Annotated in this window: 53 protein-coding genes and 4 pseudogenes; 25 read left to right on the top strand and 32 right to left on the bottom strand. The window is 64.7% G+C overall.

What is annotated here, in order from left to right; genetic code table 11:
• The 4 genes from OP497_RS14755 to OP497_RS14740 all read left to right on the top strand — a co-directional run.
• A partial coding sequence (locus OP497_RS14755; RefSeq protein WP_280549712.1) for an integrase core domain-containing protein occupies positions 1 to 225 on the top strand: 225 nt, incomplete at its 5' end.
• A 215-nt stretch (positions 226 to 440) separates the two neighbouring features.
• Positions 441 to 950, top strand: coding sequence for a transposase (locus OP497_RS14750; protein ID WP_280549710.1), 510 nt, complete (start codon positions 441 to 443; stop codon positions 948 to 950).
• A complete protein-coding gene (locus tag OP497_RS14745) occupies positions 920 to 1,411 on the top strand; it encodes a helix-turn-helix domain-containing protein (protein WP_348533126.1) in 492 nt (163 codons plus the stop codon). The genes OP497_RS14750 and OP497_RS14745 overlap by 31 nt, the downstream gene beginning before the upstream one ends.
• 775 nt (positions 1,412 to 2,186) lie before the next feature.
• Entirely contained in the window at positions 2,187 to 2,816 is a 630-nt protein-coding gene (locus OP497_RS14740; RefSeq protein WP_348533125.1) for an integrase core domain-containing protein, read from the top strand.
• A gap of 335 nt (positions 2,817 to 3,151) precedes the next feature.
• On the opposite strand, the gene OP497_RS14735 is transcribed toward OP497_RS14740, so the two are convergent.
• Complete coding sequence (locus OP497_RS14735) at positions 3,152 to 4,108, bottom strand: IS1380 family transposase (RefSeq protein ID WP_280549715.1); 957 nt, start codon at positions 4,106 to 4,108, stop codon at positions 3,152 to 3,154.
• 321 nt (positions 4,109 to 4,429) lie between these two features.
• Complete coding sequence (locus OP497_RS14730) at positions 4,430 to 5,857, bottom strand: DDE-type integrase/transposase/recombinase (protein ID WP_280549708.1); 1,428 nt, start codon at positions 5,855 to 5,857, stop codon at positions 4,430 to 4,432.
• Between the two features lie 128 nt (positions 5,858 to 5,985).
• On the opposite strand from OP497_RS14730, the gene dusA reads away from it, so the two are divergent.
• Positions 5,986 to 7,017, top strand: a complete 1,032-nt coding sequence (gene dusA / locus OP497_RS14725; protein ID WP_280549705.1) for a tRNA dihydrouridine(20/20a) synthase DusA — start codon at positions 5,986 to 5,988, stop codon at positions 7,015 to 7,017.
• Positions 7,018 to 7,020: 3 nt separating this feature from the next.
• Here dusA and OP497_RS14720 read toward each other — a convergent pair whose 3' ends face one another.
• Complete coding sequence (locus OP497_RS14720; RefSeq protein WP_280549704.1) at positions 7,021 to 8,052, bottom strand: succinylglutamate desuccinylase/aspartoacylase family protein; 1,032 nt, start codon at positions 8,050 to 8,052, stop codon at positions 7,021 to 7,023.
• A gap of 184 nt (positions 8,053 to 8,236) precedes the next feature.
• Between OP497_RS14720 and OP497_RS14715 the strand changes: the two genes are divergently transcribed.
• Positions 8,237 to 8,860, top strand: coding sequence for a TetR family transcriptional regulator (locus tag OP497_RS14715; protein WP_280549702.1), 624 nt, complete (start codon positions 8,237 to 8,239; stop codon positions 8,858 to 8,860).
• Here OP497_RS14715 and OP497_RS14710 read toward each other — a convergent pair.
• The 4 genes from OP497_RS14710 to OP497_RS14695 form a co-directional block, all read right to left on the bottom strand.
• Positions 8,852 to 9,541 carry a hypothetical protein gene (locus OP497_RS14710; RefSeq protein WP_280549700.1) on the bottom strand — a complete coding sequence of 230 codons (690 nt, stop codon included), beginning with the start codon at positions 9,539 to 9,541 and terminating at the stop codon, positions 8,852 to 8,854. The two genes, OP497_RS14715 and OP497_RS14710, sit on opposite strands and share 9 nt — an antisense overlap.
• 212 nt (positions 9,542 to 9,753) lie before the next feature.
• Positions 9,754 to 12,939 carry an efflux RND transporter permease subunit gene (locus tag OP497_RS14705; RefSeq protein WP_280549698.1) on the bottom strand — a complete coding sequence of 1,062 codons (3,186 nt, stop codon included), beginning with the start codon at positions 12,937 to 12,939 and terminating at the stop codon, positions 9,754 to 9,756.
• Positions 12,939 to 14,231, bottom strand: coding sequence for an efflux RND transporter periplasmic adaptor subunit (locus tag OP497_RS14700; protein ID WP_280549696.1), 1,293 nt, complete (start codon positions 14,229 to 14,231; stop codon positions 12,939 to 12,941). The genes OP497_RS14705 and OP497_RS14700 overlap by 1 nt, the downstream gene beginning before the upstream one ends.
• A gap of 87 nt (positions 14,232 to 14,318) precedes the next feature.
• Entirely contained in the window at positions 14,319 to 15,752 is a 1,434-nt protein-coding gene (locus OP497_RS14695) for a TolC family outer membrane protein (protein WP_280549694.1), read from the bottom strand.
• Positions 15,753 to 15,913: 161 nt separating this feature from the next.
• Here OP497_RS14695 and OP497_RS14690 point away from each other — a divergent pair, with 161 nt between their 5' ends.
• The 8 genes from OP497_RS14690 (at position 15,914) to OP497_RS14655 (ending at position 25,447) form a co-directional block, all read left to right on the top strand.
• Positions 15,914 to 16,837 carry an alpha/beta hydrolase gene (locus tag OP497_RS14690; RefSeq protein ID WP_280549692.1) on the top strand — a complete coding sequence of 308 codons (924 nt, stop codon included), beginning with the start codon at positions 15,914 to 15,916 and terminating at the stop codon, positions 16,835 to 16,837.
• Between the two features lie 65 nt (positions 16,838 to 16,902).
• On the top strand, positions 16,903 to 18,027 hold the full coding sequence (locus OP497_RS14685) for an ABC transporter permease (protein WP_280549690.1): 1,125 nt from the start codon (positions 16,903 to 16,905) through the stop codon (positions 18,025 to 18,027).
• Positions 18,024 to 18,830, top strand: a complete 807-nt coding sequence (locus OP497_RS14680) for an ATP-binding cassette domain-containing protein (RefSeq protein WP_166637546.1) — start codon at positions 18,024 to 18,026, stop codon at positions 18,828 to 18,830. The genes OP497_RS14685 and OP497_RS14680 overlap by 4 nt, the downstream gene beginning before the upstream one ends.
• 2 nt (positions 18,831 to 18,832) lie before the next feature.
• A complete protein-coding gene (locus tag OP497_RS14675) occupies positions 18,833 to 19,771 on the top strand; it encodes an MlaD family protein (protein ID WP_280549686.1) in 939 nt (312 codons plus the stop codon).
• Positions 19,768 to 20,403: an ABC-type transport auxiliary lipoprotein family protein gene (locus OP497_RS14670; RefSeq protein WP_280549684.1), complete on the top strand. Its 636-nt coding sequence runs from the start codon at positions 19,768 to 19,770 to the stop codon at positions 20,401 to 20,403. Before OP497_RS14675 ends, OP497_RS14670 begins: the two co-directional genes overlap by 4 nt.
• A 76-nt stretch (positions 20,404 to 20,479) precedes the next feature.
• A complete protein-coding gene (locus OP497_RS14665) occupies positions 20,480 to 21,556 on the top strand; it encodes an HlyD family efflux transporter periplasmic adaptor subunit (protein WP_280549683.1) in 1,077 nt (358 codons plus the stop codon).
• Positions 21,553 to 24,321, top strand: coding sequence for a ribosome-associated ATPase/putative transporter RbbA (rbbA, locus tag OP497_RS14660; protein ID WP_280549682.1), 2,769 nt, complete (start codon positions 21,553 to 21,555; stop codon positions 24,319 to 24,321). The genes OP497_RS14665 and rbbA overlap by 4 nt, the downstream gene beginning before the upstream one ends.
• 1 nt (position 24,322) lies before the next feature.
• Positions 24,323 to 25,447 carry an ABC transporter permease gene (locus OP497_RS14655; RefSeq protein WP_280549681.1) on the top strand — a complete coding sequence of 375 codons (1,125 nt, stop codon included), beginning with the start codon at positions 24,323 to 24,325 and terminating at the stop codon, positions 25,445 to 25,447.
• Positions 25,448 to 25,526: 79 nt separating this feature from the next.
• Here the strand turns inward: OP497_RS14655 and OP497_RS14650 are convergent, their stop codons facing one another.
• Entirely contained in the window at positions 25,527 to 26,513 is a 987-nt protein-coding gene (locus tag OP497_RS14650) for a lipid A deacylase LpxR family protein (protein WP_348533124.1), read from the bottom strand.
• A gap of 119 nt (positions 26,514 to 26,632) precedes the next feature.
• A pseudogene (locus OP497_RS14645) lies at positions 26,633 to 26,813 on the bottom strand (aminoglycoside phosphotransferase); the annotation flags it as partial.
• Between the two features lie 91 nt (positions 26,814 to 26,904).
• Between OP497_RS14645 and OP497_RS14640 the strand changes: the two are divergent.
• The gene (locus OP497_RS14640; RefSeq protein ID WP_280549679.1) at positions 26,905 to 27,216 is read left to right on the top strand and encodes an NGG1p interacting factor NIF3; all 312 of its coding nucleotides are present in this window, start codon (positions 26,905 to 26,907) and stop codon (positions 27,214 to 27,216) included.
• Positions 27,217 to 27,282: 66 nt separating this feature from the next.
• On the opposite strand, the gene tal is transcribed toward OP497_RS14640, so the two are convergent.
• The 11 genes from tal to OP497_RS14585 all read right to left on the bottom strand — a co-directional run bounded on the left by tal (position 27,283) and on the right by OP497_RS14585 (position 39,012).
• Entirely contained in the window at positions 27,283 to 28,233 is a 951-nt protein-coding gene (tal, locus tag OP497_RS14635; protein ID WP_280549678.1) for a transaldolase, read from the bottom strand.
• A 28-nt stretch (positions 28,234 to 28,261) separates the two neighbouring features.
• On the bottom strand, positions 28,262 to 29,743 hold the full coding sequence (xylB, locus tag OP497_RS14630; RefSeq protein ID WP_280549676.1) for a xylulokinase: 1,482 nt from the start codon (positions 29,741 to 29,743) through the stop codon (positions 28,262 to 28,264).
• Positions 29,743 to 31,227, bottom strand: coding sequence for a mannitol dehydrogenase family protein (locus OP497_RS14625; RefSeq protein ID WP_280549675.1), 1,485 nt, complete (start codon positions 31,225 to 31,227; stop codon positions 29,743 to 29,745). Before OP497_RS14625 ends, xylB begins: the two co-directional genes overlap by 1 nt.
• 52 nt (positions 31,228 to 31,279) lie before the next feature.
• A complete protein-coding gene (locus tag OP497_RS14620; RefSeq protein ID WP_280549674.1) occupies positions 31,280 to 31,903 on the bottom strand; it encodes a nucleoside/nucleotide kinase family protein in 624 nt (207 codons plus the stop codon).
• A 92-nt stretch (positions 31,904 to 31,995) separates the two neighbouring features.
• Positions 31,996 to 32,787: an L-iditol 2-dehydrogenase gene (locus OP497_RS14615; protein ID WP_280549672.1), complete on the bottom strand. Its 792-nt coding sequence runs from the start codon at positions 32,785 to 32,787 to the stop codon at positions 31,996 to 31,998.
• Positions 32,788 to 32,845: 58 nt separating this feature from the next.
• Positions 32,846 to 33,532, bottom strand: a complete 687-nt coding sequence (locus OP497_RS14610; protein WP_280549670.1) for an HAD-IA family hydrolase — start codon at positions 33,530 to 33,532, stop codon at positions 32,846 to 32,848.
• Positions 33,533 to 33,543: 11 nt separating this feature from the next.
• The gene (ugpC, locus tag OP497_RS14605) at positions 33,544 to 34,689 is read right to left on the bottom strand and encodes a sn-glycerol-3-phosphate ABC transporter ATP-binding protein UgpC (protein WP_280549668.1); all 1,146 of its coding nucleotides are present in this window, start codon (positions 34,687 to 34,689) and stop codon (positions 33,544 to 33,546) included.
• 12 nt (positions 34,690 to 34,701) lie between these two features.
• Positions 34,702 to 35,592, bottom strand: a complete 891-nt coding sequence (locus OP497_RS14600) for a carbohydrate ABC transporter permease (protein ID WP_280549666.1) — start codon at positions 35,590 to 35,592, stop codon at positions 34,702 to 34,704.
• 17 nt (positions 35,593 to 35,609) lie between these two features.
• Positions 35,610 to 36,500, bottom strand: coding sequence for a sugar ABC transporter permease (locus OP497_RS14595; RefSeq protein ID WP_280549665.1), 891 nt, complete (start codon positions 36,498 to 36,500; stop codon positions 35,610 to 35,612).
• A gap of 72 nt (positions 36,501 to 36,572) precedes the next feature.
• Complete coding sequence (locus tag OP497_RS14590) at positions 36,573 to 37,889, bottom strand: sugar ABC transporter substrate-binding protein (RefSeq protein WP_280549664.1); 1,317 nt, start codon at positions 37,887 to 37,889, stop codon at positions 36,573 to 36,575.
• A gap of 166 nt (positions 37,890 to 38,055) precedes the next feature.
• Positions 38,056 to 39,012 carry a sugar-binding transcriptional regulator gene (locus OP497_RS14585; protein ID WP_280549663.1) on the bottom strand — a complete coding sequence of 319 codons (957 nt, stop codon included), beginning with the start codon at positions 39,010 to 39,012 and terminating at the stop codon, positions 38,056 to 38,058.
• 83 nt (positions 39,013 to 39,095) lie between these two features.
• Between OP497_RS14585 and OP497_RS14580 the strand changes: the two genes are divergently transcribed.
• Positions 39,096 to 39,851: an SDR family NAD(P)-dependent oxidoreductase gene (locus tag OP497_RS14580; protein ID WP_280549662.1), complete on the top strand. Its 756-nt coding sequence runs from the start codon at positions 39,096 to 39,098 to the stop codon at positions 39,849 to 39,851.
• Positions 39,852 to 39,872: 21 nt separating this feature from the next.
• Here OP497_RS14580 and OP497_RS14575 read toward each other — a convergent pair whose 3' ends face one another.
• Positions 39,873 to 40,430 (bottom strand): NUDIX hydrolase, encoded by a 558-nt coding sequence (locus OP497_RS14575; RefSeq protein ID WP_280549660.1) that lies wholly within the window; start codon positions 40,428 to 40,430, stop codon positions 39,873 to 39,875.
• 103 nt (positions 40,431 to 40,533) lie between these two features.
• Here OP497_RS14575 and OP497_RS14570 point away from each other — a divergent pair, with 103 nt between their 5' ends.
• The 6 genes from OP497_RS14570 (at position 40,534) to OP497_RS14545 (ending at position 44,990) form a co-directional block, all read left to right on the top strand.
• Positions 40,534 to 41,154, top strand: coding sequence for a CoA pyrophosphatase (locus OP497_RS14570; protein ID WP_280549658.1), 621 nt, complete (start codon positions 40,534 to 40,536; stop codon positions 41,152 to 41,154).
• Positions 41,151 to 41,819 (top strand): 2OG-Fe(II) oxygenase, encoded by a 669-nt coding sequence (locus OP497_RS14565; RefSeq protein ID WP_280549657.1) that lies wholly within the window; start codon positions 41,151 to 41,153, stop codon positions 41,817 to 41,819. The genes OP497_RS14570 and OP497_RS14565 overlap by 4 nt, the downstream gene beginning before the upstream one ends.
• Positions 41,820 to 41,836: 17 nt before the next feature.
• On the top strand, positions 41,837 to 43,402 hold the full coding sequence (locus OP497_RS14560; RefSeq protein WP_280549656.1) for an ATP-binding protein: 1,566 nt from the start codon (positions 41,837 to 41,839) through the stop codon (positions 43,400 to 43,402).
• 115 nt (positions 43,403 to 43,517) lie between these two features.
• Complete coding sequence (locus tag OP497_RS14555; protein ID WP_280549655.1) at positions 43,518 to 43,853, top strand: hypothetical protein; 336 nt, start codon at positions 43,518 to 43,520, stop codon at positions 43,851 to 43,853.
• Positions 43,854 to 44,089: 236 nt separating this feature from the next.
• Positions 44,090 to 44,734: a response regulator gene (locus OP497_RS14550; RefSeq protein ID WP_280549654.1), complete on the top strand. Its 645-nt coding sequence runs from the start codon at positions 44,090 to 44,092 to the stop codon at positions 44,732 to 44,734.
• A gap of 115 nt (positions 44,735 to 44,849) precedes the next feature.
• Positions 44,850 to 44,990 carry a hypothetical protein gene (locus tag OP497_RS14545; protein ID WP_280549653.1) on the top strand — a complete coding sequence of 47 codons (141 nt, stop codon included), beginning with the start codon at positions 44,850 to 44,852 and terminating at the stop codon, positions 44,988 to 44,990.
• Positions 44,991 to 45,075: 85 nt separating this feature from the next.
• Here OP497_RS14545 and OP497_RS14540 read toward each other — a convergent pair whose 3' ends face one another.
• From OP497_RS14540 to OP497_RS14530, 3 genes and pseudogenes are all read right to left on the bottom strand, one after another.
• A complete protein-coding gene (locus OP497_RS14540; protein ID WP_280549651.1) occupies positions 45,076 to 45,660 on the bottom strand; it encodes a hypothetical protein in 585 nt (194 codons plus the stop codon).
• 117 nt (positions 45,661 to 45,777) lie between these two features.
• Positions 45,778 to 46,131: a DUF488 family protein gene (locus OP497_RS14535; RefSeq protein WP_280549649.1), complete on the bottom strand. Its 354-nt coding sequence runs from the start codon at positions 46,129 to 46,131 to the stop codon at positions 45,778 to 45,780.
• A 49-nt stretch (positions 46,132 to 46,180) separates the two neighbouring features.
• Positions 46,181 to 46,297: pseudogene (locus OP497_RS14530) on the bottom strand (YtoQ family protein); the annotation flags it as partial.
• On the opposite strand from OP497_RS14530, the gene OP497_RS14525 reads away from it, so the two are divergent.
• Entirely contained in the window at positions 46,271 to 46,621 is a 351-nt protein-coding gene (locus tag OP497_RS14525; RefSeq protein ID WP_280549647.1) for a YHS domain-containing (seleno)protein, read from the top strand. The pseudogene OP497_RS14530 and the gene OP497_RS14525 sit on opposite strands and share 27 nt — an antisense overlap.
• A gap of 609 nt (positions 46,622 to 47,230) precedes the next feature.
• Here OP497_RS14525 and OP497_RS14520 read toward each other — a convergent pair.
• The 3 genes and pseudogenes from OP497_RS14520 to OP497_RS14510 form a co-directional block, all read right to left on the bottom strand.
• The gene (locus OP497_RS14520) at positions 47,231 to 47,455 is read right to left on the bottom strand and encodes an addiction module protein (RefSeq protein WP_280549645.1); all 225 of its coding nucleotides are present in this window, start codon (positions 47,453 to 47,455) and stop codon (positions 47,231 to 47,233) included.
• A gap of 379 nt (positions 47,456 to 47,834) precedes the next feature.
• Positions 47,835 to 48,074: pseudogene (locus tag OP497_RS14515) on the bottom strand (DUF4160 domain-containing protein).
• Between the two features lie 89 nt (positions 48,075 to 48,163).
• Positions 48,164 to 48,436 carry a CopG family antitoxin gene (locus tag OP497_RS14510; protein WP_280549643.1) on the bottom strand — a complete coding sequence of 91 codons (273 nt, stop codon included), beginning with the start codon at positions 48,434 to 48,436 and terminating at the stop codon, positions 48,164 to 48,166.
• Between the two features lie 446 nt (positions 48,437 to 48,882).
• On the opposite strand from OP497_RS14510, the gene OP497_RS14505 reads away from it, so the two are divergent.
• Entirely contained in the window at positions 48,883 to 49,134 is a 252-nt protein-coding gene (locus tag OP497_RS14505) for a type II toxin-antitoxin system prevent-host-death family antitoxin (protein WP_280549713.1), read from the top strand.
• Positions 49,131 to 49,385, top strand: a complete 255-nt coding sequence (locus OP497_RS14500; RefSeq protein WP_280549641.1) for a Txe/YoeB family addiction module toxin — start codon at positions 49,131 to 49,133, stop codon at positions 49,383 to 49,385. Before OP497_RS14505 ends, OP497_RS14500 begins: the two co-directional genes overlap by 4 nt.
• 78 nt (positions 49,386 to 49,463) lie before the next feature.
• Here the strand turns inward: OP497_RS14500 and OP497_RS14495 are convergent, their stop codons facing one another.
• The 5 genes and pseudogenes from OP497_RS14495 to OP497_RS14475 all read right to left on the bottom strand — a co-directional run.
• Positions 49,464 to 49,661 (bottom strand): DUF2283 domain-containing protein, encoded by a 198-nt coding sequence (locus OP497_RS14495; RefSeq protein WP_280549639.1) that lies wholly within the window; start codon positions 49,659 to 49,661, stop codon positions 49,464 to 49,466.
• 345 nt (positions 49,662 to 50,006) lie between these two features.
• Positions 50,007 to 50,282 carry a PBPRA1643 family SWIM/SEC-C metal-binding motif protein gene (locus OP497_RS14490; RefSeq protein ID WP_280549637.1) on the bottom strand — a complete coding sequence of 92 codons (276 nt, stop codon included), beginning with the start codon at positions 50,280 to 50,282 and terminating at the stop codon, positions 50,007 to 50,009.
• Positions 50,283 to 50,396: 114 nt separating this feature from the next.
• The gene (locus OP497_RS14485) at positions 50,397 to 50,684 is read right to left on the bottom strand and encodes a HigA family addiction module antitoxin (RefSeq protein ID WP_036148342.1); all 288 of its coding nucleotides are present in this window, start codon (positions 50,682 to 50,684) and stop codon (positions 50,397 to 50,399) included.
• 10 nt (positions 50,685 to 50,694) lie between these two features.
• The gene (locus OP497_RS14480; protein ID WP_280549636.1) at positions 50,695 to 50,949 is read right to left on the bottom strand and encodes a type II toxin-antitoxin system RelE/ParE family toxin; all 255 of its coding nucleotides are present in this window, start codon (positions 50,947 to 50,949) and stop codon (positions 50,695 to 50,697) included.
• Positions 50,950 to 51,302: 353 nt separating this feature from the next.
• Positions 51,303 to 51,509, bottom strand: a pseudogene (locus OP497_RS14475) (transposase); the annotation flags it as partial.
• Positions 51,510 to 51,636: the final 127 nt, after the last annotated feature.

Raw genomic sequence — 51,636 nt, 5'->3', positions numbered from 1 at the left:
TCGGTCGGCGAGCTGACCGTCGGGCTGACGGAGTACTTTCCGTTCTACAACGCGGAGCGGCCCCACCAGTCCCTGGGGTACCGGACACCCGACGAGGTCTACCTGAGCGGCCTGGGTGGCGGGGCATCCATACCCGATCACTTCGGGGGCCGAAGGACGACATCGCAGAACGAAGAAACAGGGCAGCGCTGTGCAGCTGCGAACATGGCCGAGGTATTAGCTTAAACTCAGGCAAATTCTGTCTTGACCGTGGGGTCCACTTTAATCCGTCATTCGCTGGCCAGCTAGCTGCGCACCCTAGTGCTGCAGCGCGCCGGGGCCTGGAACGACCTCAGCAGTATCGATACACTGCGCCATTACCCGCTCTGCCAATTGGCTTGAAGCTATGCTCCTGGGGGGCCCTATGCGTCAACGTAGTTGTCACCCAAACGAATTGAGAGGTGATCAACGTGCGTTACCCCGCAGAGCGTAAGGAAGCCATCCTCAAGAAGATGGCACCGCCCATGAGCATGACCATCCCCGAACTGGCCGAACAGGAAGGCATCACAGCGACAAACCTCTACAATTGGCGGAAACAGGCCAGAGCACGAGGACAGGTTTTGCCATCACGTTCCACCAAACCCGACCAGTGGACCAGCCAGGAGAAGTTCCAGATCGTCCTGGAAACGGCCCCGATGAACGAGGCCGAATTCAGCGCCTACTGCCGTGAGCGCGGGCTCTACCCCGAGCAGGTGGAGGCCTGGCGGAATACCTGCATGAACGCCAACGCGGATGTCGCTGAGCAGACCAAGCAGCAGCGCCAGGCGCACAAGGAAGAGCAGAAGCGGCTCCGCAAGCTGGAGCGTGAGCTTCGCCGCAAAGACAAGGCGCTCGCCGAGACGGCGGCACTGCTGACGCTGTCAAAAAAGGCAGAGGCGATCTGGGGCACGACCAACGACGAGGACGACTGACCAGCCTCCCGGATCGCCAGCGCATCGTGACCCTGGTGCAAGACGCCCAGCGTGACGGTGCTCGGCTGGCCAAGGCCTGTCAGGTGATGGGTATCCATGTGCGGACCTACTACCGCTGGGTCGCGGAGGGCGAGGTGACGGCTGACCGCCGTCCCGATGCCGACCGCCCGGAGCCGGCCAACAAGCTGTCGCCCGAGGAGCGAGAGGCTGTTCTGGCGCTGTGCAACGCCCCGGAATACCGTAGCCGCCCTCCGGCCTTCATCGTGGCCGATCAGGCGGACAAGGGCCGCTACCTGGCCTCTGAGTCGACGATGTACCGCGTGCTTCATGAAGTCGACCAGCAACACCACCGGGGCCGACAGCAGGCCCCGCAGCGCAAGCGCTCGCCGACGACGCACCAAGCCACCGCCCCAAACCGGCTTTGGTGCTGGGATATAAGCTGGTGTGTGCCTCGACCCTGAAGGCAGCAGGAAGTAGCTGAATGGGCACGAGCATGACTGGAATACCTTCATGTCGAGCAGGATGCTCCTAGTGAGGGGCTGCCCTCTGCTGTGAGAGGGCATGAGCCGAAGCGGCAGTGACCTGCTGTGCACTGGCAGGGTGATGTAACCCGTGGGAAACGGGGTGTGAGGCGAAGCCGTTACGCCAAGATGCACCTCTAGGCTAAGTATGGAAAGGTTGAGGAACACGAACCGATTAATCCGCGTCTGTGGGCTGAACGTATCGCCACCTCCTACACGGCTTATTGGAGGTGTGTACCCCAGGAGTGAGTACAGGTATGGCTCACCCCTGCTGCAGGCTACGAACAGCCAAATCGTTGCCAACAGAGGTATGGACAGTGCGCAGCTAATCCGTACCGGGTGCACCAACTTGCAGCATGCAAGGGTAAAGATTGCGATCGGCAACCTCCTCCATACGCTTGAGTCCAGCATGTAAACGAGGGAAGGCTTGTAGGGGATGGTAAGGGAGTGCGACCCCGATGCCCGACAAGCTGGCGGAGCCTCCGTAGTAGTCCGAGGTGGGGAAAGCCTACCACATGGCGAAGGGAGGCAGTTCAAGTGGCTTGTTCCACTAATTACCTGACCGAGAGAGGTGAAGACCTTTGAAAATCAGGGAAATGCAGAGCAAGCTAGCAGATGCAATGGCTATGAGTCACGCTTGAATGGAGAGCCGTATGCGCTGAGAGGTGCACGTACGGTTCGGAGAGGAGAGGCAGGGAGATAGTTCGACTACGCCCTGCCTCTTACTCTACTGCCGGGCCCAGCACGCGGTACCTGGTGGTACCTGTATCTGATCATGGATGTCTTCAGCCGCAAGATCGTTGGGCACGAGGTCTACGAAACCGAAACGGGAGAGCTGGCGGCCGAGCTGATCCAGAAGGCCTGCTGGCGAGAGCACCTCACCGATCGTCACAAGCCCTTGATTCTGCACTCAGATAACGGCAGCCCGATGAAGGCGGCGACCTTCCTGGAGAAGCTCTACGATCTGGGCATCACCCCGTCGTACAGTCGGCCAAGGGTCAGCAACGACAATGCCTTCGCCGAGTCGGCCTTCAAGACGCTGAAGTACCGGCCGGGCTTTCCCGTCGACGGCTTCGCGACACTTACCGAAGCCCAGGAGTGGGTCCAGCAATTCACCGAGTGGTACAACCACGAGCACCGGCACAGCGCCCTTCGCTACGTCACGCCGAGCCAGCGTCATAACGGCGAGGCCAAAGGCATCCTGGCGCAGCGCCGGGAGGTTTTCGAGGCGGCGAAGCAACGTCACCCGGAGCGCTGGTCGGGGGACATCCGGAAACTCAGCCTGCCAGAGGTAGTGCACCTGAATCCCGAGAGGGACCCGGTGCTACAGGCAGCAGGGTTTTAAAGAGCCAGAACCATTTCATATGCCAACTATGTTGACAGGCTCCGGGGGACGCCACTGGCACATGATTTGGCCGGCGGTCTCAGGTTCCAAGCGCAACACTATTGCACCCGCCTCATTCATAAGGGTGCCGAACGAGGGTGTTGAACCGAATGATTGCTGGCATTGAACCACGTCAACGTCGTTCACCGCTTGGTAGCCGGATAATCTATACCCGAATCGACTTTCATCCAGCCTTTTCATAACTAATAAAAGTCGAAGTCTGGTGCCGGCGCAGCCGTGCCAGCCGACCTCCCTTGTGTCCGCCTTGTCTGTGTGGATCGTGGTGACGCCCGGGATCAGACCAGGGCCGTCAGCCGAGGCAGCCCCTTCAGCAAGGTGGGCCACCATTTGTCGGCCGCATCGCCGAGTTGCACGATAATCCGACGGGCATACACTGTCAGCGTCGCCGCCACCTTAAGCACTTCCTCGCTCATCCGCATCAGGCTCCACTCGTGGTGCGTCCGGCTTTCCAGTAAGCGGCGCAAACCATGCAAAACCTGGTAGGCGTAAAGGCTCGGCAGCAGGCTCACTTCGTTGCGCTCCATCATGTCCTTGACGGTGGAGGCGCCACGATCAGTCGAGGAGAGGTGCACGTCGAGTGCCGATTTCACCTCGCCCATGTGTGCCTCGGCGCTGCCACGCTTGCGGTAGAGTGCCAGGATCTTCTCAGGCGGCCAGTCGAACTTGCCGAGATTGGTGACCAGGAAGAAGGCATGCAGCGACAGGTCGTCGGGGCGTTCCTGCACCACCAGCACCACGCGGCGCGGCGTTGGCCAAGAGCCCGCCTGGTACGTCAGGTCGTGGCACCACTCCCGAGGTTGCTCGGGCGGGCGGCCTCGAGGTCGTTTCAGGTACGGTGCCGCCAGCTTCTGGAGCCCCGAATGACTGCGCAGTCGGCCCAGGTACTCGATGCCGCGCTCTTCCAGGGCCCCCAGCGTGTCGTTGTCGGTGAAGCCCGCATCGATGCGTACCCGAGTGGCGCCGGTGCTCTCGTTGAGCCGCCGCACCAGGTGCGGGATCCAGATGTCGGCGTTCTCGGCCGGGCCGGCGTTGCCCTCGCGCAACAGGCTGCCCACCATGTCGCCGGTTTCAGCCAGCGAGGCGACCAGCGGCGAGTAGATTCGTGCACCGTAAAGACCATGAAACGTCGAGCCGCCCTGATGGCCATTGACCTCGATCGGCAAACCATCGATGTCCGATGCCACTTTCATCATTAGAGAGATCTGATATACGTGTGCAGTCAAACCTACCATCCATCGCGACACATACTTGCAAAGCCTGAGCACCCCATGTACGTAGACAGCGAGCCGGCCGGTGTCCAAGTGATTGAGCCCCGAAAGCGCAATTGTTGCAGGTGCCGACATCGTTAATAAGGCGGATTCACCCGTTAAGCCCGACTTGATAGACCCCATCACAACGAGCACGCACGCTACCGCTTAAGGGAAGCCTGCCGCGAGCAAGCGCCTTCCCTTCCGTGGGGCTTTACATGTCGCCATTCTAAGACACCGGAGCATTAAACAGATACATACCGGAGCCTGTCAACATAGATGGCACATGAAGTGTGAGTTGGCTCTTTAAAATCCAGATGCCTGCGGCACCGGATCCCGGTCGGGGTTCAGATGCACCACCTCTGGCAAGCTGAGGCCCCGGATGGCGCCCGACCAACGCTCCGGGTGACGATGCTTCGCGGCCTCAAAAACCTCTCGGCGCTGCGCCAGAACGCCCTCGGCCTCGCCCCTGTGACGCTGGACTGGAGTGACATGGCGAAGGGCGCCATGCCGGTGCTCATGGTTGTACCACTCGGTAAATTGCTGGACCCAGCCTTGTGCCTCGGCCAGGGTCGCGAAGCCATCGACGGGGAAACCCGGCCGGTACTTGAGCGTTTTGAAGGCCGACTCCGCAAAGGCATTGTCGTTGCTGACCCTTGGCCGGCTATACAACGAGGTGATGCCCAGGTCGTGCAGCTTCCTCAGGAAGGTCGCCGCCTTCATCGGGCTGCCGTTATCTGAATGCAGAATAAGGGGCTTGTGGCGAGCCGACAGGTGCTCCCGCCAGCAGGCCTTCTGGATCAGCTCGGCCGCCAGCTCTCCCGTTTCGGTTTCGTAGACCTCGTGCCCAACGATCTTGCGGCTGAAGACGGCCATGATCAGATACAGGCACCACCAGGTGCCACGCGCAGGGCCAGGTAACCAGCTGATATCCCAGCACCAAAGCCGGTTTGGCGCCGAGTCCTGGTGCGTGGGCGGCACTCGCTTACGTTGAGGGGCCTGCTGCCGGCCTCGGTGATGTTGCTGATCAACCTCATGAAGCACTCGGTACATTGTCGACTCAGAGGCGAGGTAGCGACCCTTGTCCGCCTGATCGGCCACGATGAAGGCCGGAGGGCGGCTACGGTATTCCGTGGCGTTGCAAAGCACCACAACGGCCTCTCGCTCCTCGGGAGACAGCTTGTTGGCCGGTTCCGGGCGGTCGGCATCGGGCCGGTGGTCGCGGCTCTCGGGGCGGCCGATGAACCCGGCACGCGCCAAGCCCTTGCGCCAGGTGTTGAACGCCATCGAGAACTCCGCTGGTACACCCAGCTCGAGCACCGCCGTGCTCAGCGTCCCGGACAGCGTCATAATGTTGTAGCCGATGGTCGCCGCCTTGACCTGGTCCTCGCGGGCACGGGTGGTACAGAACTCGGCCAGCGCCGCATAGTCGAGCGCCGACAGCGGCAGGGTATCGCCGAAGTGACGCTTGAGCGTGCGGATATCGGTGTCGATGCGCCGGTCGCGGCTGCTGAGCCGCCCCAGGTGCTCGCGGTGCGTGTCCAGCACGCGGCCCAGGGTCAACCGGCGCAAGGCCTGCTTCCCCGTGTGCTCGTCAGAATCAATGCCAACTTCAAGCTCCTTCGCCCAGCGCTGGGCCTGGCTCTTGGTACGGAACGACTTACTCTGGGCCGGGTGGCCCTTCTTCCGTACAATGGCCCGCCAACGCGAGCCCCGCTGCTGAAAAGTGGCCATACTGTACCAGTCCCTTCGTGTTTTTCCCCGTCAGTGGGGCGAGTGGTACAACTAGTTAGTAGGGTACACCAAGTTCGGTAAAGGGTGGGGTAAAACGGGGATTATCGGGAATAACTGATGGAGCGAAAATGGCCCAAGCCACTGAAAAAGAAGAAAAAAGCCCCGCAAATGGGGCCCGGCGATTTTCTGTTGCTCCGATGATGGATTGGACGACCCGCGACTACCGCGCGTTCGCCCGGACCCTGACCCAGCGCGCCCTGCTCTACACCGAGATGGTGACCACCGGCGCCATCCTGCACGGTAGCCCGCGCTCGCGCTTCCTTGGCCATGAGGCGGTCGAGCACCCGCTTGCCCTGCAGCTGGGCGGCAGCGACGCCGTTGAACTCGCCGAGTGCGCCGCGATCGCCGAGGCGTGGGGCTTTGATGAGGTCAACCTCAACGTCGGCTGCCCCAGCGACCGGGTGCAGAACAACCTGATCGGCGCCTGCCTGATGGGCCACCCGGGGAAGGTGGCCGCCGCCGTGCGCGCCATGCGTGAGGCGGTGTCGATCCCGGTCACGGTGAAGTGCCGCATCGGCATCGACGACCAGGACGAGGATGCCGATCTCGAGCGCTTCATCGCCACCGTGGCCGATGCCGGCTGCGATACCTTCATCGTGCATGCGCGCAAGGCGTGGCTCGAGGGGCTCTCGCCCAAGGAGAATCGCGACGTGCCGCCGCTCAACTATCCGAGGGTGCACCGCCTCAAGGCGAGCCGGCCTGAGCTGCATATCGGCATCAACGGCGGCCTGAAGACACTCGACGCCTGCCGGGAACAGCTCGAGCTCGTGGACAGCGTGATGGTCGGTCGCGAGGCCTACCAGAACCCCTGGCTGCTGGCCGGCGTCGACGAGGCCCTCTACGGCGTGCCGGGCCCGGCAGAGAGCCGCCACACGGCGGCCCGCGCGCTGCGCCCCTATATCGCCCACCGCCTCGCGGAGGGCGCCAAGCTCAACCACGTCACCCGCCACCTGCTGGGGCTCTTCCAGGGCCAGCCGGGGGGACGCAAGTTCCGCCGTCACCTCTCCGAACATGCCCATCGCGAGGGCGCGGGCCTGCCGGTCTTCGACGACGCCCTGGGCCTGGTCGCCGAGCGCGAGGCTGCCGCCGAGGTCGCCTGAGACTCAGTAAAGCGCATCGGGCGGTGGCTCAAGGCTGGAATGGAAGCTCTCCACGGCGTTCTCAGCCTCCTCGATGGCATCGAAGCGGGCGATATGGAACAGCGCCTCGCCCTCGTTGGCCAGCGGCAGCCGCCCCATGCCAATGACGATGCCGTCGGCCATCGCTCGCACCCCCTCTTCGGCGTTGCCGAAGGGGTCGGCGACCTTTCCCAGCAGATCGCCCTTGGCCACTCGGGCGCCGAGCCGCACCCGGGGGCGCAGGATGCCGTCGATGGGCGCCCGGGCCCAGCTCGAGCCGTTGGCGACCTCCGCCGCCGGGGGCGCGCGGCGGCGGCGCTCGCCGGTAAGCATGCCGAGCCGGCGCATCACTCGCAGCACGCCGCGCACGCCGGGGGTGATCGCCCACTCGTCGAAGCGCAGCGCCTCGCCGGCCTCGTAGGTCAGCACCGGGATACCCTTGTTCTGGGCGTAGTGGCGCAGGCTGCCCTCGCGCAGCTCGGCGTTGAGGATCACCGGCGCCCCGAAGGCGTTGGCCATGCGCTCGGTCTCACCCCCGGGCGTCAGCTGGGCGCGGATCTGCGGCAGGTTGGTGCGGTGGATGGCGCCGGTATGCAGGTCGATGATGTGGGTGGCGTGGTCGACGATCTGCTCGCGGAACAGCGCCGCCACTCGCCCGCCCAGCGAGCCCGACTCGCTGCCCGGGAAGCAGCGGTTGAGGTCGCGGCGGTCCGGGAGGTAGCGGCTGTGCTGCACGAAGCCGAAGACGTTGACGATCGGCACGGCGATCAGGGTGCCGCGCAGCCCCTGGAGCTGCTTCGAGCGCAGCAGGCGGCGCACGATCTCCACGCCGTTGATCTCGTCGCCGTGAATCCCGCCGCAGACCAGCAGCACCGGGCCCGACTGCCGGCCGTGCACCACTTCCACGGGAATGTAGAGCGGGGCATGGGTATAGAGGCGCGCCACCGGCACGTCGATCTGGGTACGCGAGCCTGCCGCCACGCGGGTACCGGCGAGTTCGAAGGGGGCACGGGCCATGGGCGCTCCTTGCGTCACAGAACGGTGTTTTTCGTGACTTCCTTATACGCCACTGCCGCGCCGAAAACGAGCCCGGGCGGCATGACCTGACCGGCACGTCGCTATCCATACAATGGTGTATGTAAAAGGCGAGACGACTCGCGTAGACTATGACAATCACCAGAACGCTGGAGAGCCCGCTTTCATGGCCAGACGCACCAAGGCCGAGGCCGCCGCTACCCGGGAAGCCCTGCTGGACGCCGCCGAGGAGGTCTTCCTCGAGAAGGGCGTGGCACGCACCTCCCTGGAACAGATCGCCCGTCACGCCGACATGACCCGCGGCGCCATCTACTGGCACTTCCGCAACAAGGCCGACCTCTTCCAGGCCATGCTGCAGCGCGTGCGCATACCCTTTCAGGAGCTGGTGGAGGAGATCGGCGACCCCAGCGTCACCGAGCGTCCCCTCGAGGCGATCCGCCTGGCCTGCCTCAAGGGCTTCGAGCGCCTCGAGCAGCCCCGCTACCGGCGCGTGCATGCCATTCTCATCCATCACTGCGAGGTCTTCGGCGACATCGACCCGCTGACCATGCAGAACGAGATAGCCGAGGAGGCCTGTGGCGCCCTGACCGACTATTTCGTCTGTGCGGCCCGCCAGGGCCACCTGCGCCCGGGGCTCAACCCGGAAGTGGCCGGCGAGCTGCTGCAGGCGATGCTCGGCGGGCTCTTCCATGACTGGCTGCGTAATCACGAGAGGTTCTCGATCGTCGAGCGCGGCACCCTGCTGCTGGACGCCCAGCTGGAACTAATGCGTGCCCCGGCGTCAGGATGAGACCGCGGCACCAGCTCTTCCCTGGCCCCGCCCCTGGCGCAGGCGCAGCCGGCTGAGGTGGGCCCGTGCCTCACGATACTCGACCTCCGGTACGCTGCGGTAGGCGTCCTCCCCGGCCACATACTTGACCAGCACCCGACGCTCGCCGACCTGCGGCAGGTTGCCGGGCTTGCCGTGCAGGCGCACCTGCCATGCCGGGTCGCCTACCAGTCTCGCCGTGGCCCAGCCATCGGCATCCGCCTCTTCCCTCACCTCCACCTTCTCGCCCAGCAGGCAGCGCCGCTGTTGCGGGGCATGGCGATGGAACCAGTGATGCAGGCCATGGCACAACGCCGCGGCCAGCGGCGAGGCGAGCGCGAAGGCCCCCCATAGCACCCCTACCCCGACCGGGATACGGAACAGCCCCAGCGGCAGCCAGCGCAGCACGGCGAGCTCCACCCCCAGGGTGATGCCCCCCGCCAGCATCAGCAGCACCGTCAGCGCGAAGGAGGCCGGCACCCCGGCGAAGCCGAGCGCCACCAGAGTACTGGCCAGGTGGTCGCCCTTGAGGCTGTCGTGCTCAAAGCACTCCACCGGCGCCAGGCGCCAGGCTACCAGCAGCCAGTAGAGGGCGGCGAGGCCCAGCAGCGCGCTGAACACCACCACCGGGAAGCTCAGGGCAATCTGACGTACGGTTTCCATGCGGCACCTCCCGGCAATACTTTGCCAACGAATGAGTCTCTCTTTACAGCGTAGACCATGGGGGGAGTGGAACGCACCGCCCTGATGTGAGTCATGGACCGGTTCGCAAGTGCACAGGATGACCCTTGATAAGAGAAGGAGCGCCCCCCAATCGGGCGCCCCTTCTGTTGCGTGCCAGTCATGGGGCCAGCACCCGGCGCTGGCCCCGGCCCTCACGGCTGATCGGCACCTGCCGGCCGGCGATGCTCGGCGCCACCTCCCAGCACCTTGCGCCGGAGCCAGTCGGAGACCGCCGCGATCATGGCGTAGAAGCTCGGCACGAAGAAGCTGCCCAGCACCGCCACGCTGGCCATACCCACCGCCACCGTGGTACCGATATGGTGGCTGCTGGTATCGCTCGCCCCGGTGGCCATAGCCAGCGGCAGTGTGCCGAAGATAAACGCCAGCGAGGTCATCACGATGGGCCGGAAGCGCAGCCGGGCGGCGGTGATGGCCGCCTCGCGGATCGACTTGCCCTGCTCCTTGCGCTGCAGCTCGGCGAACTCGACGATCAGGATGGCGTTCTTGGCCGCCAGCCCCACCACCACAAGCATGCCGATCTCCACATAGACACTGGTATCCAGCCCACGCAGCACGATCCCGCCGATGCCGCCGAGGAAAGCGAATGGGGTCGCGGTGAGGACCGCCAGCGGCAGCGACCAGCTCTCGTACTGGGCCGCCAGAATCAGGAACACCATTAGCAGGCCGAAGACGATCGCCAGGTTGGCGGTGCTGCCCATCTGGGTCTCCTGGTAGGCGGTGCCGGTCCAGCCCATGCCCCAACCTTTGCCGAGCGTCTCCTGAACGATCTCCTCCATGGCGGCGACCGCCTCGCCGGAGCTGTAGCCCGGGGCCGGGCCGCCCTGGAACTGGGCGCCCAGGTAGACCCCGAAGCGCGACACCACCGCCGGCTTGGCCTGGCGCTCGAGGGTCACGAACTCGGAGAGCGGGATCCGCTCGCCGTTGCCGCCGCGCACGAAGACGTTGTTGATGTCATCCGGGGTCCGGCGGAACTCGTCCTCGTTCTGCAGGTAGACCTGGAAATTGCGGTTCTGGTAGCTGAAGTAGTTGACGAAGCCGTTGCCGAAAGTGTTCGACAGGGTGGCGTTGAGGTCCTGTAGCGCCACGCCGTAGCTGAGCGCCTTCTGCTGGTCGATCTCAGCCCGGTAGCTCGGCACGTTGACGTTAAAGGTAGTGAACACCCGCTGCAGGGCCGGGTGCTCGCCCGCCGCCTGCATCACCTGCATCGAGGCCTGGAAGAGCTCCTGCGGGGTCACACCCTCGAAGGACTGCAGGTAGCCGGTGAAGCCACCGGTGGTGGAGAGCCCCATGATCGGTGGCATGTTGAAGGCCCTGGCCGAGCCGCCCGGCACTTGGGCCCCCAACTGCATCACCTGCCCCACCAGCCCCTGGGCGGTGATCTCACGCTCCGCCCAGGGCGCCATGTCGATGAACATCACGCCACGGGCGGTGTTCACCGCACTGGAAAGGATGTCGTAGCCGGCGACCGCTGCCACGTGGTTGACTCCCGGGACCTCCTCGATGCGCGAGCTCAGCACAGCCATGTAATCCTGGGTACGCGCCAGGGACGCGGAGTCCGGCAGCTGCACGCTGACCAGCACCATGCCCTGGTCAGTCTCCGGCACCAAGGACGAAGGCGTGATCTGGTACATCCACCAGGAGCCACCGATCACCAGGGCAGTGAGCAGCAGCGCTAGACCCCAGAAGCGCACCAACACCTTGACCACCCACAGGTAGGCGGCGGTGGTGGCAGCGAAGAGGCGATCGAAGAGGCGCAGCGGGGTATTGATGGCTCGCCGAAACGCCGTTTCGTTGCCGCTCGCCGGCTTGTGCTTGATGAAGATTGCCGATAGGGCCGGGGTGAAGGTCAGCGCCATCAGCGCCGAGAAGGCCACCGAGATCGCCACGGTCAGTGCGAACTGCTGGTAGATCTGGCCGGTGAAGCCGCCCAGGAAGGCCACCGGCACGAACACCGCGACCATGATCAGCGAGGTGGCGATGACCGGGCCGCCCACCTCCTTCATGGCGCGGATGGTGGCCTGGGTGACGGTGATCTCCTCGTTTTCGCTGAGTACCCGCTCGACGTTCTCCACCACCAGGATGGCGTCATCCACCACGATGCCGATGGAGAGCACCAGGGCAAACAGCGTCAGCAGGTTGATGGAGAAGCCGAACATGTAGAAACCGGCGAAGGTGCCGATCACCGAGACCGGCACCACTGACATGGCGATCACCGTGAAGCGCCAGTTCTGCAGGAAGATGAACAGGATCACGCCGACGATCAGGAAGGCCTCGGTGAACACATTGATCACCGTGTTGACAGAGGCATTGATGAACAGGGTGGTGTCGTAGGGCACCACCTGCTCGAGGCCGGGCGGGAAGCGCCCCTCCAGCTCGGCCATGGTCGCCTTGACTGCCTCGGCCGTCTCCAGGGCATTGGCCCCCGGCTGCTGGTTGATGATGATCGGCGACATGGCAGCGCCGTTCAGGCGGGCATCCACGCCGTAGAAGGAGGCACCCAGCTCGATGCGCGCCACGTCATGCAGGCGCAGCGACGAGCCATCCGGGTTGGTACGCAGGAATATCTCGCGGAAGTCGTCGACGTCGCTGAGCCGCCCGCCCGCGGTGATGGTGTAGCTGAAGGCGCGCGGCTCGCTCTGCGGCGTGGCCGCCAGGCTGCCCGCCGGCACTTCGGTGTTCTGGGCGCGGATGGCCGCGGCCACCTCGGTGGGGGTCAGGTCGTACTGGGCCAGCTTGTCCGGGTCCATCCAGATGCGCATGGCGAACTCGCCGCCACCCAGCACCTCGGCATTGCCGACGCCGGGTACCTGGCGCAGCTCGTCGAGGATGTTGAGGGTGGCGTAGTTCTGCATGTAGGTGCGGTTATAGTCACCCTCCGGGGAGATCAGTGCCACCAGCATCAGGATCGAGCTGGAGCGCAGCTCCACGGTGACGCCCTGGGCCTGCACGGCCTCGGGCAGCTGCGACAGCGCCCCCTGGACGCGATTGTTGACGTTGATGGTGTTGATGTCGCCGTCGGTGCCGATGCTGAACGCCACGCTGAGGCTCATGGTGCCGTTGTCGGCGCTGGTCGAGCTCATGTAGAGCATGTTCTCGACGCCGTTGATCGCCTCGGCCAGGGGAGCGGCCACCGTCTGGGCCACGGTTTCGGCATCGGCGCCGGGGAACTGGGCCTGCACCGAGACCGTGGGCGGCACCACACCGGGGTACTGCTCGATCGGCAACACCCGCATGCTCACCACCCCGATCAGCGTCAGGATGATCGCCAGTACCGTGGCGAAGACCGGCCGCTTGATGAAGAAGTTGGAGAACGGCATCAGCTTTCGCCTCCGTCGGCCTTATCAGACGCCGCCTCGGCGCCGGATGCCGTGTCAGCCTGGCCACCCTGCGCCGCGGCACCTTCCGGCGCGCCGGCGCCCTGCTGCCGCTTCCCGGTCTGCATGGCGCGCTCCATCAGCGCCTGGGCGTCGCCATCGAAGGGCTGGGGATCGATGTCCGTACCCGGTTCGATGCCGGCGGGGTCGCCCACCACTACCCGCTCGCCGACTTCCAGGCCGCCGCGGATGATCTGCCAGGGACCGGCCACCTCGCCCAGCTCCACGGTGCGGGCCCGGGCCACGCTCTCCTCGTCGAGCACGTACACCTGGGGGCCCATCAGCCCCTGGCCGATGGCGATCTCGGGTACCGCCAGCACGTTATAGCGCTTGAGCCCCTCCAGGCTGACCCGCACGAACTGGCCGGGCAGCACGCGGCCCTCCGGGTTGGCGAAGGTGGCACTGGCCTGGACGGTGCTGGTGGCTTCCTCCACCCGGGAGCCCAGGAAATCGAGGCGCCCCTCTAGTGTCGGGCTCTCGGCACCGTTATCGCCGGGCAAGCGCAACAGGGTGGTGATCGCCTCGACGGACTGCTCGCCTAGCTGGCGGCGCAGCTCGAAGGCATCGCGCTGGGGCAGCTGGAAGCGCACTTCCAGGGGATCGAGCGGAGTGATGGTGGCAAGCTCGATGCCACTGCTCACCAGATTGCCGACGTTGATCCGGCTGAGGCTAATCATCCCGGAGACGGGTGCGGTCACCTCGGCATAGTCCAGATCAATGCGGGCACTCTCAAGGGCGGCTTCGGCTTGTGCGACCCGGGCGCTGGCAACACGCATATCTGCCAGTGCCTGATCGTACTGCTGACGACTCACCGAGTTCTGGCTCAGCAGCCGCTCGAAACGCTCGGCGTCGCGCTGGGCCCGGGCGAGCTCGGCACGAGCGCTCTGCAGATCTGCCTCGCGCTGGTTGACCACGGCCTGGTAGAGGTCCGGCTCGATGGTGTAGAGCTTCTGCCCCTGCTCCACCAGCTGACCGGCCTCGAAGTGCCGCTGCTCGAGGAAACCCGTGACACGGGCCACCAGGGTAACCTCATCGTCGCTGCGCAGCAGCGACGGGTAGGACTTCTCCAGGGGGATATCCTGACGGGCGATGGTCGTCACTTCCACCGGATGCGGCGGCCGTTCCTGATTGCCGGCGGCCTGCTGGGGGGCATTGTCCTGGCCACAGGCAGCCAGCAACAGAGCCGCGGCCAGGACCAGCAAGTTCGTCCGGCCGTGTCGGAAAAACATTTTCATGGTGTCGGTCGTTCCCGTTGGCGTCGTCAGAGGTAAACGAATCTTACATCCATACATGTATGGATGTAAATATTAGGCTGCTAAACATCATTCCCGGGGACGCGGCGGCTCGCCGATCTCCATGGCCCCGTCGTAGCTATCACTATCTTCCGGTAGGGTGAAGGAGACGCTGCCGCCGTCCAGCCAGGCGTTGACCTCCTCCACGGCCGGCACGTCCAGGGTCCCGGACTGCTGGCGCAGGCTGAGCAGGTTGATCACGTAGTCGTAGCGGGCGCTGGCATGCTCGGCGACGGCGTTGTAGAGGTTCTGCTCGGCATTGAGCACGTCGACGATGTTGCGGGTGCCCACCTCGTAGCCGGCGCGGGTGGCGTCCAGGGCGCTCTGGTTAGAGACGATAGCCTGGGCGCGCGCCTCCACGGTGGAGACGTCGTTGCTGACCTGGGTAAAGCGCGACCGGACCTGCTGGACGGTATCGCGACGCTGGGACTCGAAGTCGTACTGGCTGGCCTCCAGCCGGTAGGTGTTCTGGCGGATGCTCGCCTGGGTTCGGCCGCCGGTATAGAGCGGCATAGTGGCACGCAGGCCGATCTGACTCATCGAGTTGTGCCCTTCCACCACATCGCTATCGCTGTCGTCGAACTGGTAGTTGGCGAAGGCGTTGAGCGTCGGCAAGCGCTGGGCGCGGGCGATCTCGACGCTGCTGCGCGAGACCTCGACACCGGCCAGACTCGCCAGCACCAGGGGGTTGTTCTCCATGGCCAGTTCGACCCAGTGATCACGATCGGCGGGGGTCGGCGGCTGGATCGGCATCTCGTCTCCGAGCATGTCGATGCGGGAATAGCGCTGGCCGGTCAGGCGCTCCAGGACCTCGAAGCGCACCTGCAGGTCGCTCTCGGCAGCGATGCGCTCGGCACGTGACTGGTCGAAGGCCGCCTTGGCCTCCTCCACCTCGGTGATGGCAATCAGCCCCACCTCGAACTGCTCGCGGGCCTGCTCCAGCTGGCGGCCGATGGCCCGCTCCTGGGCGCGCCGCGCCTCCAGCACCTCGTAGGCCCGCAGTATCTCGAAGTAGGCCGAGGAGACGTCGATCAACACCTGCTGCTCGGTGGCGGCCAGCTGATAGGTCTGCTGGTCGATCTGGCGCTCGGCCTGCTCGACCTCGCGGGAGTTACGGGCATCGAACAGCGCCTGGGTGGCCTCGAGGCTGAGCCTGGCCGTATTGTAAATATCATCCCCGGCCGTCCCGCTACCGGAAACCGCGCCCGACCCGCGCTGGCTCTCGTACTGGCGGTTGTGGGTCGCATCCGCCGAGGCATTGACCTGGGGCAGCAGGTCACCGCGCTCCACATCCCGCCCTGCCGCGACGCTGTCGGTCTGTGACCGGGCCGAGGCCAGCTCGGCATTGTTCTCCAGGGCGTCCCGGGTGATGGTCAACAGATCGGCCGCCTGCAGGGGCGTGGCGAAGGCCGACGCGATCAGTGCCGGCAGCAGGGCACGACGAAGGGTGCGGTGACGAGTCATCGGGTCATCCTCGGTTTCTGGTCGGACAGCTTTACATACATTGTCGCATGTTTGGGTAACGAATCCACTGCCGAACCGTCGGGAATTGTGGATCCTTGACGAAAGCCCCGGGAAACTCCGCTATGCTGCCATGCAGCATAGCCCACTGAGGGAGAACGCCCATGGACGCTCTGGAACTCGTCAGGGTGAGAGAGCTCGAGATCGCCGTGCGCATCTGGCACCCCGAGGCACCGCGTACCGTCATCGCCTGGCACGGCCTGGCCCGCCACGGCGGGGACTTCGAGGACTTCGCCCGCGTGCTGGGCCCCGACTGGCGGGTCCTGGCCCCGGACACCCCCGGACGCGGGCTGTCGAGCTGGTCGCTCTACCCCGCCCACGACTATCTCTACGCCCACTACATGAAGGTAGCAGTGGCGGTGCTCGACCACTTCGGCCTCGAGCAGGTGCCCTGGGTGGGCACCTCCATGGGCGGGCTGATCGGCATGCTGATGGCCGCCGAGCCCGAGACGGCAGGGCGCATCGAGCGGCTGGTGCTCAACGACGTGGGCCCGGAACTCGACCCCGAGGGCCTGGCGAACCTGGCCAGCTACTTCGGCGTACCCCACCGCTTCTGCCGCTTCGGCAAGCTGGAGGCCGAGCTCAGGCGCCACTACACGGGCTTCGGCATCGAGGGCGACGACGCCTGGCGACGCCTCGCCCTGGGCAGCGCCCGGCGCCTGCCCGACGGCAGCTGGACCTACCACTACGATCCGCGCATCGGCGAGCAATTCGTCCTCGACACCCCCCGCGACACCTGGGCCGACTGGGCGGCGATCCGCTGCCCGCTGATGGTCGTGCGCGGCGCGGACTCGCCGCTGCTCAAGGCCGAGAGCGTGACCCGCATGACCGAGGCTCAGCCCGGCCTGGTCAGCCTCGAGGCGCCCGGCTGCGGACACGCCCCGATGCTCGACCGGAAAAGCCAGGTGCGCCCCATCGCCGCCTTCCTCGACCGGCCCCACCGCCGCGTGCTGCCTGGCGGTGTCGGCGGCGCCCTGGGCTGGTGGCAGCGCGGCCTGCGCTGGCTGAAGGGGGCCGGCGCAGGTTGAGCTAATGTAAAGGCACGCGGGCTGATACCATCGGCCACCATGACGCACCCGAGACGCCATTGCCCATGACCGAGCCGGGCCACATCGACCAGCAGGACGGCCGCCTGGCCATCGCCGGGGACTGGACCCTGGTGCACTACGCGACCCTGAAGCGCCAGGTCGAGCGCCTGGCGCAGGCCCGCGAGCCCTCCCCCGAGGGGGTCGATCTCGAGCGGCTCGCCGCCCTGGATACCGCCGGCGCCGTGCTGCTGATGGAGCTGGTCGGCGCCGGCCCCCTCGCCGCGATCGACGACTGGGCCCCCGACCTGCCGGCGACGCGCCGCACCCTGCTGCGCACTTTGGGCCAGGCCATGGCCGACAACCAACCGCCCGAAGCGCGCCGCGTCCGGCCGCTGAGGGACAGCCTGGCGCGGACCGGCCAGCTCATCGAGGGGCTCTGGCAGCAGCAGGGACAGCTGCTCGGCTTCATCGGCCTGACCCTCGCGACGCTGGCCGCCACCGCCTGGCGACCGAGCCGCTGGCGGCTCACCTCGGTGGTGGCCCAGCTGCACCAGACGGGCCTCAACGCCCTGCCCATCGTCGCCCTGCTGACCTTCCTGGTGGGCGCCGTGATCGCCTTCCTGGGCGCTACCGTGCTGCGCGACTTCGGCGCCACCATCTACACCGTCAACCTGGTCGCCTTCGCCTTCCTGCGCGAGTTCGGCGTGCTGCTCGCTGCCATCCTGCTCGCCGGTCGCACCGCCAGCGCCTTCACGGCCCAGCTCGGCGCCATGAAAGCCAACGAGGAGCTCGACGCCGTGCGCACCCTCGGCCTGGACCCCATCGAGCTGCTGGTGCTGCCGCGGGTGCTGGCGATGATGCTGACCCTGCCGATCCTCACCTTCGTGGGCATGCTCAGCGGCCTCCTCGGTGGGGCCCTGGTCTGTCTGCTGGCCCTGGATATCTCCCTCTTCCAGTTCCTGGCCATCCTGCAGCGCGACATCCCCCTCGAGCACTTCCTGGTGGGGCTGTCCAAGGCGCCGCTGTTCGCCTTCCTGGTGGCGGTGATCGGCTGCCTGGAGGGCTTCAAGGTCAGCGGCAGCGCCCAGTCCGTGGGCGAGCACACCACCTCGAGCGTGGTGCAGTCGATCTTCGTGGTGATCCTGCTGGATGCGGTGGCGGCGCTGTTCTTCATGGAGATGGGCTGGTGAGCGAGGCATGCACATCAAGGGACGAAACGCCACTGATCCGGGTCCGCGGGCTGGCCAACCGCTTTGGCCAGCACAGCGTCCACGAGGAGCTCGACCTCGACCTCTACCCGGGCGAGATCCTCGGCGTGGTCGGCGGTTCGGGCACCGGCAAGTCGGTCCTGCTGCGCAGCATCGTCGGCCTGCTGCGGCCCAGCGCCGGGCAGATCGAGGTGTTCGGCGAGGACCTCCTGGGTCTCTCGGCCCGGGAGCGCTCCCAGGTGGAGCGCCGTTTCGGGGTGCTCTTCCAGCGTGGGGCACTCTTTACCTCGCTGACCCTGCAGGAGAACGTCGCCCTGCCGCTGATCGAGCATATCGGACTCTCCCGCGCCGATGCCGAGACCCTGGCCCGGGTCAAGCTGGCGCTTGCCGGCCTGCCCGGGGAGGCGGCGATCCAGTATCCTGCCGAGCTCTCCGGTGGCATGATCAAGCGGGCGGCCCTGGCGCGCGCCCTGGCGCTCGACCCGGAGGTGCTGTTTCTTGACGAGCCGACGGCGGGCCTGGACCCGATCGGCGCAGCGGCCTTCGACCGCCTGATCCTGACCCTGCGCGACGCCCTGGGGCTGAGCGTCTTCCTGGTCACCCACGACCTGGACACCCTCTATACCGCCTGCGACCGGGTGGCCGTGCTGTCGCGTGGCCGGGTGCTGGTCGCCGATTGCCTTGACGTCGTCTCGGCCACCGACGACGACTGGATCCACGACTATTTCCATGGCCCCCGAGGCCGCGCCGCCCAGCGGGCGGCCCACCCGGTGGAGGAGCCCTGACGATGGAACCCCGCGCCCACCACGTGCTGATCGGGCTGTTCACGGTGATCACCCTGGGCAGCGCGCTGCTGTTCGCCCTGTGGCTCGGCAAGTCCAGCGTCGATCGCGACTATGCCTGGTACGAAGTCGGCTTCAACCGCGCGGTCAGCGGGCTCTCCGAGGGCAATGCCGTCCAGTACAGCGGCATCGAGGTCGGGGATGTGGTCAGGCTGCGCCTCGACCCCCGGGACCCGCGCCAGGTGCGGGCGCTGATCCGCGTCTACAGCGACGTCCCGATCAAGCAGGACACCCGCGCCAGCCTGGCGTTGGCCAACATCACCGGTACCATGAACATCCAGCTGCTTGGCGGCACCCCGCAGAGCCCCCGCCTGGAGGGCGACCGCGACGATCCCCCGCTGATCCAGGCCGAGCCCTCGCCGCTGAGTTCGCTGCTCTCCAACAGCGAGGAGCTCTTCGCCCAGGTGGACCGGTTGCTGACCAACGCCAACCAGCTGCTCTCCGAGGAGAACGCCGAGCGCCTGACGCGCACCCTGGGCAACCTGGAGGTCGTCTCGCAGGCGCTGGTCGACCAGCGCGCTGCCCTCGGCGAGGCCATGGCGCGCTTCGGGCAGGCCGGCGAACAGCTCGAGGCGTCCCTCGAGAGCGTCAGCCGCCTGGGCGAGACCGCCAACGGGCTGCTCGACGAGGAGGGTCGCGCGACCCTGCAGAGTGCCCGACGCGCCATGCAGTCGCTGGAGGCCACTACCGCCCGGCTGGACCGGCTGACGGCCCGCCATGAAGGCTCCCTGGCGCGGGGCCTGCAGGGCGTGGGCGAGCTCGACCCGGCCATGCGCGAACTGCATGCCACGCTGCGCGCCCTCAACCGCCTGGTGCGGCGCCTCGAGGAGAACCCGGCCGATGCCCTGCTGGGCCGCGACGCGATCCAGGAGTTCACTCCATGAACCTACCCGCCATGCCACGACGCGCCAGGGCACTGCCGGGCCTGCTGATGGCCCTGCTGATGGCCCTGCTGCTGGCGGGCTGCAGCCTGCTCCCCGAGCAGGAACCGCTGCGCCTCTTCACGCTGCCCGAACCGTCGATTTTGTCGTCTCATGAGGTCACCCGCGACCTCACCCTGCGGGTCGACACGCCGAGCGCCGGGTCGCCGCTGGATGGCCCGCGCCTGCTGGTCATGCCCTCCCCCGGGGAGTTCCAGGCCTATGCCATGGCCCGCTGGCGCGACGATGCCCCACAACTCCTGCGCGACCACCTGCTCGCGGCTTTCCGCCTCGACGGCCGCCTGGCCGCCGTGGTGGACGACACCAGCCGGGCGCGCAGCGACGCTGCCCTGGCGAGCCACCTGGGAGCCTTTCACAGCCGCTACCGCGAGGGCACGCCCGAGGTGGTGCTGCGCCTCGACGTCCAGCTGCTCGACGAGGCCAGCCGCGAAGTGCGGGCCAGCCGCCGCGTCGAGGTGGTGGTCGCAAGCGATGACGACAGCCTCGAGGCCGTGGTCGAGGCCTTCGGTCGCGCCGCCGACCGGGCTGCCTTCGAGCTGGTCGACTGGACCCTGGCCCAGCTTGCCACGTCATGATGGCCATCCCATCGATGCAGAGTCTCGATACGTAACGTTAGCCGCTTAACCAACCATCAATCGTGGATGCGACAATATGAAGACAAGCCATAAAAGCAAGCTGATCAAGGGCCTGGCGGCCATTGCCGCTGTTGGCATCGCGGCCTGGCTGGTCTGGCGGGAACTGCAGCCCGAGGGTCCCGGCGAGGGCATCACCAGCGGCAACGGGCGCATCGAAGCCACCGAGATCGATATCGCCACCCGGGTCGCCGGCCGCCTCGACGAGGTACTGGTCGACGAAGGGGATTTCGTGGAGCCTGGCCAGATCGTCGCTCGCATGGATACCGACACCCTGGAGGCCGAGCTGGCCCAGGCCAGAGCACAGAACCGCCAAGCAAAGAATGCCCTGGAGACAGCCCGAGCCATGGTTGCCATGCGCCAGAGTGAGCTTGAAAGCGCACGAGCCGTGGTCAACCAGCGCCAGGCAGAGCTGAACGCCTCACGCAAGCGCTACGAGCGCTCGGCCAGTCTGGTGGAGCGTAATGCCATCTCTCGGCAACAGTTCGACGACACCCTGGCCGACTACCAGAGCCAGCAGGCCGCTCTGGCCTCGGCCAATGCCCAGGTGCTCTCCGCCCAGGCCGCTATCCGCGCTACTGAATCCCAGGTCATCGAGGCCGAGTCGCAGGTGGAAGCCACCCAGGCTGCGATCCAACGCATCGAGGCCGAGCTGGAGGACAGCAAGCTCAAAAGCGACCGCCTGGCTCGCGTACAGTTTCGAGTGGCCGAACCCGGCGAGGTGCTGGGTGCCGGGGGCAAGGTAGTCAACCTGGTCGACCTCACCAAGGTCTACATGACCTTCTTCCTGCCCACTCGCGAGGCAGGCCGGGTTGCCATCGGCGACGAAGTGCACCTGGTGCTGGATGCTGCCCCGGACTATGTAATTCCCGCCAGGGTCAGCTTCGTATCCAGCGTGGCCCAGTTCACCCCCAAGACCGTGGAAACCGAAAGCGAACGGCAGAAGCTGATGTTTCGCGTTCGCGCCCAGATCGATCCGAACCTGCTGCTCGAGCATATCGATCAGGTCAAGACGGGCCTGCCCGGCATGGCTTACCTGAAGCTCGACAGTGACGCCACCTGGCCCGAACACCTCAAGGTCAATGTCATTCCATGAACCAAGAGACGCAGCTCGTCGCCCAAGTCAGCACGCTTACCTTGCGCTACGGCCGCACCATAGCCCTGGATGCGCTGGACCTGGCCCTGCCGGCCGGATGCATGGTCGGGCTGATCGGGCCGGATGGCGTCGGCAAATCCAGCCTGCTATCGCTGCTCGCCGGCGCCCGCAAAATCCAAGAGGGTACGGTCACGGTGTTGGGCGGCGACATGAGCAACAAACGCCATCGCAACGAGGTCGGCCCGCGCATCGCTTACATGCCACAAGGGTTGGGCAAAAACCTCTATCCGACGCTCTCCATCGAGGAGAACCTGCAGTTTTTCGCGCGTCTATTCGGCCACGGCGCCAGAGAACGTCGGCGTCGCATCGACGACCTGACCCGCAGCACCGGGCTACTCCCCTTCCTCGAGCGCCCCGCCGGCAAGCTTTCCGGCGGCATGAAACAGAAACTGGGGCTATGCTGCGCGCTGATCCACGACCCTGACCTGCTGATTCTCGACGAGCCCACCACCGGGGTCGACCCGCTGGCCCGCTCCCAGTTCTGGGAGCTGATCGCCCGCATCCGCGGCGATCGCCCGCAGATGAGCGTGATCGTCGCTACCGCCTACATGGACGAAGCCCAGCGTTTCGACCGGCTGGTGGCCATGGACGCCGGCAAGATACTCGCCACCGGTTCTCCCCAGGAACTACTGACACGCACCGGCAGCGACTCATTGGAAACCGCCTTTATCGAGCTGCTGCCGGAAGAGAAAAAGCGTGGCTACAAGCCGGTGGATATCCCACCGCTGGAACTGGATGACGGTGAAGCCGCCATTGAGGCTCAGGAACTCACCATGCGTTTTGGCGACTTCACCGCCGTCGACCATGTCAGTTTCCGTATCCGGCGCGGCGAGATATTCGGCTTCCTCGGCTCCAACGGCTGTGGCAAGTCGACCACCATGAAGATGCTCACCGGACTGCTGGCCGCCAGCGAGGGGCGAGCCTGGCTATTCGGTCAGGAGGTCGATCCTCACGACATCGCCACCCGCCGACGGGTCGGCTACATGTCGCAGGCCTTCTCGCTGTACGGCGAACTCACGGTGCACCAGAACCTGGTGCTGCATGCACGTCTGTTCCAGATCGCAAAGCAAGACATACCGGCAAGAGTCGCAGAGATGGTCGAGCGTTTCAGTCTCGATAACGTCCTCGACGCCCTACCGGAGAACCTCCCTCTGGGTATCCGTCAGCGGCTTTCCCTGGCGGTCGCGATGGTTCACAAACCCGAGCTACTGATTCTTGATGAACCCACCTCGGGGGTCGACCCCATTGCCCGCGATGCTTTTTGGCGCCTGCTGATCGAACTGTCGCGCCACGACCGGGTGACGATCTTCATCTCCACCCACTTCATGAACGAGGCCGAGCGCTGCGACCGCATGTCAATGATGCACGCAGGTAAAGTTCTGGATAGTGACACCCCGGCGGCGCTGGTCGAAAAGCGAGAAGCGGCGACGCTGGAGGACGCCTTCATCGGTTATCTGCTCGAGGCTGGCGCCGATCAGGAGAGTTCCACACAGGAGACCTCGCCCCAAGAAGCCGTCTCCCCTTCGGATACCCCACTCGTCGCCAAAGAGACGCATCACGGCGCACCACGCCACCGACGCTTCAGCCTGCAGCGGTTGCTCAGCTATATGTGGCGCGAAACCCTGGAGCTGCGCCGCGACCCGGTGCGCGCCACCCTGGCGCTGGTCGGCTCATTGATCCTGATGTTCGTGATAGGGTTCGGCATCAGCATGGATGTCGAGGATCTCAGCTATGCCATCCTCGACCGGGACCAGAGCTCCCTCAGTCACGATTACGCGCTGAACCTATCGGGTTCGCCCTACTATTTCAGCGAACGCCCACCGCTTGAGGACTATGCGGAGTTGGATCGGCGTATGCGCAGCGGAGAGCTGGCCCTGGCGATCGAGATTCCCCCGGGGTTCGGTCGCGACCTGGTGCGCGGCCGTCACGTCGAGATCGGGGCCTGGATCGACGGCGCCATGCCTCAGCGCGCCGAAACCGTGCAGGGCTATGTACAGGGCATCCACCAGCAGTGGCTTAAGGAGCAGGCAAGGCAATCCGGAGCCGCGACTGCTGCCGCAACTGCCAATATCGAGAACCGCTACCGTTACAATCCCGACATTCAGAGCCTGCCCGCCATGGTGCCTGTGGTGATTCCACTGTTGTTGCTGATGCTGCCGTCCATGCTCACCGCGCTCTCGGTGGTGCGTGAAAAGGAGATGGGGTCGATCATCAATCTCTACGTCACGCCGGTCACCCGCGCCGAGTTCCTGATCGGCAAGCAACTTCCCTACATCGGCTTGGCAATGATCAACTTTCTATTGATGGTTGGGCTTGCGATCACGGTGTTCGGTGTGCCGATCACCGGTAGCTTCCCGGCGCTGGCGCTGGCAGCTCTGGTGTTCTGTATCATCGCCACCGGCATGGGCCTGCTGGCCTCGACCGTCACCCGCAGCCAGATCGCCGCCATGTTCTTCACCATGATCGGCACACTGATTCCCGCCATCCAGTTTTCGGGACTGATCGATCCGGTCTCGTCGCTAGAGGGTATCGGGCGCTTTATTGGCAACATCTACCCGGCAAGCCACATGTTCACCATCAGCCGCGGCGTATTCAGCAAGGGGCTGGATCTGCGCGACCTCATCGGTTCGTTCCTGTCGATGCTGCTGTCGGTACCCGTGATCATGGGCATGGCGATCACTTTACTCAACAGGCAGGAGAGCTGACATGCACAGGATTGCCAATATTTACCGCCTGGGCATCAAGGAGTTCTGGAGTCTATTGCGTGATCCAATAATGCTGGTGCTGATCGTCTACGTATTCAGCATTGATGTCTACACCACCGCCACGGCTATGCCCGAAACACTGAACAAAGCTCCTATCGCGATTGTTGATGAAGACGACTCGCCGCTCTCCACCCGGATTATCTCGGCCTTCTACCCACCCCAATTCGTACGCCCGAAAATCATCACCTTCCCGGAAATGGATTCTGGTATGGATGCCGGGCACTTCACCTTCGCGCTGGTCATTCCGGCCAATTTCCAGCGTGATGTACTGGCAGGACGTACACCCGACATTCAGCTCAATATCGATGCCACCCGCATGAGCCAAGCCTTTGCCGGCAACAACTATGTACAGCAGATCGTCATGGGCGAGGTCAACGAGTTCGTGAAGGGCTATCGTGCAAGCCCTGTTCCTCCCGTCGAGCTGAGACTACGGGCACGCTTCAATCCGAGCCTTGAAAAATCATGGTTCGGTTCGCTGATGTCAATCATCGACAACGTCACGATGCTCTCGATCATCCTGACCGGGGCAGCGCTGATCCGCGAGCGCGAACACGGTACCATCGAGCACCTGCTGGTGATGCCAGTGACACCAACGCAGATCATGCTGGCCAAGGTATGGTCGATGGGGGTCGTGGTCTTGCTGGCAGTAGCATTATCACTGACCTTCATCGTACGCGGCCTGCTTCAGGTACCGATAGAAGGCTCGGTAGCCCTGTTCCTGGCTGGTGCGGCACTTCATCTGTTCGCTACCACCTCAATGGGCATCTTCCTGGCGACACTGGCCCGCAGCATGCCCCAGTTCGGCATGCTGATGATCCTGTTTCTGCTACCGCTGCAGGTGCTATCCGGAAGTGTCACGCCGCGCGAAAGCATGCCTGAACTGGTCCAGAACATAATGCTGCTGGCACCTACGACCCACTTCGTCGAGCTGAGCCAGGGCATTCTGTTTCGCGGTGCCGGCATCGGTGTCGTCTGGGGACAGTTTCTAATGCTATTGGTGATTGGCAGCGTACTATTCACCATCTCACTGGCTCGCTTCCGCAAGACCATCAGCCAGATGGCCTGAAGATGACGGCGCTCCTACCTCGGAGATCCTCTAGGAGACTGTCTAACCGCGGAAGCGCGCGAGCCCGGACGTTACCGGTTCAAAACCAGCGCGACAACATGAGGGAACCGAAGGTGTCTTGCGAATCCTGCTCGGTGAACTCATCGGTGCGCCAGGCATAAGAAAAGGAAAGCTGCCAGCGGTCCCAGGTCAACGCCAAGCCGGCAAGGGCATCGCCTACCCACTCCTCCCGTTCCACCGAATGGCTTTCCGTAAAGGTGTTGCCGTCGAGCAGAAGATTATGGGCCATGTAGCGGCCTTCCAGAGATGCAAAGGCATACCAGCTAAAGCCCTGATCGGGATGGAAAGAGGCCCAGCCCCCTTGGGCGGGGGCAATGGCGGGAATTCCCAAGCTGCGCTCGAGGTTCTCCCCGAAACGCAGCCCCAGCCCAGTCGACGCATAGGTATATAGGTTCCCCACAGAAAACCCGGTTGCAGGACCATACTCCACCTGATAACCGTCAAGGCTGAACCTATCGATCCAGGCATGCTTGTAGGCAAGGTTGACGACCGGTTCATTATCGAGTTGGTGGTCCCAGCCTCGCGGTTCGGTGGACGAGACCAACTCATGATATTCACGCTGGATCCACTCGGCACCGGATGCCGGTCCGACAATGCCCACGTCCATATTGAGACTTCTGACTTCATGCCAGCCACGGTGCGGGATCTGATCGAACAGCGATACTCCCCCGAGAAGAAGCCCTGCATAGGGACGGTCATCCTCTATCAACCACGGAATGCTGATATCATCCGGCGTATATATCTGATGGCTGAGTCGGTATGCCCCACTCTCCATGCTGCTCCCTCGCCAGCCGGGCAACCGCTCGGCCAGCCCCCGCAGCCAGTGATCGTTGCCCGGTTCAAACGACCAGATGAGCTCAACCCCGTTGGAATAATGGCCGTCATCGCCATTATTGGAATAGCTATCGTTCTCGGACTTGAGCGTCAAGAGCCCCGACCTGGCAGCCGACACCGGCATCGATGCCACCAACAACACTGACCACCACAACGCTCCCCTGGCTTGCATGCAATGTCCCTACCTGGCACCTGTAACAAACAAACATGAATGTATGCCAATAGAACTTAGCAACGCCTCCGATGCGGGTCAATGCTATATTCACTACCGCTCAATTCTTTTACAGAGAATCAGCTTGCCCCGGCCTCCAGGCGGCTCACGGCCCTCTCCACCGCGCCGTGATAGCCACCGCCGAACAGCAGCAGGTGGTTGAGCAGCGGATTAAAGCTGAAAGAGCGTCTCGCCCGGTGAGCCGAACAACGTCAGCATGGCCAGGTCCACCGCCGGGTAGTGGCGATAGCCCGCCGGGTCGTGCTCGCCGATGTGATGTTCTCAAGGGCTGACGACATCGCCTCGATATGGCACAACGAGGGTACACCCACAGCAGAGAGGAGCCGGGACCATGTACAAGTTGGCGTTTTTCGTGCCCGTGGCCGACGCCGAGGCCGTCAAGGAGGCCGTCTTCGCCACCGGGGCGGGACGCATCGGCGACTACGAGGCCTGCTGCTTCCAGACCCGGGGCACCGGACAGTTCCGGCCACTGGAAGGCGCCAACCCGCACATCGGGCGGGTCGGCGACCTGGAGCAGGTGGAGGAACTGAAGGTGGAGCTGGTCTGCGAGGACGCCCTGATCGCTGAGGCGGTGGCAGCCCTGAAGACGGCCCATCCCTACGAGGAGCCCGCCTACGACGCCTGGAAACTCGAGGCCTTGTGAGCCTTCCTGCGACGATGGACCCGACGCCAGGCGCCGGGTCCGCCGGTGGCTGAGCGCGGGCCGCGCTCAGCCTAGCCTTTCGGCGAGACGCGCCTCCAGGGTGCGCTGGTCCTCGTAGAAGCGGCGGATGCCCTCAGCCAGCTTGTCGTTGGCCATGGCGTCCTGGTTGTGGCCCCAGCGGAATGTGGGCTCGTCAAGCGGCGCGGGACACTCGCCGACGGCAGGGATCTCCACGCCCGGGGCGACCTCGCCCTCCTCGGCCGAGAGCTCCTCAAGCAGCGCCGGGGAGATGGTCAACCGCGGGCAGCCGGCCAGCGCCAGCACCTGGCCGAGGGTGCGGAAGCTCGCCCCCATCACTACGGTGGCGTAGCCGCCACGTCCGACCCGCGCGCAGACACCGCGCACGAAGCGCACCCCGGGGTCCTCGTCCGGCGCATAGTCACGGCCGGTGGCCTGCTTGTACCAGTCGGTGACCCGGCCGACGAAGGGCGAGACAAGGAAGACCCCGGCATCGAAGCAGGCCTGGGCCTGGGCATCGCTGAACAGCAGGGTCAGGTTGCACTGGATACCCTCCCTCTCCAGCACCTCGGCGGCACGGATGCCCTCCCAGGTGGAGGCGAGCTTGATCAGTACGCGATCGCGGCCCACGCCGCGTTGCTCGTAAGATTCGATCAACTCGTGTGCCTTGCGGATGCTGGCCTGGGTATCAAAGGAGAGGCGGGCCGCCACTTCGGTGGAGACACGGCCGGGCACGGCCTTGGCGATCTCGCTGCCCATGGCCACGGCGAGACGGTCCACGGCATGCTCGGCCTGGACCTGACGGTCGCGGGTCTCGGCCTTGACCGCGGCCAGCTCTTCCTCGATCAGCGCCTGGTAACCGGGCAGGTCGAAGGCCTTGAGGATCAGCGAGGGATTGGTGGTGGCATCGTGGGGCCGGTAGCGCTGGATGGCGTCCAGGTCACCGGTGTCGGCGACCACCAGGGAGCAGCGTTTCAGGGCATCGAGTCGTGTCGTCATGGAAGGCTCCAGAGAAGTGAGACGGTCATCAGGTCAGAACGGCATGGCGCTCGGCCAGCCGACGGCGATAGCGGGCATAGACCTCTCGATAGGCATCGACATTCGCCGGATCGGGCTCGGCTCGCGAACTTTCATCGAGGTGCACCAGGCGCGCGCAGAGATCGGCCAGCTCGCCGCCCTGATGGCACCAGGCCGCCTGCAGGGCGGCGCCCAATGCCGCGGCGTCGGCGATCTCGGGGCAGATCACCCGGCTGCCGGTGACGTCGGCCACCATCTGACGCCACACAGGGCTGCGCGAGCCACCGCCAATCAGCCGGATCTCGCGCAGTCCTTCGGCCAGGCGACCGAACTGATCCAGGCCATAACGCAGGCCCAGGGTGGCGCCCTCCACCACCGCCCGGCACAGGTTGGCCTGGGTGGTGTTGACGCTGGTCAGGCCGTCAAGGCTGGCGGTGGCCTCGGGCAGCATGGGCACCCGCTCGCCATTGAAGAAGGGCAGCAGGGTGGCGCCCTCGGCGCCGATGGGCGCAGCGGCCACCCGCTCGCCGAAGGTCACCAGGTCGAGACCCAACAGCTCGCGGATCCGCGTGGTCGCCGAGGTCACGTTCATGGTGCAGACCAGCGGTAGCCAGCCACCGTGGCTGGCGCAGAAGTTGGCGACCATGGCGTTGTCGGGCACCACCGGCTCGGGGGAGAAGGCGCACAGGGTACCGGAGGTGCCCAGACTCAGGGTCACCAGGCCCGGGCGGATGTTGCCGGTGCCGATGGCGCCGAGCATATTGTCGCCTCCCCCACTGGAAACCAACACATGGTCTGCCAGGCCCAGCTCGCGGGCCACTTCGGGGCGCAGCGTGCCGGCCGGTTCATGGGCGTGGATCAACCGGGGCAGCACCCGCTCGGGGTCGAGCTCCGGGGCAATCTCGGCGAGGACGTCGTGGCGCCAGCGCCGGGTACGGGTGTCGAAGTACCCGGTCCCCGAGGCGTCGCCGGCCTCGGTGACCCGCTCGCCGGTGAGCCAGAAATTGAGATAGTCGTGGGGCAGCAGCAGGCTGGCGACGCGCCGGTAGGCCTCGGGATGCACCTCGCGCAGCCAGGCGATCTTGGAGGCGGTATAGCCGGTCTGCAGCACCAGGCCAAGCTTGTCGAGGCAGCCCGCTTCGCCACCGAGGCGCTGGATCAGCGCGGCGTTCCAGGCCGCCGTCTCGGTGTCGCACCACAGCTTGGCCGGATGCACCGGCTCGCCCTGCGCGTCCAGGGCCACCAGGCCGTGCTGCTGGCCAGAGACGCCCAGGGCACGGATCGCCCGGGGGTCGATGCCGGTCATCGCCAGCACCTCTCCAAGGGCGCCGCGCAGCGCGGCGATCCACTCGCCGGGGTCCTGCTCGCGGCGTCCGCCCGCCCCCTCGTCCAGGCGATGCGGCCGGCTCGCCTCGCCAAGGACCCGTGCACGGTCGACATCAACCAGTACCACCTTGGTGCTCTGGGTCCCGCAGTCCACTCCGATGTACATCATAGGCTCCCGTGTTCGACCAGCGCTTCAAGAGTAGCCCGGGCCCCCTGGCGGTGCAGGCTTTCCAGCGCTTGGACATAAGCCTCGCGGAAGCGTGGGTCCTCGGCCAGGTCACCGAACAGCTCGCGGTTCTCGATAAAGGCAGTGGGATGGTCGTGGTTGCGGGCCGCAATGGCCATCAGCTCGTCCTTGAGGCGGTCGACCACGGTGATCGCCTCGCCCTGCTCATCGACGCCCTCGGCGTAGCGCGCCCAGCTCGCCACCACGGCCGCCGAGCGATGGAGTTCGCCACCGCTCTCGATCTGCTGGCGAATCACCGGCACCAGCCACTTGGGAATCCGATCCGAGCTCTCGGCGCAGAGTCGCGCCAGGGTGTCCTTCACCTCGGGGTTGGCGAACCGCTCGATCAGGGTCAGCCGGTAGTCTTCGAGGTCGATGCCCGGCACCTGCGCCAGGGTCGGCGAACCCTCATGGCGCATGTAGCCGAGCAGGAAGTCGACGAACAGCGGGTCCTGGCACACCTCGTGGGCATAGCGGTAGCCGGCCAGGGTGCCGAAGTAGGTCAGCGCCTGGTGGCTGGCGTTGAGCAGGCGCAGCTTCATCAGCTCGTAGGGCACCACGTCGTCCACCAGCTGCACGCCGACCCGCTCCAGCGGCGGGCGGCCGGCGACGAAACGATCCTCCAGCACCCATTGGGTGAAGGGCTCGCAGACCACCGGCCAGGCGTCCTCGACGCCGAAGCGTTCGCCCAGCTCGGCGATGTCGGCCTCGCTGGTGACCGGGGTGATGCGGTCCACCATGGCGTTGGGGAAGGCCACCGAGGTCTCGATCAAGGCGGCCAGTGCCGGGTCCCGGGCGCGGGCGTAGGCGGTGAAGGTCTCCCTGGCCACATCACCGTTGCCCTGGATGTTGTCGCAGGACATCACGGTGAAGGGGGCGATGCCACGCTCGCGGCGCCGCGCCAGGCCCTCGACGATCAGCCCGAAGGTCGTCTTCGGTGCCGCGGGATGCGCCAGGTCGTGGCGGATGTCGGGGTTGTCGAGGTCGAACTCGCCACTCACCGGATGGAAGTTGTAGCCGCCCTCGGTGACGGTCAGCGAGACGATGCGGATCGCCGGGTCGGCCATCCTCTCGATCACCGCCTCGGGGTCGTCGGGGGCGAACAGGTAATCCACCACGCTGCCGATGACCCGCGGCTCGCGGCGACCATCCGGGTGCTTGATCACCAGGGTATAGAGGTAATCCTGGGCGGCCAGGGCATCGCGCATGCGGCGATCCCCGGCCATCACGCCGACGCCGACGATGCCCCAGTCCAGGGCCTCGTCACGATTCATCAGCGCATCAAGATACATGGCCTGGTGGGCGCGATGGAAGCCGCCGACACCGAAGTGGACGATCCCCGGCGTGAGGTCACGACGGTCATAGTTGGGCAGCGCCACCTCGGCGGCCAGTTTGCCCAGGTTGTCGTTGTTGAGTCGGGTCATAGGGAGTCTCCGGCCGAGCCAGGCTCGGCTTGGTGGGCCCGGGGCATGGAGGTCAGCGCCACACTATGTCGGGCGGAATAGAGTGCGACTTGACCAGTCGCGCGTTGGGCATGTCCTTTTGTCGCGCCTTCTCCAGAGCGCTGACAGGATCCTGGCCCATATCGATCCAGCGCTCGAAGAGTCGCTGTTCCAGGACGTCGTCGGCCACGTCAAGCAGCACCCTCAGGTCGAAGAGGCCATGCAGCCCGGTCCAGGGTGCCTGGTCGAGCAGCAGGTAGTTGCCCTCGACGATAACGATGCGCTGCTCGAGGGTGATCAGCCGACCGCCAGCACGGGCCAGATCCAAGGGGCGGTCGAACACAGGCACCGCGACAGGCCGGTCGGAGCGGCGAATGCGCTCGAGGTCGACACGCAGTCCGTCGACATCGAAGGTGTGCGGCGCCCCTTTCACGGGCACCAGGTCATCGGGTTCCAGCACGGCGTTGTCGTAGTGATAGCCATCCATCGGCACCACCGCGGCCTGGCCGGGCAGGCGGGCATTGATGGCCTCGCGCAGCCGCGCCGAGCGGTAGGACTTGCCACCCCCCGGCGGGCCGGCCAGGGCCACCAGGAAGCGCGGGCAGCCCTTGGCAGCCTGGATCAGCCGCTGTGCCATGGCATCGAGTTCGGGATTCATGGGACTTCCTCGGGTTCACATGACGGAGCATCATGATCACTCGCCGCATCGTTCTCGCCTACCATGGGAAGGCAGGTCGGCGGCATTCGTCCTCAGCTCATCCAGTTGCCGCCATCCACGTTGAGGGTCTGGGCGACCACATAGTCGCTGTCGTCGCTGGCCAGGAAGACCGCGGCGCCACCGTAGTCGTCGGGCCGACCCATGCGACCGGCCGGTACCGCCTCGCCCACCAGGCGCTTCTTCTCGCCGAGGGGGCGGCCCTCGTAGCGGGCGAAGAGCGCATCTACCTCCTCCCACATGGGAGTATCCACCACTCCGGGGGCGATGCCATTGACGTTGATGCCGTGCCGGACCAGGTCCAGGCCACAGGATTGGGTGAGGCTGATCACCGCCGCCTTGCTGGCGCAGTACATGCTCACCAGCGCCTCACCACGGCGCCCCGCCTGGGACGCCATATTGATGATCCTTCCGCCCTGGTCACGCTCGACCATGGCCTTGGCGACGGCCTGGAGAGTGAAGAACAGGCCCTTGACGTTGACGGCGAACTGCTTGTCGTAGCTCGCCTCGGTCACCTCCAGCACCGGGGCCATGTCGAAGATGGCGGCGTTGTTGACCAGGATGTCGATGCCGCCGAAGCGTTCCTTGATCTGCTCGATCATGGCGTCGACCGAGGCCCGGTCACAGACGTCCAGATGCACGCCCATCACCCGCGCAACGTCGCCACCAGCCTGGTCGGTGAGGGAGACTAGGGCCTCGTCGATGGCGCCCTGATCGATATCGGCGACCACGACATTGGCGCCTTCGGCCAGATAGCGCTGGGCGATGGCCAGGCCGATGCCTCGGGCACCGCCGGTGATAACGGCAATCTTGTCTTGAAGCTTCATGTTGTCATCCTTTTTGCTGTTGTGGGTGAGCGGGTCAATGGAAGAAGGGAGTCAGGGGTCAGGAGCGAACCGACTTCCGGCAGGTACCTCGCCACAGCTGAATCAGCTCGGCGAGGCCACTCATGTGTGTCAGTACCTGCCAGGCGCCGGCCTCCTGGAGGCGTTCGGCCTGGCCCGGCTGCACATGGCTGGCCCCGGTGAAGCCGATCACCGTCATGCCGGCAGCATGGGCCGCGGTGACACCCGAGACGCTGTCCTCTACCACCAGGCAGTCCCCGGGGAGGCGTGCCAGCTCACCTGCCGCCAGGTGGTAGAGATCGGGGGCGGGCTTGGGACGGGCCACCTGGTCCGCCGTGAACACCGGCGACGCCTCAAGCAACCGATCCAGCCCGGTGGTCGCCAGGGAGGCCAGCACCCGCTGCCGGCGGCTGTTGGAGACCACCGCCTTGGGCAGGTCGATGGTGGCGATCGCCTCGGCCACCCCCGGCATGGCCTGGAGCTCGCGAACCAGCCGCGCCTCGATGGTGTCATCCACCAGGGCAGTGGCCGCCGGCGGCAGGCGATGCACGCTCAGCCCCTCCAGGTGGCGCAGGATGTTGCCCGTGGTCATGCCCAACGCCTGACGCAGTACCGTGTCGGCATCGAGGTCGGGCAACCAGTCGCCGAGCAGTTCCACCAGCGTCGCCTCGGCAATGGTCTCGCTGTCCACCAGCACGCCATCGCAATCGAAGATCAGGGTGTCCATGAGCACATCCGTCACAGGCTGTCGGCGTCGGAGGCGACGCGGTTGTCCCGGCGCGTCAGACGCGCGAGGGGGTGCTGGTGCAGGCTGGGCAAGGCCAGGCCGCTGGCATCGAAGAGATGGGCCCGCTCCGGCTCGAAGCCGAAGCGCACCTTGTCGTGGACACGATGCGCCACGTCGCCATCGGCCATGATGGTGACCATCAACTCACCCATCTGCACGTATAGCGAGGTCTGGCCGCCCAGCCGCTCGAGGACCTGAATCTCCCCTTCCAGCGGCCCCTGGTCATCGAGCAGCAGGTGCTCGGGACGGACACCGAGTTCCAGGGCCGAATCGACCGCCAACTCGCTGCCATCCGCCGGTACGCTGCAGGTCCCGCCGCCGGGCAGCCGGATCTCGACCCCCTCGGCGTGAGCCCGCTCGAGCCCGACCTCCAGGAAGTTCATCTTCGGCGAACCGATGAAGCCGGCCACGAAGCGGTTGCAGGGATGGTGATAGAGCTCCATGGGCGAGCCCACCTGCTCCACCTCGCCGTCATGCAGCACCACGATCTTGTCGGCCATGGTCATGGCTTCGATCTGGTCGTGGGTGACGTAGATCATGGTGGCGTCAAGCTCCTCGTGAAGCCGCGCCAGCTCGATGCGCATCTGCACGCGCAGCGCCGCGTCGAGGTTGGAGAGCGGCTCGTCGAACAGGAAGATGCTGGGGTTGCGGACGATGGCCCGGCCGATCGCCACGCGCTGGCGCTGGCCACCGGAGAGCGCCTTGGGCTTGCGATCCAGCAGCGGTTCGAGCTGCAGGATCTGGGCCGCCTCGAGGACCTTCTGGCGGCGTTGCTCCTTCGGCACCTTGGCCAGCCGCATGCTGAAGCCCATGTTGTCTTCGACGGTCATGTGCGGGTAGAGCGCATAACTCTGGAACACCATGGCCAGCCCACGATCGGCCGGGCCGACGTCGTTGATGCGCTGCCCATCGATGACGATATCGCCGGAGGTAGCACTCTCCAGGCCGGCGATCATGCGCATCAGGGTCGACTTGCCGCAGCCGGAGGGGCCGACGAAGACCACGAACTCCTTGTCGTTGACCTCCAGGTCGATGCCCTTGATGACGTGAGTGTCATCGAAGCTCTTGGTGATCTGCTTGAGTTGTAGTGTTGCCATGGGGAAATTCCTTTACTTGACGGCGCCAAAGGTCAGGCCGCGTACCATCTGCTTCTGGGTCATCCAACCGAGAACGAGGATGGGGGCGATGGCCATGGTCGAGGCCGCGGAGAGCTTGGCCCAGAACAGCCCCTCGGGACTGGAGAAGGAGGCGATATAGGCGGTCAGTGGCGCTGCGTTCGATGAAGTGAGGTTGAGGCTCCAGAACGCCTCGTTCCAGCTCAGGATCACCGACAACAGGCCGGTGGAGGCGATGCCCGGCAGGGTCAGCGGCATCAGCAGGAAGAGCACTTCCTGCAGCGTGCTGGCGCCATCCATGCGCCCCGCCTCGAGGATGTCCTTGGGCATGTCCTTGAAGAAGGTGTAGAGCATCCACACCACGATCGGCAGATTCATCAGGGTGTAGACGATGATCAGGCCGGTGCGGGTATCGAGCAGACCCACGTCGCGGAAGATCAGGTAGATCGGCACCAGCACCCCGACCGACGGCAGCATCTTGGTGGAGAGCATCCACAGCAGTGTGCCCTTGGTGCGCTTGGTGGGCAGGAAGGCCATCGAGTAGGCGGAGGGGATGGCGATCACCAGCGCCAGCAGCGTCGAGCCGAAGGCCACCGCGACGCTGTTGAGCGCGTAGCGGGCATAGCCCGAGCGGTCTTGGACCGCCTGGTAGCTCTCCAGGGTCGGCGAGAAGATCAGGCTGGGATCGGCGATGGCCGCCGCTTCTGTCTTGAAGCCGGTCAGCACCATCCAGAAGATCGGGAAGAAGATCACGCAGGCGATCGTCCAGCCGAGCACGGCCAGGCCGAGCTTCCTGATGCCGGGCGAGGCCAGCAGGGAGGGCCGGGCCGCCAGCGGGATCGCGGCAGTCTCCGACCCGGGTTGCTTGGTTCTTGAAGTAGTCATGAGCGGCTCCCGTTGCCCTAATCTTCCAGGTTCTTGGCCACCATGCGGACCAGGAAGATGGCGACGATATTGGCCAGGATGATCGCGATCACCCCGCCTGCGGAGGCCATGCCGACGTCGAAGTCGAGCAGGGCACGGATGTAGATCAGGTAGGCCAGGTTGGTAGTGGCAAGCCCCGGACCGCCCGAGGTGGTCACGAATATCTCGGCGAAGATGGTCAGCAGGAAGATCATCTCGATCATGATCACCACGCTGATCGCGCGCTTGAGGTGCGGCAGGGTGATGAAGAAGAAGATCGCCACCGGGCCGGCCCCATCCATGCGCGCCGCTTCCACCTGGTCCTCGTCCAGCGACTGCATGGCGGTGAGCAGGATCAACAGGGCGAAGGGCAGCCACTGCCAGGCCACGATGATGATGATCGAGGTCAGCGGCAGCGAGGAGAACCAGTCGACAGCCGGCAGGCCGAAGGACTCGGCGACCCAGGAGAGCACCCCGTTGGAGGGGTGCATCATCATGTTCTTCCACACCAGGGCGCTGACCGTGGGCATGACGAAGAACGGCGAGATGGCCAGCACCCGGGCGATGCCGCGCCCGGCGAACTCCTGCTGGAACAGCACCGCCAGCAGGGTGCCACCCACCACGGTGATCGCCAGCACCCAGCCGACCAGCAGCAGGGTCGTGCCCATGGCCGACCAGAGGGCGGGATCGGTGAACAGGTATCGGTAATTTTCCAGTCCGGCGAAGCCGGTCATGCCGGGCATCAGCAGGTTATAGCGCTGGAAGGAGAACCACAGGGTCATGCCCAGCGGCACCAGCATCCATATCAGTAGCAGGGTGACGGCCGGCGCCTGCAGCGACAGGGTCCTAAGACCCCCGACGGTGCGGCCGGAAGCGCGTGTCTTGTTCATGAGATTACCCGCGAAACCAGGTAGGGAAAGGGACCCGGCCGGGGCGACCCGGCCAGGAGCAGCTGAGCTGCGTCAGTCGTCGAGGTAGCCGGCACGTTCCATGGTGCGCTCGGTGGCCCGCTGGGCACTCTGCAGGGCCTGTTCGACGGTCGAGTCACCGGTCAGGGCCGAGGCCACCATCTGACCCACCCGGGTACCGATGGACTGGAACTCGGGGATGCCGACGAACTGCACGCCGATGTAAGGGCTCGGCTTCAGCGTCGAATCGGTGGGATCGGCGCTGCGCATCGCCTCGAGCACGAAGTCGGCGAAGGGTGCCGCGTCGCGGTACTGCTCGTTGGCATAGGTGGACTCACGGGTGCCGGGCGGCACGCTGGTCCAGCCCTCGGTCTCGCCGACCAGTTCGATATACTCCTGAGAGGTGGCCCATTGGATGAAGGTGCGCGCGGCCGCCTGGTTCTCGGAGGTGGCCGGGATCGCCAGCGCCCAGGACCACAGCCAATGCGAGCCCTTGGGAGTCTTGGCCACCGGTGCCGGTGCGAAGCCTACCCGGGTGGCGAAGTCGGGATCGTCGTAGAGCTTGCCGGCTGCCGAGGTCGCATCCACCCAGATCGCGCAATTGCCACGCGAGAACAGCGCCAGGTTCTCGTTGAAGCCGTTGGAACTGGCCCCGGGCGGGCCATAGTCGTTGAGCAGGTCGACATAGAAGCCGACTGCCTCCTGCCATTCGGGAGAGTCGAGCTCGGGGTTCCAGTCCATGTCGAACCAGCGTCCACCGAAGGTGTTGACCAGGGTCGAGACGAAGGCCATGTTCTCGCCCCAGCCCGGCTTGCCGCGCAGGCAGATGCCGGCCAGCTCGTTGTCGGGATCATTCAACTGGCCGGCCCAATCGCGCACCTCGTCCCAGCTCGGCTGCTCGGGCACCTCGATGCCGGCCTCGTCGAAGAGGTCCTGGCGGTAGTACATCATCGAGCTCTCGCCATAGAACGGCAGCGCATGCAGGGTGCCCTCATGGGAGAGGCCGTCGCGGACCGACTGCAGCAGGTCATCGACCTGGTAATCCGCGGGAAGATCATCAAGCGGTGACAGCCAGCCCCGCTCGGCCCAGATCGGGACTTCGTAGGTACCGATGGTCATGACGTCGAACTGGCCGCCGCCGGTGGCGATATCGGTGGTCATGCGCTGGCGCAGCACGTTCTCTTCCAGCACCACCCAGTCGAGCTCGATGTCGGGGTGGGCCGCCTCGAACTCCTCGGTGAGGCTCTGCATGATCACCATGTCGTTGTTGTTGACCGTACCGACGGTGATCTCGGTCTGTGCCTGGGCTTGGGAGGCGGCGGCGACGGCCACCGTCAGGGTGGCCAGCGGCAGGGCTCGGGTGAGCTTCATGATGGGCTCCTCTCGGGACTCGTGTTGTTGTGTGTCAGGCTAACTTGATCAATTTGATCATCGATCAATCAAATGATCGGACACGAGTCCACAAAAAGCAAAGCCCTGCGACCTAGACTTTGGTCGGAAGAAAAAATAGATTCCGCAGTTTCAAGAGGTTGAGGGACTACTCGGCAGCCCGCTCGGTGATATAGCGCGCCGCCACCTCATCGGTGACCAGCCCCTTGAGCCAGCCGCCGCGCAGCGCGGCGAGGATCGCTGGCGCCTTGTCGATGCCCGCGCCCAGGGCCACCAGCGACTGCCCGACCAGGGTCTCCAGCGGCAGGCTGGTGACGCGACGGGTGATGGTGCAGTCGATGACCCGCCCGCGCTCGTCCAGCGGCCAGCCCAGCAACTCACCCACCGCCTCCCTGCCGAGCAGCTCATCGAGCTCCATCTCGGTGATGAAGTGATCCTGGAAGAGGGTCGCCTGGCGGTCGATCTTGCCGATGCCGATAAAGCCCGCCTCCGCGTCGCGGGCCACCTCGCTGATCGCCTGGAAGAGACGCTGCTCCTGCATGGCCTGCTTCTCATCCACCGAACTTGCCACCACCGGTGCCGGCAGCAGGAAGCGCTCACCGCCAGTCTTGTCGGCCAGCACCATGACGCCGTCATAGCGGTTGGAGGAGCCGTCGCGGGCCACGTTGCCGACCAGCGAGACGAAGCGGTGCTGGGGGCGCTCCACCCGGCTGAGCGCTTCCACGGTGGCACGCACGGCACGTCCAGTACCCAACGCCAGGGTCAGCGGCTCGCTGCGCTCCACCAAGCGCGCGATGCGCTCGGCGCCGGCCACCGCCAGGTAGTGCGCGGCACCGTCCGAGGCCCCAGGCTCCGCAGGCACCACATCGCAAAAGTCGAGGCCAAAGCGCTCACGGATGGCACTGCCCATGGCCATGCAGGCGGCAATGGGATGATCGATATGCACCTTGATCAGCCCCTCCTGGCGGGCCAGCGCCAGCAGACGCTGCACGCCCGGACGCGATACGCCCAGCTGCTGGGCGATCTCGTCCTGGGTCATGCCTCCCACGAAAGACATCCAGGCGGCCCGCGCCGCCTGGTCCAGCTTGACTTCAAACTTGTCCACGGCTCGTTACCCCTAGGCCCTTGCGCCTGTTCTGCGCCATCATACAAAGTTGTCCAACATCCACAACGCCAAGGAGACTTTCCATGCCCATCGCCATGATCACCGGTGCCACCTCAGGCTTCGGCCGCGCCGCGGCCTATCGCTTCGCCGCCGCTGGTTGGTCGCTGGTCCTCACCGGCCGCCGCAGCGAACGCCTGGAGGCGCTCGAGCAGGAGCTCGGCGACAGGGTCCGGGTGCTGACCCTCACCCTGGACGTGCGAGATGCCGAGGCGGTGGCCCGCGCGGTCGAGGCACTGCCCGCCGAGTTTCGCGAAGTCACCTGCCTGGTCAACAATGCCGGCCTGGCACTGGCACCCAAGCCGGCCCAGGAGGTCGACCTCGCCGACTGGCACACCATGATCGACACCAACGTCACCGGGCTGGTCAACGTCACCCATGCCATGCTGCCGCGGCTGATCGCCACCGGCGCCGGGGCGAGCATCATCAACCTCGGCTCGGTGGCCGGCAGCTGGCCCTATCCCGGTGGCCACGTCTATGGCGCCACCAAGGCCTTCGTCGAGCAGTTCGGCTACAACCTGCGCTGCGACCTGAAGGGCACCGGGGTCAGGGTCACCGACATCTCGCCGGGCATGGCCGAGACCGAGTTCACCCTGGTGCGCACCGAGGGCGACCAGGCCGCCTCGGATGCCCTCTACCGCGGCACCACGCCGCTGCAGGCCGAGGACATCGCCGAGCAGATCTTCCACGTGGCGACGCTGCCCGACCACATCAACATCAACCGGCTGGAGGTGATGCCGACGCGCCAGACCTGGTCGCCCTTCACCATCGACCGGGACTGAGGCGCTCAGGCGCGGCCCCCGTCAGGCACTGCCAAAGTAGCGCTCGCGATCCTCGGCGGTGATGTCACTGACATGCAGCGGGAAGGCGGCATCCTGCCGGTCGTCGTAGAAGTGGCGCAGGGTGCGCTCGATGGTGGGAAAGGCGAGCGCGTCCCAGGGGATCTCGTGCTCCTCGAACAGCGCCACCTCGAGGCTCTCGGGCCCCGCCGCGAAGCCGCCGGCGAGGTCGGCGAGGAAGATCATGTAGACCTGGTCGATGTGCGGCAGGTTGATCAGGGTATAGAGCCCGTGGATCTCGACCTCGGCACAGGCCTCCTCGCGGGTCTCGCGGGCGGCGGCCTCCAGGGTGGTCTCGGCGTTCTCCATGAAGCCCGCCGGCAGGGTCCAGAAACCCTTGCGCGGGGGAATGGCACGGCGACACAGCAGCACCCGGCTGCCGCTCACCGGCAGGGTGCCGGCGACGATGCGCGGGTTCTGGTAGTGGATAGTGCCGCACTGATCGCAGAAGTAGCGCGGCCGGTCATCCCCGTCGGGAATCGCGAAGCGCACGGGTTGGCCACAGTGACTGCAGAAGTTCATGGCGCTCCCTGGCAGGCTGGCGGGTGGCTTCACGGCCACCCGGTCAGGGCTTGACGCCGCTCATGGCGGCCGAGTAGAAGGAATCAAACCCGATGGAAACCCCATGTTAGAGAACCTTCGCGAACGCCTGCAAGCGCACCGCCCACGCCGGGTCGGCCTGCGCCTGCCCGAGGCCGCGGTGCTGCTGCCCATCGTCGACCGCCCCGAGCCGACCCTGCTGTTCACCCGCCGCGCCGACCACCTCAACACCCACAGCGGCCAGGTCGCCTTCCCCGGCGGCAAGCGCGAACCGCAGGACGCCGACCTGCTGGCCACCGCGCTGCGCGAGTCCCGGGAGGAGATCGCCCTGCCGCCGGAGCGCGTGGAACTGCTCGGTCGGCTCTCGGACGTGATCTCGCTGCACGGCCTGCGCGTCACCCCCTGGGTGGGGCTGATTCCGCCCGACCTGCCGCTCGTCCCTGACCCCAGCGAGCTCGACGCCATCTTCGAGGTGCCGCTGTCGCACTTCCTGGAGGACCAGCGCACCCACACCGACGTGATCCGGGTCGACGGCCGCGACTACTACGTACCCAGCTACCGTACCGATGGCCACGTGATCTGGGGGCTCTCGGCGATGATGCTGGTGGAACTGCTCGCCGAGGGCTTCGCCATGCCGATCAGCCTCTTCGAGCGCCCGCCGGGCGAGCTGCTCTTCCGCCCCGAGCGCCGGGTCTCCAGTCCATGACGACGACCACGCTCCCCTCGGCCACCGCCCTGCCCCACGAACGACTGGCCGAACTGGTCGACGCCCTGGTGGCCCAGGGCTGGTACGTCGGCGAGGCCTTCATCCCCGCCGAGCTGTGCGCCGAGCTCTACCAGGAAGTGGCCGCCATGGCCGACCACCAGGCCCTGGAAGCCGCCAGCATCGGGCGCGGCCGGGCACACGCCCTGCGCCGGGACATCCGCGGCGATGCCATCCGCTGGCTGGACCGCGAGAGCCGGGCCCGGCGCCGCTACCTGGAGGCCATGGGCGAGCTGCAGCAGGAGCTCAACCGGGCGCTGTTCCTGGGGCTCTTCGAGTACGAGGCCCACTTCGCCCACTATCCGCCCGGCGCCTTCTACCGCAAGCACCTGGACAGCTTCCGTGGCCGGGCCAACCGGGTGGTCTCCACGGTGGGCTACCTCAACCCCGACTGGCCCGCCGACGCCGGCGGCGAGATAGTGATCTTCGACGCCATTGATCCCGAGCGTGAAGTGTCCCGGGTACGCCCCGAGGCCGGCACCTTCGCCTGCTTCCTCTCCGACAGCGTGCCCCACGAGGTGCTGCCCACCCGCCTGCCCCGGGCCAGCATCGCCGGCTGGTTCCGGCGCAATGCCTCGCTGGGCGGCCTGGTGGACCCCGCGCACTGATGGCGGACGAGGCAGCGATGGACGAGACACAGCGACTGCAGGCACGCGTCGCCGAGCTGGAAGCGCGCAATGCGGCCCTCGAGGCCGAGAAGGCCCACTACCGCTGGCTCGCCAACAGCACCACCGACCTGATCTCCCGCCACGCCCGGGACGGCACCTTCCTCTACGCCTCCCAGGCGGCCCGGGACCTGCTCGGCTATGCCCCCGAAGAACTGATCGGCGTCTGCGCCTACGACCTCTTCCACCCTGCGGACCTCAGCGACCTGCTCAACAAGTCACCGCGGGTCTACTACCACGACGGCTTCTACCAGCAGACCTACCGCTTCCGCGCCAGGGATGGCCACTATGTGTGGTTCGAGACCACCAGCCGCACGCGCCGCGACCCGGCCAGCGGCGAGCTGATCGATATCCTCTGTGTCTCCCGGGACGTGAGTCGGCGCATCCGCCTCGAGGCCCACCGCGAGCGCCTGGCCCGGGTCGTGGAGTCGACCACCGACTATGTGCTGTTCGTCGACGGCCACGAGCGCATCTTCTATTCCAACGAGGCCGCTCGCCGGCTGCTCTCGCGGCCGTCACGACGCTTCCGGGAAGACAGCGAGGCGCCCCTCGATCAGGCCTACACGCCGGATGCCCTGGCGATACTGCGCGAGGTCGTGCTGCCCGCCGTGGCGCGCTACGGCTCCTGGAGCGGCGAGCTCGAGATGCGCGGCCCGAACGGGCCCGTGCCGGTGCTCAGTGTGGTGATGGCCCACTCGGCGCCCGGCGCCGAGCCCGACCACCTTTCGCTGCTCAATCGCGACATCGGCCTGCGCAAGGCCGCCGAGGCCCAGGAGCGCCGCCATCAGGAACAGATCGCCCACGCCAACCGTCTGGCCACCACCGGCGAGCTCGCGTCCAACATTGCCCACGAGCTTAACCAGCCACTGGGGGCCATCGCCAACTACACCAGCGGGGCCCTGATTCAGCTCGCCGCCGACCCGCTCCGTTCCGCCGACGCGCTACGCCTGCCCCTCACGCGCATCAACACGCAGGTCCAGCGCCTGGCCGAGCGGCTGCGCCACATCCGGACCTTCGTGCGCAAGGGGCAGACGCGCCCCCGGCCAGTGACGCTGCACGAGGTCATCGACGCCGCCTGCCGGCTCTGCGAGTGGCAGTACCAGCAGACCGGCGTGGCACTGGAGCACGACCTCCAGGACGGCCTGCCCCGGGTCCTGGCCGACCCGGTGGCCCTGGAGCAGGTGCTGGTCAACCTGCTGCTCAACGCCCTGGAGGCGAGCCGCGGCCGACCCGAGGCCGACCGGGTGACGATCCACGCCCGGCGCACGGGCCCGCGGGAGGTCGTCCTCACGGTCAGTGACCGTGGCCCCGGGGTGCCGGCGGAGGCTCGCGAGCGGGTCTTCGCCCCCTTCCACACCAGCCGTCCCGAGGGGCTAGGGATGGGCCTGGCCATCAGCCACTCGCTGATGGAAGCCATGGGCGGTGACCTGCGACTGCTGCCCGTCGACGGCGACGGCGGGGCCAGCTTTGCCGCCACCCTGCTGGCGGAGCCCGGGCTGGCCACACCGGGCTACCGCACGCGATGAGGCGGCCGTGATCACGCGCATCGACCATTGAGCTCGACGCCCCGCCTCGGTCATGATGGATAGAGGGAAAGCACTCAAGGACGAACGAGCCACGGCATACCGCTGGAGGAGCCATATGCAACCGCTGAGCTACTACTACTACAACGTGCTGGAAGGCCTCGAGAAGCCGAGCGATGTGCCGACGTCCCACCTGCAGGAGGGCTACGACATCCTGTATCGGCATGGCGGGCGCATCGAGATCGACCTGATGCACAGGGCCGAGGATGGCAATGCTCAGGGCGAGCCCTTCCACTGGTACGAGGAGCTCGATGACGAACAGCGGGCGAAACTGCACAAGGCCCTGGATGGCGGTGACCCGGCGAAGATCCTCAAGATCTTGCAGCGCAACGGCTATGCCGGCGTGCTCTACCACCATGCCTGGGAACACTTCCGGGAGGCGGACTCGGCGTGATCACCGCCAGTATCGCTGAATGCCCGGGTGCCGCCACCCGATAGCGATGCAGGGCTCGCGAATGTTCGCGGGCCCTGCTCCTGTCTGACCGGCAGACCTTATTGACCCATGCCGACAAGCCAGGCCACGTCAACTAACGTGGAGTCGACGACGGTTCCGAGGGCGCCCCCTTTGCCGCTACACTGCGGGCAGGCTCCACCCTGGCCACCCCACTTCGACCCTACCCCGAGGCGCCCGTGAGCGAGCCCCCCTCCTCCAGCATCGCCATCGTCGACGACGACCAGGCCCTGCGCGACTCGCTGGCCTGGCTGCTTGACTCCGTGGGCATTGCCAGCGGCACCTTCGCCGATGGCGAGGCCTTCCTGTCCGCCGACCCCGAGGGCTTCGATGCCCTGCTGCTGGACGTGCGCATGCCAGGCCTCTCGGGCCTGCAGGTACAGCAGCGGCTCAACGACCTCGAGCACGCCCCCCCGGTGATCTTCATGACCGGCCACGGCGATGTGCCCATGGCAGTCTCGGCGCTGAAGGCCGGCGCCTTCGACTTCATCGAGAAGCCCTTCAACCCCCAGCAGCTGATCGACACCGTCCAGCAGGCCCTCGCCGAGCATCGGCGTCGCCGGGAGGCCAGGCGTCGCCTGGCCGGGCTGCAGGCACGCTACGCGGCCCTGCGCCCCAAGGAGCAGCGCATCCTGGTCCACGTGGCCGAGGGGATGACCAGCCGACAGATCGCCGAACAGCTGGGGATCAGCGCCAAGACGGTGGAGGTCTACCGGCTGCGTGCCATGAAGGCCCTGGGGGCCGCCAACCTCGCCGAGCTGGTGAGGCTCTGCGTGGCGCTGGGACTGGTGGAGACGCTGCCCGACGAGGCCTCCCCTGGCTGATCGGCTGCCCGCTCCCGGGCGCCTGGCAGTACCCTCCTAAGCCTCTAGACTGCAGGAGGGGAAACACGGCCGCATCGGTGGGCGCGCCAGACACCTGCGCAGGGGAGATCACGCCATGAACAGGACCGCCATCCGGACCCTACTGCGTTTTCTCGCGGACAATGACCGCTACCGCGGCAAGATAGACGGTATTCGCGGGCCGAAGACACGGGCACGGCTGGCTCGGCCGGAATACGACACCTGGTGGCGCCTCTGAGAGGAAGAGGGGTGGTCAGCCTGGGGCGCACGCGAAACTTCGACTGGATGCATGTGCAGGCGGCCAAGCTCTGACACCAGGCGCCTCAGTCACGCAGGATGGTCATGCGGCGCGTCTCGTCTTCGGGGAAGACGCGGCCACTCTCCAGGGCGGCGAAGAGGTGCTGGAACACCACGCCAGGCTCGCCGAACACCTCGCCGGAACGGAAGTAGGAGTGCCCCTTGGGGTAGTCATAGCGGGTATTGACGTCGTCGCAGTCCACGGCGAAGACGTTGCGCGCCACGCGGCTCATGTCCTCCGGGCCGGAGTGCCCGAGGCGCCGGGAGGCGATGCGGCTCTTCAGGTTCGAGGCCTTGCTGGCGCGCAGCGCCAGGTCATCCGAGGCGAAGTAGACCGTGACATTGCGTGAGGCATGGACGATCAGCTCGCCGCTGTGCCCCTCCTCCAGCGACTCGTTGACGATATCGGCGGCGATCAGGAAGGTATTGCGGAACAGCATCGGCACCCCACCCGGCACCGTGCTGCCGAGTTCCAGGTACTGCCCCGCCGCGACTTCCTCGCAGTAGAAGACCGAGTTGCTGGCGGCGTTGTTCTTGAGGTCGAAATCGAAGGGTCGGTTCGCCCGGGTGCGGATGCTCTGGGTGGGGAACCGGTTGGTGATGAACAGCATGATGAGCCACCTCGAGGAGTGGACGGCAGAAACGCTGCCATTCCTCTTGAAGCTAGCACAGCCTCCCCCGGCGGCCAGGTCACGGTCACGTCAGCCACCGGTCACAGGCCACGCGGCTCATCTGCCCAGCATCGCCAGGTACTGCCTGAGGACCACGGCATTGTTGTGGCGAACGTCCCTGGCAGCGAAGACCAGGGTGACGGTGTCGCCGGCGGCCCGCTCGGCCAGGTCTCTCAGCGTCTCGCGATGCGCCTTGAGCTCGGCCAGGTAGCGCCGACGAAACTCGCCCCAGCCGAGGGCCCCGTCATGGAACGCCTTGCGCAACTCGTCGCTGGGGGCAATCTCCCTGCGCCATTCGTCGATTCGCGCATCGGCCTTCGCCACCCCGCGGGGCCAGAGGCGGTCGACCAGCACCCGGTAGCCATCGTCTCGACTCGGGGCCTCGAAGGCACGCTTCAGTTCGATGCTCATGGAGGAACCTCCTGGCGGCGAATATCCCCCAGTGTAGCTAAGCGCCGGCTCAGGCCTCGAGCACGTGGCGCAGGAACTTCACGACCTGGTCGGTGGTAGTGCACCAGGCCTGAGCTTCCGCGTCGACCTCCTTGAGCGGATGGACGATCTCCTCGCTGTGCAGGCTGGCCTGGCCTGGTCGCTGGGGCGGCGGACGACAGGCTCGCCCGACTATCAACTGGAGTGGCACGAGGCCACCTGGCAGTTCACCTCGGCCGAGCATCGCGACCGCTTCGAGGTCGACCCCGAGGTCTACGCGCCGCAGTACGGCGGCTGGTGCGCTTGGGCGGCGGCCCGCGGTGAAGCCGCCTCGACCGTGCCCGAGGCATGGAAGGTCGTCGACGACAAGCTCTACCTGAACTACAGCCGCTTCATCCAGTGGCGCTGGGAGCGCGACATTCCCGGCTACATCGAGGCCGCCGATGCCCACTGGCCGGATATTTTCGAGTGACGATCCCGCCTGATGAGCGCCATCAGGCGGCCGGCACCAAATAGCACGCTCACGCCACCCCAACGAAAAGGGCCCGCGATTTCTCGCGGGCCCTTTTGTGTGTTGGATGAGTTCGTCGACTCGATGAGGTGGCGGGTAGCCCCCTGATCGTCGGACAAGGTTCCAACATGTCGTTATCGAAGGAACGCAGAGGTCGGTGTGGGGAAAGGACGGCAATCGGCCAGCAGAGGACGATCCGGCGAGCCTGATATAACGCCCGGTTCACGCGCCGGTTTGGAGCGGCGAAGCAGCGGAAAATCGGTCGCTGTGCAGCCGATTGTTCAAGCCTGCCCAGCCAGTACTGCGGACGCCGCCGGTCATGGGCAACAGCCAGAATCTGGAAATCACCAGGCCTCTCTCGGTAAACGATAGACAGGGGAAACCTGTGAAGGGGCGCTCTACGAATATCTAGTGGCAACTCGACATGCCAAGCTTTTGGTGACTCGCCAACTAAATTGGCCAGGGCCTCAAATTCCTCTATGAAGGCACCACCCAATCCCGGAACTTTTGATTCGTAATAACCAACTGACTCCAGGAATTCGGCTTCCGCTGCCGGGTGAAAAGAATAGTTCATTTGATCAGTGCTCTAGCCTTCTTCATTACCTCATCGCCAGACACAGCCTGAACTGTGCCATTATCGAGCTCTTCGCCTCTGCGCCGGGCCTCAAGCAACCAATCGGACCTGAGCTCTTCTTCTGACGGGGACTCCAGACTCAATACCAGTCGCTGGATCAATTGCGCTCGCTCCTCTTTAGGGAGGTGGAGCGCCTCGTCTTCAATTTTCTGGAGATTCATGGAGAAAACCTCTCGTTCACGTATTGCTCAATTTTGACACGGATAGGTATCACGTGCCACAACTCGGATTTCCCGCTTTAACGCCCGCAGCACGCGAGGCTTTGGAATGGAGGCGAAGCCGCAATGGAAAAGACGTCGCCGTGCCTGCGATGGTTATGTGCTGTGAGCGACGTTCGGAAACCTCTCGGGATGCTCAATAATTTCCTCCGTCAGGTCTACATCAATATCAGGCCAGTAGAAGTGTCCCGGGGATTGCTCCTCAACATTCACGATTGCACTGACAGGCTGCTCCTTAAACCACGGAAAACTGTTATACGGCATGAACAACTCACGGTCGTGTGCCAGAAGCCATACGCCATGTGTAGAGATATTTGTCACCTCAACTGCTGAAGTGCTGTTTCCAAGCGCTGACAAGCTCATCGCCGTGATCCTCCACCAGTGATTCGATTTCTTTCAACTGCTGCCGGTTATAGCCGTGGTTTTTGGCAAGCTCAAGATCTGGTTCAAGCTAGAATTTGGCCTCCCCATCGCCTGATACTACATGAACATACATCCGAGGTTCTTCTCGGGAAAAGAAAAAGAAGCGATACCCCTTCTCTCTGAATACTGTAGGACTCATCCATACTCCTCAGACACAACGCCCGGCATCACCGGTGACGGAACCGCAGCGGAGCGGAGGTTTTTGCATCCGGTGCATGGCCTGGTTAGCTACCGATCCTCATGCAAGCGACCTTCGACATACTTGTGGAGAATGCTGGCAACAAGTGTTTGATAGGGAATACCTTCAGCCAGCGCTTTTTTTTGCAGCCCACGAAGATCCTTGGAAGAAAGCCTGATGTTGATGCGGGCATCCTTCTTGAACATGGCTTCGGCATACTGCTGATGTTGCGCTTTTTGACTCTCAACATCAGGCGCACGCTGTAGCTCTCCAGCATCGAACGCGTCCAAAACTTCCTGCTCTTCTTTATCCAACCTACTCATTTCGGACCTCCCAAATAGGTTTTGGTCGCTTTCCGGCTCGGAATGATCGTTTTCAAAAACACTTCGTCTTCCGATTCTACAAAGGACACTAGATAGGCGTATCCCTCTACTTCAATCACATGAATCTTCTGGCCTGGATACCGTTCCTGATTCTGATACTCGAACGTATCCAGGATACCTCCGATCGAGATGTGCAAAACCACATCCTCGAACGAGATGCTCCTTCTCTCTTGGAGGAGCTTATTCTTCTCTGGGTTCCATGTGATAGGTTTCATGAGTGAAGAGTAGCACATCGTGTGCTTTTTGTACTCAATAGATAACGCCCGGTTCACGCGCCGGTTTGGAGCGGCGAAGCAGCGGAAAATCGGTCGCTGTGCAGCCGATTGTTAAATCCTTTGGCGTACGGTATCCTGACCATGACCAATATCCTGTACAGGAGCAGTTTTATGGATGCCATTAGCTATACAGCCGCTAGAACCAATCTAGCAAAAACCATGGAACAGGTCTGTGAAGACCATTCTCCGGTGATCATTACCCGAAGCAAATCACAGTCCGTGGTCATGATCTCTCTTGAGGACTACGAGGCGCTGCAAGAGACCGCCTATCTCCTGCGTGCACCAAGGAACGCTCGTCGCTTGCTGGAATCTGTTGCCGAACTGGAGCAAGGCGGTGGTCAGGAAAAGGAACTTCTTGAATGAAACTCATCTTCTCCGAGAACGCCTGGGAAGACTATCTGTACTGGCAGAAAAGTGACAAAAAGATCCTTAACCGAATCAACAAAATGATCAAGGAGACCAAGCGAAAACCGTTTGAAGGTATCGGTAAACCGGAGCCCCTCAAGCACAGCCTCGCCGGTTACTGGTCTCGCCGAATCAACGAGGAACACCGAATAGTGTACAAAGTCACGGATGACGCTTTACTTATCGCCCAGCTTCGATACCACTACTGATTTAACGTTTAGCTAAGTGGCGCGTGTAAGCGCGTCTGGTGGAGGCCCGACAGGGCCGGAACGCACTTGAGCGACTTGTTATGCGGCTATGCCTTCTACTTGCAAATGACTAATGTCGGTTCTCTGGCTGGCGTGCTCGAAGGTGATCGCGCATACATTCCCGTCGGAATCTAAGTCAAGAAGAGTGTTTTCATCTAAATCTCGGGTTTCCGAGATTTCTCGGCCCTGGAACTCAATATACAGCGTGTCGGTGTCTTTAAAGTACTGGACTTTCATGACTTGAATCCTCGATCGAAGAATGCATTAGGGACCGTCTCTCGGTCCGCAAGCAAAACCACCCGAAGGTAGCGGCCTCCCGCCTCTGGAATCCGGGCCCACCTCCGAATGCGTCCGTCAGATTGGACATGCTGGTGCTCCGGGCGTTCGACTGCCCTCTGAATCCACTCGTCCCGTATTCCGGAGCGATCCGGGCGACTTCGGGTTGCTTCGAAATACCGGGTAGTCCTCATATTTCTACTCTACAGCCCGCATAACGATAAGGATAACTTGACGGCGAAAGCGTAGCGACGATAGGAGTGTAGCTTTTGCCGGTCAAATTGACCCGCTGTTCAGCACAAAACTTCAGACCAACAACGCACCGGAACCACCACAGCATTTCTTATATTTCTTCCCACTACCGCAGGGACAAGGCGCATTCCTTCCAACCTTTTCGGATACTGAAGGCGAAGAAGGATTCAACATTTTCTCAAAATCCGACATGTCTTCAGGTTTATCTAATTCAAACCCAATGATATAGTGCCACCCATGTTCCGCACATGTTTCAGCAATATATCTTGCTTTTTCTTCAGAATATACACGAACGATTATTGGTCGTTTCTCTGTTCCTAGTTTTGCCATTTTAACTCCATGTTCTTGGTTGCTCTTTAGTGCTAACGCCCGCCATCACCAGTGAAAAAACCGCAGCGAAGCGGAGGTTTCGGCATCCTGTGCATGGTCTGGTTATATGCTGCTTCAGGCTGCAACAAGCTTCTTCACATTGAGCTCTTTGCGATGTTGTTCGGCATGCCAGAGTTCATATTGGGACTGCTGATTCAGCCAGCTTTCTGCCGAAGTATCGAAAGCAATAGAGAGCCGGATCGCCATTTCGGGACTGATACCGGCCTTGCCATTCAACACGGCACTCAGCGTTTTTCGGCTAACACCCAATGCCTCTGCCGCCGCCGTGACAGAGAGACCAAGGGGCTCAAGACAAAGCTCTCGCAGTACTTCACCCGGGTGCGGAGGGTTGTGCATTAACATTAGCATTACCTCAGTGATAATCCTCATAGTTCACAATCTCGGCATCTCCGTCTTCGAACCGGAAGGTCACTGACCAGATTCCGGCCCGGGTGCCAGAGAGTTCGTGCAAACGAAGACCGGGTAAGTCCATATCTTTGGCATTCGACGCTGCATTCAATCTACCGAGAATGAGCCGAAGTCTCCTTTCGTGAGCGGCCTGAATCCCTGCAGTGCTGCCGGACTTGAAGAATTTTGCCAAGCCCTTGTGTTTGAAGCTTCGAATCATTCCCTGAATGTACCCTGTAACGTGTCAGGTGTCAAAGCGCATAACGGTTCAGCATTTCTTCGCCGTGCGGAGCATGGCGTATAAATGCCTGTTGGACTAAGCCGCCCATCAGGCTGCTACACAGCTTCTATAGGGTATTGTATTGGCCGGTGTGCGGCCTGAGACGTCAGGTCGCGCGCAGTCGGATCTGTTACGAGGCGTTCGGGCAGTGATGTTGGCCATGATCCCAGTTCCCTCCGGGTCCAATTTGCCCCAACGTAGCGCGCTTGCTGGTCGAAATCCATCACCAAGACGAGCGCCGCTGTGACCCGCGAGCGGGCCGGATCGGCATCCGGTGCCTTCTCGACAATTGCCAGCGCCTGGCGGATCTGTGCCAGGCGTCGTCGCCGGCAGCGATTGGCCAGAAAGCCGTAGTGTCGGACCCGCATCAGCCACGTGGGCAGCACGTGGAGCAGGAAGCGGCGCACGAATTCCTCACCATCGAGGACGAGCTGTTTACGCCGGTCACGGTCGCGGTAGTCCGTGTAGCGCAGGGTCACCTCTGAAGGATCCCCACGAATTCTGTGCTATTCGGCGCATAATGCCTGCTCCTTGACCTCCTCACGAAGGTTCTCTCGGAGAATTTTCCAGGAGGGCCAGGGCACGGCGCCGGGCCGTTGACGCCGAAGCCACTCCAGTCCCAGGCGC

The organism is Halomonas sp. 11-S5 (assembly GCF_029889825.1).
In the GTDB taxonomy this organism is placed as follows: Bacteria; Pseudomonadota; Gammaproteobacteria; order Pseudomonadales; family Halomonadaceae; genus Halomonas.
The sequence above is the reverse complement of the archived record's forward strand: the minus strand, read 5'-3'. Positions and strand labels throughout refer to the sequence as shown.

Coding starts and splice junctions, on each gene's coding strand:
- OP497_RS14735 (WP_280549715.1), bottom strand. CDS start 4,108: ATGGTAGGTTTGACTGCACACGTATATCAGATCTCTCTAATGATGAAA.
- OP497_RS14730 (WP_280549708.1), bottom strand. CDS start 5,857: ATGGCCACTTTTCAGCAGCGGGGCTCGCGTTGGCGGGCCATTGTACGG.
- dusA (WP_280549705.1), top strand. CDS start 5,986: ATGGCCCAAGCCACTGAAAAAGAAGAAAAAAGCCCCGCAAATGGGGCC.
- OP497_RS14720 (WP_280549704.1), bottom strand. CDS start 8,052: ATGGCCCGTGCCCCCTTCGAACTCGCCGGTACCCGCGTGGCGGCAGGC.
- OP497_RS14715 (WP_280549702.1), top strand. CDS start 8,237: ATGGCCAGACGCACCAAGGCCGAGGCCGCCGCTACCCGGGAAGCCCTG.
- OP497_RS14710 (WP_280549700.1), bottom strand. CDS start 9,541: ATGGAAACCGTACGTCAGATTGCCCTGAGCTTCCCGGTGGTGGTGTTC.
- OP497_RS14705 (WP_280549698.1), bottom strand. CDS start 12,939: ATGCCGTTCTCCAACTTCTTCATCAAGCGGCCGGTCTTCGCCACGGTA.
- OP497_RS14700 (WP_280549696.1), bottom strand. CDS start 14,231: ATGAAAATGTTTTTCCGACACGGCCGGACGAACTTGCTGGTCCTGGCC.
- OP497_RS14695 (WP_280549694.1), bottom strand. CDS start 15,752: ATGACTCGTCACCGCACCCTTCGTCGTGCCCTGCTGCCGGCACTGATC.
- OP497_RS14690 (WP_280549692.1), top strand. CDS start 15,914: ATGGACGCTCTGGAACTCGTCAGGGTGAGAGAGCTCGAGATCGCCGTG.
- OP497_RS14685 (WP_280549690.1), top strand. CDS start 16,903: ATGACCGAGCCGGGCCACATCGACCAGCAGGACGGCCGCCTGGCCATC.
- OP497_RS14675 (WP_280549686.1), top strand. CDS start 18,833: ATGGAACCCCGCGCCCACCACGTGCTGATCGGGCTGTTCACGGTGATC.
- OP497_RS14670 (WP_280549684.1), top strand. CDS start 19,768: ATGAACCTACCCGCCATGCCACGACGCGCCAGGGCACTGCCGGGCCTG.
- OP497_RS14665 (WP_280549683.1), top strand. CDS start 20,480: ATGAAGACAAGCCATAAAAGCAAGCTGATCAAGGGCCTGGCGGCCATT.
- rbbA (WP_280549682.1), top strand. CDS start 21,553: ATGAACCAAGAGACGCAGCTCGTCGCCCAAGTCAGCACGCTTACCTTG.
- OP497_RS14655 (WP_280549681.1), top strand. CDS start 24,323: ATGCACAGGATTGCCAATATTTACCGCCTGGGCATCAAGGAGTTCTGG.
- OP497_RS14650 (WP_348533124.1), bottom strand. CDS start 26,513: ATGCAAGCCAGGGGAGCGTTGTGGTGGTCAGTGTTGTTGGTGGCATCG.
- OP497_RS14640 (WP_280549679.1), top strand. CDS start 26,905: ATGTACAAGTTGGCGTTTTTCGTGCCCGTGGCCGACGCCGAGGCCGTC.
- tal (WP_280549678.1), bottom strand. CDS start 28,233: ATGACGACACGACTCGATGCCCTGAAACGCTGCTCCCTGGTGGTCGCC.
- xylB (WP_280549676.1), bottom strand. CDS start 29,743: ATGTACATCGGAGTGGACTGCGGGACCCAGAGCACCAAGGTGGTACTG.
- OP497_RS14625 (WP_280549675.1), bottom strand. CDS start 31,227: ATGACCCGACTCAACAACGACAACCTGGGCAAACTGGCCGCCGAGGTG.
- OP497_RS14620 (WP_280549674.1), bottom strand. CDS start 31,903: ATGAATCCCGAACTCGATGCCATGGCACAGCGGCTGATCCAGGCTGCC.
- OP497_RS14615 (WP_280549672.1), bottom strand. CDS start 32,787: ATGAAGCTTCAAGACAAGATTGCCGTTATCACCGGCGGTGCCCGAGGC.
- OP497_RS14610 (WP_280549670.1), bottom strand. CDS start 33,532: ATGGACACCCTGATCTTCGATTGCGATGGCGTGCTGGTGGACAGCGAG.
- ugpC (WP_280549668.1), bottom strand. CDS start 34,689: ATGGCAACACTACAACTCAAGCAGATCACCAAGAGCTTCGATGACACT.
- OP497_RS14600 (WP_280549666.1), bottom strand. CDS start 35,592: ATGACTACTTCAAGAACCAAGCAACCCGGGTCGGAGACTGCCGCGATC.
- OP497_RS14595 (WP_280549665.1), bottom strand. CDS start 36,500: ATGAACAAGACACGCGCTTCCGGCCGCACCGTCGGGGGTCTTAGGACC.
- OP497_RS14590 (WP_280549664.1), bottom strand. CDS start 37,889: ATGAAGCTCACCCGAGCCCTGCCGCTGGCCACCCTGACGGTGGCCGTC.
- OP497_RS14580 (WP_280549662.1), top strand. CDS start 39,096: ATGCCCATCGCCATGATCACCGGTGCCACCTCAGGCTTCGGCCGCGCC.
- OP497_RS14575 (WP_280549660.1), bottom strand. CDS start 40,430: ATGAACTTCTGCAGTCACTGTGGCCAACCCGTGCGCTTCGCGATTCCC.
- OP497_RS14570 (WP_280549658.1), top strand. CDS start 40,534: ATGTTAGAGAACCTTCGCGAACGCCTGCAAGCGCACCGCCCACGCCGG.
- OP497_RS14565 (WP_280549657.1), top strand. CDS start 41,151: ATGACGACGACCACGCTCCCCTCGGCCACCGCCCTGCCCCACGAACGA.
- OP497_RS14560 (WP_280549656.1), top strand. CDS start 41,837: ATGGACGAGACACAGCGACTGCAGGCACGCGTCGCCGAGCTGGAAGCG.
- OP497_RS14555 (WP_280549655.1), top strand. CDS start 43,518: ATGCAACCGCTGAGCTACTACTACTACAACGTGCTGGAAGGCCTCGAG.
- OP497_RS14545 (WP_280549653.1), top strand. CDS start 44,850: ATGAACAGGACCGCCATCCGGACCCTACTGCGTTTTCTCGCGGACAAT.
- OP497_RS14540 (WP_280549651.1), bottom strand. CDS start 45,660: ATGCTGTTCATCACCAACCGGTTCCCCACCCAGAGCATCCGCACCCGG.
- OP497_RS14535 (WP_280549649.1), bottom strand. CDS start 46,131: ATGAGCATCGAACTGAAGCGTGCCTTCGAGGCCCCGAGTCGAGACGAT.
- OP497_RS14525 (WP_280549647.1), top strand. CDS start 46,271: ATGGACGATCTCCTCGCTGTGCAGGCTGGCCTGGCCTGGTCGCTGGGG.
- OP497_RS14520 (WP_280549645.1), bottom strand. CDS start 47,455: ATGAATCTCCAGAAAATTGAAGACGAGGCGCTCCACCTCCCTAAAGAG.
- OP497_RS14510 (WP_280549643.1), bottom strand. CDS start 48,436: ATGAGTAGGTTGGATAAAGAAGAGCAGGAAGTTTTGGACGCGTTCGAT.
- OP497_RS14505 (WP_280549713.1), top strand. CDS start 48,883: ATGGATGCCATTAGCTATACAGCCGCTAGAACCAATCTAGCAAAAACC.
- OP497_RS14500 (WP_280549641.1), top strand. CDS start 49,131: ATGAAACTCATCTTCTCCGAGAACGCCTGGGAAGACTATCTGTACTGG.
- OP497_RS14495 (WP_280549639.1), bottom strand. CDS start 49,661: ATGAAAGTCCAGTACTTTAAAGACACCGACACGCTGTATATTGAGTTC.
- OP497_RS14490 (WP_280549637.1), bottom strand. CDS start 50,282: ATGGCAAAACTAGGAACAGAGAAACGACCAATAATCGTTCGTGTATAT.
- OP497_RS14485 (WP_036148342.1), bottom strand. CDS start 50,684: ATGTTAATGCACAACCCTCCGCACCCGGGTGAAGTACTGCGAGAGCTT.
- OP497_RS14480 (WP_280549636.1), bottom strand. CDS start 50,949: ATGATTCGAAGCTTCAAACACAAGGGCTTGGCAAAATTCTTCAAGTCC.